Below are 57,671 nucleotides of genomic sequence, written 5' to 3' on the forward strand. Positions count from 1 at the left end.
GCCAGGAGCATCGCCGGGTAGCTAAGTCCGGATTGGATAAGTGCTGAAAGCATCTAAGTACGAAGCCGACTTCAAGATAAGATATCCATTAAGGGTGGTTGTAGACTACGACCTAGATAGGCTACAGGTGTAAAGGCAGCAATGTCATAGCCGAGTAGTACTAATTGCCCGGACGCTTTCAATGGTGCCAGTAGACTCACCGTAGAAAACTGGCACCGAACAACAAACCAGAGGTTTGCTATATTAGGAATATAAGTTAACGATACTCGCTCTTTTACATCAGTCAATATAGTTGACAGTTGAAAGTTGACAGTTACATATAAAACATTGTCCACTATCAACTATCCACTATAAAAAGCATTCAGGTGGTTATAACACCGGGGCTCCACCTCTTCCCATTCCGAACAGAGAAGTTAAGCCCGGTCGTGCCGATGGTACTGCGCAAGTGGGAGAGTAGGTTACCGCCGTTTTAAGAAGAGAAGTCCTTCACTAGTGTAGTGAGGGACTTTTTTTGTTTGGGTATGGACAGTGATAATGATCTCTTTGAAAAATAGATAATCTTCATAGAAATAAGTAATTATGTAGAAAAAATAGTTAGCTTTATACCTTCATTCTGATTTTATAATTCTTATGAAAATCGTCTATATTGTTCATGATTATACAAACTCGGCGGGCATAGAGAGAGTTGTTTCTCTAAAATCGAATTACTTTGTTAATATAGGTTATGATGTGCATATTGTAAGTTGTTGCCATGAAGAAAAAGAGCCTTTTTTTGAATTTGATTCCAGGATCAAATTCTATAATTTAGCACTACCCTCAATTAGAGTAAAATACAAAAAACTTTTTGTTGATAGATTATCACTTTACCTGAAAGATGTAAAACCTGATATTGCGATTTCCACAGGAATGCGCGTAATGAATTATTTGTATGAGGTAAATGATGGCAGTAAAAAGATATTGGAGACTCATTTTTCAAAATATAGACGAAAATTTAAATTGGCAAAGCTTGAAAATAGTAAATTAGGGCGAATATTGTTAAATGCTTACTATTTTAAGTTCAACAAAATAGTAAGAAGATATGATAAGTTTGTTGTTTTAACGAACGAAGATAAAAAGTCGTGGCTTATAGCTAATATTCCGAATATAGAGGTTATCCCGAACCCATTGACTTTTATTCCAGAGAAATCTTCGGATTTGAAAACCAAAAGAATTATCGCTGTCGGACGATATACTTATCAAAAAGGATTTGATCAAATATTTGATATATGGCATAAGATTGAATCTCTATATCCAGATTGGATTCTGACTCTGTATGGAACAGGAGCGAAAGGTGCAAAACTTAAGTCAAAAATACAAAGTTTGAATTTGGGGGGGCGTGTAGAATTACGACCACCGGTAAAGGATATTTCAAAAGAGTTTCTTCATAGTTCAATTTTTGCATTACCATCTCGTTATGAAGGCTTACCTATGGTATTACTAGAGGCCATGGTATGTGGAGTACCTGCTGTATGCTTTGCCTGTAAATGTGGACCACGTGATGTAATAATTGACGGAGAAGATGGATTTTATGTTGAAATGGGTGACGAAAAAAAATTTAAAGAAAGACTGACTTTGTTGATGGATGATGTAGTTATAAGACAAAAAATGGGAAAACAGGCTCGTGAAAATATAATGTTTTTAAAAGAAGAGAATGTAATGCCTAAATGGATATCTCTTTTTGAAGGGCTTTTCGTTCCATGATATTGATTGGAACTATGCTTGTTATCTGAATCATATGATTGTCATATTCATTTTAACTTGAGTACTTAGATATCGAAGTAATATATATCTTTGATTGTTCGTAACTATTAGCAGGTGAGGTTTTCAAAGTTTTAAATGAACAGTTAGATTGTTGTGTGAGATATCTGAGTGATATATTGAAAAAAAACACACTATCTTTGTGGATTCATAAATAAAAAGATATGCCAAAGATTTCTATTATAACACCTACTTACAATTCAGAAAATACAATACATGGAACAATTGAAGCCTTACTCAGGCAAACATTTTCTGATTTCGAATACATCATTGTTGATGGTGTCTCCAAAGACAATACAGTGGAGAAAATAAAAAGCTATATACCTGCTTTTGAGCAGAAAGGGGTAAGTGTGCGAATATTGAGCGAGCCGGATAAAGGTGTTTACGATGCAATGAATAAGGGGATTGCTCTGGCGCAAGGAGAGCTTGTGGGGATTACAAATTCTGATGACTGGTACGAAGATAATGCTTTGGAAGTAATGTGGGATAAGTTTACTGATGGAGAAGTAAATCGATCTAACTGCATGATATATGGTATTGAACGGGTTTGGAAAGATGATAAGATATTTAATGTACAACGACGTGGTGCTGCTTTCATCTCTGAGAGCGTATTGCCGCATTCAACTTTCTTCGTGTCAAAGGCTGTCTATGATAAATTCAGAGCTTTCGATTTATCTGTAAAAGTATTGGCTGATTATGATTTTATTTGCAGATGCGCAAGCCAAGGTGTGAGTCTGGAAGAAGTGGATGTTGTAATATCTAATTTTAGATTAGGCGGTATATCCTCTTCATACTTTGATTTTTATTCCGATTATTATGAGATAAAGCATAAATATGGATTTATTGATAATAAGAAATATAAAGAATTAAAGTTTGTTCTGAAGGTGAAAAAGCTTATTAATAAGGTGGCAAAGAGGTGGTAATTATAATTTAATGTAGCAGATATAACAAATGAGGGTATTGCAATTGATGCAATACCCTCATTTAATATAGGTTGGAGTTTATTTCAATGTCTGATCCATCCAGTTTATTCTTCTGGTAAGCCAATCTTTCAAATAATTGACTTCTCCTTGATAACTACCTGTTACAAAAGGATTCGGCCATACAGCTTTATCTAATATCGGCCATCGCTTAAAGTTTTTATACTGGGATACTTTCATCCTGTCAGCTAATTCGTCGATAAATGGATACAGATTGCTGAGCTTGTCACTTCGCAACTCGATCCACCGGTCTGTCACCATTTTATCAAATTCTGCATGCTTAAAGAATTCTTGATACCAGGCAGCTTTAATCCGTGCATACCAGCCGGTTGTAATTTCGCAGCCTTCGTAGTTTACATTTCCAAAAGCGATATCGTAATCCCATACAGGGCCAAAGTATAACTTATCATTATCCCTGTCTTTATACACAAAAGTACTTAGGCGAAGATTACTATCCACATTTTTTGATAATTCACTTAGTAGAAGATAATCAATGAAGGATTTCATATCCAGGTATTTTGGTAGTTCGGAAACAGTGTTGATCCCATCTTTCCCGTAGATAATATTTTCTATGTTTTGAATATACTCACGGATATATTCCTTTTGAATAGCGGGGATGTCCTCTGGTCTGTTTACACAAAACACCATTTTTGCTTCTTCGGTTTCGAACCACACAGGTTCTCCTTTTCGCTCGTCTATTTCCAGCAGGTATCCACCTGAGATATTTGTATCAGATGGCCCCATTTCGGCGATATTCACCCTGTCCTTATCTATTCTTATATGTTCTCCGATCATATAATTACCAATGAAGTCACCGTTGAGAACGACATCTACATATTCCATACGTGGGGTATAGGCAAATCCCATACGACGGCTGATTTCAAAAGCGAGCTCATTTCTCATCAAGGTTTTATCAGAATAATTCGCTAATAAAACCCAATGTTTGTTTTTGGGCATGCCTAGTATTTCGCTGGACTTGCTTAATTTAAGACGGTATGGTTTCTTTTCCATTCCCCATGTACTGTTTCCCCGGCCTCTTATCTCGGTGGTAGCTTCGAGTAATTTTTCAACGATTTCACCTTTTTCATTCCGGGATTCAATAGTAATAGTGGCGTTTATATAATCTTCCTTTGATGTAATTGGCTTTCCATTCTCTGTGGTGATCGTCAAAAGAGGGTAATGGTGTCCTTCCGGATCGGGAATTACAGGAGGTGCAGCCTCCTGATTAATTTTTACAGTTTCAGACCTTTCTGCGGTTTTTACTGATAAAGATATTGAACGCACGGTCTCAATTGTATTCTCAGATGCTTTTACCGAGATGTTCATATTCCCTTTTCCACTTAAGGGGCTGATGGTTATCCAATCATTTTCTTCTACGATTATTTTCCATTCAGTGTTAGATTTTATCGAAAAAGTCTGTGTCTCGCCTTCTGCGCTGAATGACAATTCATTCTTAGACAGACTTAAATATTTGATATCTTCCTTGTTGTCATTCTTATCAGAACAACTGATTATGGAAAGCAAAAATATGAAGAACGTAAAGAGCAAAATTTTGTTTTTCATGAAGATTGATATATTAGGTGCATTTATCTTTTACAAAGAAAATAAGAAAATTGGATAATCAAAGATTTCCTTTTGTTTTATTGATATTTTATCTTCTATTTTGAGTGATAAAAGGGTTATCTATTTACTTGTTTTTCCCGATAAAAATTCGTATATTTGTTAGATTTTTGAACGCAAAACATTAGGTGATTATTCACCTTAAAAATAGCAAGAAATAAATATGACAGAGAAACAAAAAATGGCAGGCGAGTCTTACTCGGCGCAGAATATTCAGGTGCTTGAGGGTCTGGAGGCTGTAAGGAAAAGACCTGCGATGTACATTGGTGATATCAGCGAAAAAGGTTTGCATCATCTAGTGTACGAAGTTGTTGATAACTCTATTGACGAGGCCCTGGCTGGTTATTGTGACGATATAAAAGTTACTATTCACGAAGATAATTCTATTTCTGTAAAGGATAATGGACGTGGTATCCCGGTGGATATCATGGAGAAAGAGAAGAAATCGGCTCTGGAAGTTGTATTGACCGTATTGCATGCCGGAGGTAAATTTGACAAGGGAACTTACAAAGTGTCGGGTGGACTGCATGGGGTAGGGGTGTCATGTGTGAATGCTCTTTCTACACACCTGCGTGCTGAGATCCATAAGCAGGGCAATATATACGTACAAGAGTATTCTTGTGGCAAACCATTAACTGCGGTAGAAAAAATAGGTGAAACAAAGGATAATGGTACAACCATCACTTTCAAACCGGATGATACGATATTCACAGTTACCGAATATAAATATGATACACTGGCGTCGCGTCTTCGCGAGCTTGCTTTCCTGAATGCGGGAGTTCGTCTTTCGTTGACCGATCTTCGCCAGAAGAAAGAAGACGGGACTTTCCGTACCGATATATTCTATTCTGAAAGAGGATTAGAGGAATTTGTGCGCTATATAGATGCTTCAAAAGAGGCCTTGATTGATGATGTTATACACATTGTGACAGAGAAGCAAGGCGTTCCTGTAGAAGTAGCGATGACTTATAATACTTCTTATAATGAAAATGTCTATTCTTATGTAAATAACATTCATACTATCGAAGGCGGTACTCACCTTACAGGTTTTCGTCGTGCATTGTCGCGTACTTTGAAGAAGTATGCCGATGATATGAAGATGTTGGAAAAAGTCAAGATAGAAATCAGTGGAGACGACTTCCGTGAAGGTCTTACTGCTGTAGTTTCTATCAAAGTGGCAGAGCCGCAATTTGAAGGACAGACCAAAACAAAACTTGGGAACAATGAAGTTATCGGAGCTGTAGATCAGGCTGTAGGTGAAGCTTTAGGGCATTTTCTTGAAGAACATCCGAAAGAAGCTAAGATCATAGTTGAAAAAGTTATACTTGCCGCTACGGCTCGTGCTGCTGCACGTAAAGCCCGTGAAATGGTACAACGTAAATCTCCGCTTACAGGAGGAGGGCTTCCGGGTAAGTTGGCAGACTGTTCCAGTAAAGATGCTTCCAATTGCGAGATATTCCTTGTCGAAGGGGATTCTGCGGGTGGAACTGCAAAGCAAGGTCGTGACCGTGCATTTCAGGCTATCCTGCCTTTACGGGGTAAGATATTGAATGTAGAGAAAGCGATGCCTCACAAAGTATTGGAGAGTGACGAGATAAAGAATATATACACTGCTCTTGGAGTTTCTATCGGTACTGATGAAGATTCGAAGGAGTTGAATCTGGAAAAATTGCGTTATCATAAAGTAGTGATAATGACCGATGCGGACGTGGACGGTAGTCATATTGCTACATTGATTCTTACATTCTTCTTCCGTCATATGAAAGCTTTGCTAGAGAAAGGTTATGTGTATATTGCTACTCCACCGCTTTACTTATGTAAGAAAGGGAAAGTGGAAGAATACTGCTGGGACGACAGGCAACGCCGTGCCTTTATCGATAAATATGGTGATGGTGACGAGAACTCAATTCATACACAACGTTATAAAGGTCTTGGAGAGATGAATGCTATCCAGCTTTGGGATACAACAATGAACCCTGAACACCGTACCTTACGTCAGGTGACAATTGAGAATGCAGCCGAAGCTGATCATATTTTCTCCATGCTAATGGGTGAAGATGTTGCCCCTCGCCGTGAGTTTATAGAAGAAAATGCCACTTATGCCAAGATTGACGCCTAAGGGATTTTGACGATAAGAATGAGCCGCAGTAATGCGGCTTTTTTTTGTAATAGCCTTAATCAGATAATATTTAGGGCAAACGCACGAAATCGAGGATTTTAGCCATTGATTTCATTTACATTTATTGACTGTATATAGTTAAAACCTGACACATCTGACATTTTTTGGACTATTTCCGCACTGTCATTTTTACATCCATTAATCATATATAGTTAAAAAGTAACATAGAAAACAATTAATAATTAAGAATGAATAATGCCAATCACCCTGCTGGCGCGGACTTCCAGTCCGTATCTTGTTGACAGGGCGAAAATGTTTGTTACGCAACATGCAGACGGGACGTCTGCGCGCCGATGTGCCAATGTCGCGAAGCGACGAACTCACTACCCACTACTTAAAACTCATCACTTATCATTTTATTTACGTTTATTAACTGTATTTAGTTAAAACCTGACACTTCTGACAGAATTTACAGTAAACAGTTAGCAGTAAACAGTAAATAACCCGTAACTGCTAAAAAGGTAACACTTGTAACACTCTGTACAATTAGTAGTAAACTATAACCAACTTTGTCGATGCTGAGTGAAGCGAAGCATCCCGTAAATAAAAAGACTCTGTGCTACTCCGTTTACTCTGTGGTTAAAAATAAAAGGTAACAAAGGTTACACTTTTTTAGCTATTAGCTGATAGCTGTTAGCCAATAGCTTATGTACAAAACTTGACAAATCTGACTTTTTACACATTTTTTTATTATCACTTTCAACTTTCAACTAAAAAAACATTTGCTAATATGCTAACTTACAAACAACGTCCACCGAAGTGAAGACGAGGTAAATTTGCTAATTAATTATTTCAAAGAACTCCCTTTTCTTGTAAACTACTATACTATCTACTAGTACACTTAAAAATAGCATAGATAAACTTTCTGCATAAAAACACATATTTCGTGCGTTTACCCTTGATAATATTAAAATGACTTTAAGGATATCATATCATTTCTTATCTTTGCACCTGTATATTTTAACTGTAAATAAAATGACCTTTAAGAATATTATCGCTGTGTGCCTTATGCTGTCGCTGATAGCCTGTGCATGTAATAATAAAACTGCGTCAAAAGCAGTGGAAGCATACCAGAAAGTTTCGCCCGATTTCAATGCCGATAGTGCATATCAGTTTGTAGATAAGCAAGTCGCTTTCGGTCCCCGCGTACCTAATACCCCTCAGCATATTGCCTGCGGTGATTATCTTGTGGGCGAACTGAAGCGTTTCGGTGCAGACGTGCAGGAGCAAAAGATGGTGCTGACCGCATATGATGGAACAAAACTGAATTCCCGTAATATAATAGGTTCTTACGGACTGGATAAGAAGACCAGGGTATTGCTCTTTGCTCATTGGGATACACGTCCTTATTCAGACCACGACCCTAATCCGGATAATTATCACAAACCTGTGTTAGGCGCAAACGATGCTGCCAGTGGAGTAGGTGTGTTACTCGAAATAGCCCGTATCATTCAATCTCAATCTCCGGAAGTAGGAGTGGATATCATTTTCTTCGATGCGGAAGATTACGGTATACCTGAGTTTGCAGAGAAATCTGTTATCGAAGGAAATACATGGTGCTTAGGCTCCCAATACTGGGCTAAAAATCCGCATGTACCTAATTATAAGGCTAAATATGGTATTTTACTCGATATGGTAGGTGCCGATGGAGCTACTTTCTACAAAGAAGAATATTCACGCATTTATGCAAAGAATATTGTAGAAAAGATTTGGAGTACTGCCGGACAGCTAAACTTCGGAACCTTTTTTAAAGGTGATACTATAGGGGGTATTACCGATGACCATGTACCTGTGAATGAGGTGCGCCGTATTCCAAGTGTAGATATTATCGATTACAGACCAAATACGGAACACGGTTTTTTCCATTCGTGGCATACTCAGAAAGATGATATGAGCAACATCAGCAAGCAAACACTCGGAGTTGTCGGACAGACAGTCCTAGAGGTTATCTATAAGGAGAAATAAGAATGGCTACAATAAACGAATTACAAGACGAGATAATAGAAGAGTTTTCCATGTTCGACGATTGGATGGATCGTTATGCGCTCCTCATAGAACTGGGTAACTCCCTTGATAAACTGGATGATAAATCGAAGACAGAAGATAATCTTATAGTGGGATGCCAGAGTCGTGTATGGTTGCAGGCCGATTATGTCGATGGCAAAGTCGTATTTAAAGCAGAGAGTGATGCTGTTATCGTGAAAGGGATAATTGCCTTGCTTATTAAAGTTTTATCGAACAGAACTCCTGATGAGATTATCAATACCGACCTTTATTTTATAGAAAAGATCGGTTTGAAGGAAAATCTTAGTCCTACCCGTTCCAATGGGTTGGTTTCGATGATAAAGCAGATTCGTTTTTATGCCATGGCGTACAAGGCGAAGGAAATGGGATGACATTTTCTTTCAAAATGCCCGGTATACCACGGCCCGGCCTTTTGTCTCTATTGTAAACTCAGTGTCTGTACACTCATTCAGTGTTGCCTGCCACCAATTTGTAAACACATGATTATTTATTGGATATGCGAGGTTATGGGAGGTTAAAGGCATTTTGTCAATAGAGAAAAGTGACACTTGTTGCTTTACTTCACTTTCGAATATTGAGTCGGAATCAATAGCTACAAATACTCCATAATCCGTAACCATTTCCACATCGGCATCTTTCATATAATCGCATAGCAGGCTGATATTTGCTATTGTATGGTCTTCTCTTTTACCAGTCGCTCCCAGAATGGTAATATTGCGTTTACCTTGTTTTATACAGAATTGTACTGCTTTTGTCAGATCATTTGTTTCCTGTTCAGAGATGCGGTGTATGATATCTGCAAATTTAGATAAGCTATCCTCCGATAGCGAATCGCAGTCGCCAACAATAGCATCCGGTATCAAATTGGTTTTAGCCAGATTATTAATAGCTCCGTCGCAGCAAACAAGGTATTTACTGTTATTTAATATTGCCAAAGCAACGGGGTGGGCAGGGAATTCTCCGTTTGCTAATATTACTGTTTTCGTTTCCCCGTAAGGATACGGCATGTTGTATCTTTTCATTCTGAATGTTCTATAGCCTATAGAACAGCAAAGTTAGCGATTAGTTCGGTTTTTTAATCCATCCGTCTCCTCATTTTGTTCGAATGAGCCGACAGGTTTTGCTGAGTTTGAATTGCCGGACAGGTCAAACTCTTTCACTTCCTCTTGTCCTGCGCTGTCGAAGTTAAACATCTTGTATTGCTGTCCGTCTTTATCGACTCTTACACCCCATGTTTTGCTTTCAGGAGTGTGCCAGAAGGTACATTTCCATATGTTGCCGTCGGTTTTGTTGTAAACGCCCTCAAATTCGAGATATTCTAATACATCGTTATATCCAAAAGCATCCCGCCCGCTTTCATAATCTATGATTGAGCAATTACCGCGGGCATCACATTCGATCCATTTACCTACTTTTACCTGTAGAGGCAATAATACTCCTTTTTGCTTTAAACTCCCATTGGGATAAAACTCTTTATAAATGGTATGGATGGCAGGGTATGCAGGCTTTTCGAATATTTCGATATTGGAATTGCGTCTGTACGCTTTTGCCTGTACTTGTGTTCCGTCAGTCTTGGTTTCCGTATAATCCAAGATAGAGCCTTTAAATTTGGAATTGTACTGATTTGTATTTAATTTTTCGCTGTTAATTGCCACTTTAATATTGGGGTAAATTTCGGTGAAAGCCGATTGAGCCGTTGTTTCGGTGAAAACCATTAATATGAGAACTGCGAAAATTGCCGGTTTTAATATAGTTGTTTTCATAATTCAATATGTTTGTGTTTGTAGTTTTGTTTACACGTCAAATATACGAAAAAATGATTTTAACTATTTAAAACGAGAGTAAACATATCTTTTTTATTTATACTATTTTAACTCTGTATGGTTGAGAGGTTACAGAAGCAATAAGACTTAATTAATAATGTCGACCAGTAGTTGAGTTTTTAATCTTGAATTTTTCTTCTGCGCGGAATCAAAGATTACTCGAATTACTGTTGCCTAAAGCTGCAAAATGAGTATTCTGACGAAATAAAACGAAGTCGGGTTAGTGTCCGATATGTAAAGTGTTTAAAAATGTCTTATAAAATTTAGATGCTTCATTATCAAACAATCTACAACCAAAATTATCTAAAGAATGTCAAAAACAGAACTTTCCCTATAACGATATGGTTCAAAAAGGTGTGTTTAGTTTGTTTTTTTAGTATTTTTGTGCCTGCATAATGCAGAGTTAGAGGAAAAAGTATAACTGAATGATTTCAAAGATAATAGCCAGTCAGAAAATAACAGAGGTAGAAGAGTTACTCAATAAGTATGATAAAATAGTGATTGTGACACATGTATCGCCTGATGGTGATGCTATTGGCTCATCTTTGGGATTATATCATTATCTGAATGATTTGGGAAACAATGTGAATGTAATTGTTCCAAATTCTTTTCCCGATTTTCTGAAATGGATACCCGGTGCTAAGGACATTCTCGAATATGAGAGATATCCTGAATTTGCACAAAAACTAATTGCTGAGGCTGAGCTTATATTCTGCCTCGACTTTAATGTGCCGAAACGCTCTTATCATTTAGGGCCTTTTATAGAAGCGGCAAAAGGGAAAAAGGTGTTGATAGACCATCATCCCGAACCGACTGATTTTTGTGATGTAATGATCTCGTATCCGGAAATATCATCGACCAGCGAACTCATTTTTCGTCTTATCTGCCGGATGGGTGATTTTGAAGTAATGAGCCACGAAAGCGCTACTGCGATCTATACCGGAATGATGACCGATACGGGTGCATTTACCTATAATTCGAATAGTGCCGAAATCTATTATATTATAGGTGAACTGCTGAAAAAAGGCATAAATAAAGACCAGATATATTCGAATGTATATCATAATTATTCAGAAGACCGTTACCGTATGCTGGGCTTTACCCTGTCCGAAAAGATGAAGATATATCCTGAATATAATTCGGCTTTGATATGGCTGACAAATGAGGAACAGAAAAGATATAAAGTGAAAAAAGGCGACACAGAGGGTTTTGCCAATCTGCCTTTAAATATTAAAGGAATTATTTTCTCTGTTTTTATCCGTGAAGACAATGAAATGATAAAAATTTCGTTTCGTTCTCAGAAGGACTTCCCTAGCAATAAGTTTGCAGCTCAATGTTACAATGGCGGCGGCCATCTTAATGCCTCAGGAGGAGAGTTCTACGGGACAATGGATGAAGCAATCGCTATATTTGAAAAAGCATTGCCGGAATATGCTGATTTACTAAATAAGAAATGAGTAATTACTAAATACGAATAAGAATACATGAGAAAGATTATTGGCGCAATATTTACTTTTATGGGTTTAGCGATTATTTTTTCTGCTTGTGGCGGAGAAACATACGCAGATAAACTGAAAAAAGAAAAAAAGGGTATCGAACGCTTTATAAATGATAATAAGATTACGACCAGAGGAACATATCCTACCGATCATAAATTTGCTGATAATGAGTATTATCTGGATGAGAACACCGGCGTTTATTTCCGGGTGATCGATCCGGGTGATGAAAGCAAACTGCCGGTAAAAGGTAAAACAGATGTGTATCTCAGGTATGAGAATATCCTTAACTTACTAAATGAGAATGATACTATAGCAGCAAATAATTTTCAGGGTACATATATGACTTTCCGTTATGGAAATACATCCACATATATGGGTAGTGGTACCTCTACTACCTATCAACTTCAGATGTATTACTTCCTGTCTCAGGCTTGTGTTTTGCCCTTAGAACAAGGATTAGGAAATGGAGCTGAAGTTAGCTTGATTGTTCCGTTTGCAAACGGGTCTACTTATCAGCAGGCAAATTATATTCCGATGTTTTATGGACGTTTGAGATACCAATTTACATTGGATGAAACCGAAGACACTAAAGAATAAATAGGAAGATGGCCTTAATAAAATCTATATCAGGAATACGGGGAACTATCGGCGGAAGAGTCGGAGATGGTCTCAATCCTCTCGATACGGTGAAATTTGTATCAGCATACGCTTCTTTTATAAGGGAAAACGTAAAGAATGGTTCCAATACTATTGTTGTTGGTCGCGACGCCCGTATTTCGGGTAAGATGATGGAGCAGATAGTTGTAGGTACGCTTATGGGCATGGGATTCGATGTAGTAAATATCGGTTTGGCAACGACTCCTACTACCGAATTGGCTGTAGCTATGGAACATGCCTGTGGAGGAATTATTCTTACCGCTAGTCATAATCCAAAACAATGGAATGCGCTGAAACTGCTCAACGAAAATGGAGAGTTTCTCAATGCTAAGGAAGGCGAAGAGGTTCTTCGTATAGCCGAAAGCGAAGATTTCCATTATGCGCATATCGACCATATTGGCAGTATAAAAGAAAAAGATTATACAGACAAACATATACAGGCTGTTCTTGGTCTTGCTTTGGTCGATGTGGAAGCCATTAAAGCCGCAGATTTTGAAGTCTCTATCGACTGTGTCAATTCTGTTGGCGGTATTGTTATTCCTAAGCTGTTAAAGGCATTGGGAGTAAATAAAATAAACGAACTGTACTGTACTCCTAACGGTGAATTTCCGCACAATCCGGAACCACTACCGGAGCATTTGAAAGATATATCGATAATGATGAGAACTACATCGTCGGATGTCGGTTTCGTTGTCGATCCCGATGTAGACCGTCTGGCAATTATTTGCGAGAATGGTGAAATGTTCGGTGAAGAATATACGCTGGTTGCAGTAGCCGACTATGTATTGAAACATACTCCGGGCAATACCGTGTCCAACCTTAGTTCGAGTCGGGCATTGCGCGATGTGACCCGTAAATATGGTTGTGAATACAATCCTGCGGCAGTAGGGGAAGTGAATGTGACTACCAAGATGAAAGCTACCGATGCCGTAATAGGCGGAGAAGGAAATGGCGGGGTTATTTATCCGGCCAGCCACTACGGACGCGATTCGCTGGTGGGTATCGCTTTGTTCCTGTCGCATCTGGCACATGAAAAAAAGAAAGTAAGTGAGATACGCTCGTCCTATCCGCAGTACTATATAGCAAAACAGAAAGTAGAACTGACTCCCGGACTCGATGTGGATGGTATACTGAAGGCTGTTAAAGAAAAATTCAGTCAATATGATGTAACGGATATAGATGGTGTGAAAATAGATTTTCCTGACAAATGGGTACACCTTCGTAAGTCTAATACCGAGCCTATTATCCGTGTATATTCCGAAGCGCATTCGATGAAAGAGGCAGAGGAAATAGGCGGCGAGATAATGAATGTAATCAGGCAGTTGGCAAAATAAATAAGGCTGATGCTAAAAAAATATAGGATAACAATCTTTTTCTTTATAGATTTGTTATCCTTTTTTTATGACAGGTCGCAGACCTATTTATTATTTTTGCATCTGTAGTAACAATAGCTGGCTACGATCAAGTAATGTCGCATCAAATACTATCTTTTGCTTATTAAGTAAAATAATATGGCTAAAATAGAAACATTTAAAGGTTTTACTCCGGAGACGTTCAGGTTCTTTAATGACCTGAAAGAGAATAATTATAAAGAATGGTTCGATGAACACAAGCATATCTACGAAAAAGAGGTTTTGAATCCGTTGAAAGCATTAGTTGCTACATTATCGCCTGCTATGCACAATATAGATCCATTATTCGAACTGCGGCCGCATCGTTGTCTGTCAAGGATATACCGTGATATTCGTTTTTCTAAAAACAAAGACCCATATAAGGATTTTATGTGGATGGCATTCCAGATACCTGTTACAAATGATGTATGGAAAGATCATCCGGGCTATTTTCTGGATATTTCCGGTGAGGGATATACACTTGGACTGGGCCTTTTTCAACCGAAGAAGAAAGTGATGGATGCATTCAGGGAAGAGATAACCTACGATGCCGAAGAATTTCAGCGAATAACTCAAAAAACGGTCTTAGATAGGGGATATACTATAAACGGGGAAGAATATAAACGCCCGATAGTTAACGACTTGTCCGAATATTTTCAGCCATGGATACAGCGCAAAGGTATATGGGTGAGTAAGCATAGGCCGGTAGGAGAAGAGTTGTTCTCTGCCGATTTTGCTAACCTGATGAAAGAAGACTTTGTGGCCATGGAATGGCTTTATAACTTTATGAAGGAAGCGACTTTGGATTAATCCGCTATTTTTTTAACTTACAACTCATAACCCATAATTCATAACTAAAAATACATTTCAATGAAAAAAATCAGAGCAGCAATTGTCGGATACGGAAATATCGGGCAATATGTATTGGATGCGATACTATCATCACCGGATTTCGAAGTGGCAGGTATTGTCCGCCGCGACCCTAATAATGTTCCGGACGAACTGAAAAAATATCCTGTAGTAAAGGCAGTGAAAGAACTGAAAGATGTAGAGGTGGCAATACTTTGTACGCCTACACGCAGTGTCGAAGAATATGCAAAAGAGTGCCTTGCCGCCGGAATCAATACTGTGGACAGCTACGATATACATGGTGGGATCGTTGTTTTGCGCAAGTCGCTGGATACAGTAGCCAAAGCTAACAATACAGTGTCTATTATCTCAGCGGGATGGGACCCGGGTACAGATTCTATGGTGCGTTCCATGTTCGAATTTATGGCGCCTAAAGGTATCACTTATACCAATTTCGGTCCGGGTATGAGTATGGGACATACGGTTGCAGTGAAAGCCATAAAAGGAGTAAAAGCGGCATTGTCCATGACTATTCCTGTGGGTACGGGGATTCATCGTCGTATGGTTTATATAGAAGTGGAAGATGGACATAATTTTGCTGATGTAGCGGCAGCGATCAAAGCTGACGACTATTTCGCACATGACGAAACGCATGTGATGCAGGTAGAATGTGTAGATAACCTCAAAGATATGGGACATGGCGTAAACATGGTGCGCAAAGGTGTTTCTGGAGATACACAGAATCAACTTCTGGACTTCAACATGAAGATAAATAATCCTGCTCTTACTGCTCAGGTACTTGTGGCGTCGGCACGTGCTACCCTGAAACAAAAGCCGGGAGCGTACACTATGATCGAGGTGCCTATAATAGATTATATATATGGCGATAAAGAAGCCTTGATAAAGAAATTAGTGTAAAAATTAATGAAGAATTAAAAATGAAGAATTAAGAATAGGGTATTGCATGTTACAACACTTTCTATTCTTCATTCTTCGTTCTTCATTCTTCGCTCTTCATTCAAAAATATGATTTGTTTCCCCAACGCGAAAATAAATTTAGGCCTGAATATTGTATCTAAGCGGGCAGATGGATATCATAATCTGGAAACCATCTTTTACCCCATTGAGGTTAAAGATGCTCTGGAGATAATAATCCGTGAAGAGCAGTCTTCCGACACCTTTATTGAAGCCGGAATAAGAGTGGATTCTATTGCCGAAGACAATTTGGTAATGAAGGCCTTGAGGCTGATGCGGACTAAGTATAAATTTCCTCCGGTTGAGGTACATCTTTTAAAAAAGATTCCCTTTGGAGCAGGACTTGGAGGGGGGTCGGCAGACGCATCTTTTATGTTGAAACTTATAAACAGCACTTTTGGGCTGAAAGTTTCCGACGAGGAACTGGCCGCGTTAGCTGTCCAACTGGGTGCCGACTGTCCTTTTTTTATCTACAACCGGCCCGTATTTGCTAGTGGAATAGGAGAAGTATTTGAAAATATCAATTTATCTCTCAAAGGATACTTTATAGTACTGATTAAACCGGATATCCATGTACCTACTAAAGATGCCTTTGCCGAAATAAAGCCGAAACAGCCTTATATATCATTGAAGGAAATCATAAAACAACCTGTTTCCGGCTGGAAAGGGTTAATGGTGAATGATTTTGAAAAAAGTGTCTTTACCAAATATCCTCTAATTGATGGTCTGAAAGAGGATTTATATAAGAAAGGAGCACTGTATGCATCCATGACAGGCTCGGGCTCTTCTGTTTTTGGAATTTTTAAGGAAGAACAGTCTGATATTCAAAACTCTTATCAGGACTGCTTTGTATGGCAGGGACCTGCATAATAGGGCTGTATACGTAATTTCATTTCTGAAAATAAAATCGTACCTTTGATAGTTATTATCTATTCAAAAAACAGATTTAATTTTCTCTGATGAAAAAATATATAATATATTCTCTTTCTGTCCTCATATTATGCTTTCTGGCATTTTTTTTACTTTCCAATAACAGCGGCGAAGAAGTACAATCGAAAGTACCCTATGTGCTGTCGATGACTAAGTCGGTAGAAGTTCCCCATAAGGTAGAGTTTGCCGGAGAAGAGCTCGTGCTGGACAGGTATGATCTGCATGAGCGTTATGACCGTGAGATAAACGGGTTTACTTATCTACATTCTACAACTTTACTCCTGATAAAGAAAGCTAATCGCTATTTTCCTATTATAGAACCTATATTGAAGGAAAATGGTATTCCTGAAGATTTTAAATATCTCGCCGTAATAGAAAGTAGCCTCGATCACCGTGCGGTTTCGTCGGCCGGAGCGGCCGGATTGTGGCAATTTATGCCTAAAACTGCACCCAGCTACGGATTGGAAGTATCCTCGGAAGTGGACGAACGATATTCGATAGAAAAATCGACAGAAGCTGCATGCCGTTACTTCAAAGAGGCTTATGCCAAATATGGAAGTTGGGCGAGCGTCGCTTTATCCTATAATGCAGGACAAGGAAGGATAAGTACCGAACTGGATAAGCAGCAGGCCGAAGATAGTCTCGATCTATGGCTGGTAAACGAGACTACCCGCTATTATTACCGTATGCTGGCAATTAAGCAAATATTCGAAGATCCGTCCAAATACGGGTTTGTACTTACCGAAAACGATTTATACAAACCTATCGAGTTTACAAAAGTAGAAGTAACACAATCTATCTCCGATTTGGCGGGTTTTGCCAAAGAAAAAGGACTTACTTATGCTCAGTTGAAAGATTTCAATTCATGGCTCAGGGATAGAAAACTAACTATTACTTCCAAAAGCCGTAGTTCATATACAATCCTTTTACCTACGCAGGAATCGCTCTATTATAAAAAGGGTGAGAAAATAAAAGTACACGATAAGGCCTGGATTTACAGAGACAGATAAGTGTTTAGTAAAGAACATTTTTATTTAATGGAAACAAATACACAGGAAACAAAAGAAACGATAAGCGTGTATGGAGCACGCGTTCACAATCTCAAAAATATAGACGTAGAAATACCCCGCGATTCGCTTGTAGTCATTACAGGCCTTAGCGGTAGCGGAAAATCATCATTGGCATTCGATACTATCTTTGCCGAAGGACAAAGACGATATATTGAAACATTTTCGGCATATGCCCGCAATTTTCTGGGAGGTATGGAGCGTCCTGATGTGGATAAGATAACGGGGCTTAGTCCGGTTATCTCTATCGAACAAAAAACAACTAACCGGAATCCCCGTTCTACGGTAGGTACAACCACTGAAATATATGACTTCCTTCGCTTGCTGTATGCACGTGCAGGAGATGCCTATTCTTACCTTACAGGGGAGAAAATGGTAAAATATACAGAAGAGCAGATTCTGGAACTCATTATGGAGCGTTATATCGGGAAAAGGATATACTTGCTTGCCCCTGTAGTCCGGAACCGTAAAGGACATTATAAAGAGCTGTTCGAGCAAATCAGTAAGAAAGGCTACCTTACAGTGCGTGTCGATGGTGTGATACGGGAAATACTTCCCGGCATGCGTGTCGACAGGTATAAAATGCACAGTATCGAAGTCCTGATAGATAAGTTGCAGGTGTCCAATAAATTTGCAGATAATCTGAAAGCCAGTTTGCGCACGGCGATGAAACAGGGAGACGGACTTATAATGATTCAGGATGTAGAAACCGGGGACGTACGCCATTTCAGCCGTCAGCTGATGTGTCCTACCACAGGTCTGTCTTATAGCGAGCCTGCTCCACATACATTTTCATTCAATTCACCGCACGGAGCATGTCCCCGTTGTAAAGGATTGGGGGTAGTCAACCAGATAGATATGGGTAAAATCGTACCCAAACCCCAACTTAGTATTTATGCCGGTGGTATAGCCCCGCTTGGAAAATATAAAAATTCACTGTTCTTCTGGCAAATAGAAGCCATCTGCGAAAAGCATGGTGTCTCTATCAAAACCCCGATAAAGGATATACCACAAGAAGCAATGGATGATATCATGTTCGGCACCGACGAGCGTTTACAGATTAAAAACGAATCGTTGGGAACATCGAATTATGTAGTGGCATTTGAAGGTGTAGCTAAATATATCGAGATGCAACAGGATAGTGATTCTTCGGCATCGGCTCAGAAATGGGCAGAGCAGTTTATTAAAACTGATGTTTGTCCAGATTGCAATGGTCAGCGCCTGAATAAAGAAGCTCTTCATTACAAGATAAATGAAAAGAATATTGCAGAACTGGCGGAAATGGATATTCAACGCTTGTATGAATGGATACAAGATATGGATGTACATATCTCGGAACGCCAGCAGCTGATAGCCCAGGAAATAAAGAAAGAAATTGCATCCCGTCTTTCGTTTCTACTCGATGTGGGTTTGAATTATTTGTCATTGAACAGAGCCTCGGTAACACTCTCGGGTGGAGAAAGTCAGCGAATCAGGCTTGCCACGCAGATAGGCTCTCAACTGGTAAACGTTCTTTACATACTGGACGAGCCTAGTATTGGTTTGCATCAACGGGATAACAACAGACTCATAGATTCGTTGAAGAAATTACGTGATTCGGGCAATTCGGTCATTGTAGTAGAACACGATAAAGATATTATGCTGGATGCCGATTATGTAGTCGATTTAGGACCATATGCCGGACGTCGCGGAGGTAAGGTCGTGTTTGCGGGAACTCCGAAAGAAATGCTTAGTGCAAGTACAATGACAGCTGATTACCTGAACGGTAAGCTCAAAATAGAGATCCCGAAGAAAAGGCGAAAAGGTAACGGTAAGAAAATAACGATAAAAGGTGCGACAGGACATAATCTGAAAGATGTATCAGTCACATTCCCGCTCAATACATTCATTTGTGTGACAGGAGTATCGGGTAGTGGCAAATCTAGTCTTATAAACGGAACGCTGCAACCGATATTGAGCCAGCACCTATACAAGTCATTGGCCGATCCGCTACCATATAAGACATTAGACGGAATTGACAATGTGGATAAAGTTATCAGTGTAGACCAATCGCCTATCGGCCGTACACCGCGTTCCAATCCTGCGACCTATACGGGTGTGTTTTCCGATATCCGTAACCTTTTTGTCGGGCTCCCCGAGTCGAAAATCAGAGGCTATAAACCCGGACGATTTTCATTTAATGTAAAAGGCGGGCGGTGTGAAGTATGCGGAGGAAACGGTTATAAGACTATCGGTATGAATTTCCTTCCTGATGTTTATGTGCAATGTGAAGAATGTCATGGAAAACGCTACAACAGAGAAACGTTGGAAGTCCGCTTTAAAGGTAAGTCTATTGCTGATGTGCTGGATATGACAATCAATATGGCTGTTGAGTTTTTCGAAAATGTACCTGTTATATTGCATAAAGTGAAAATGTTGCAGGAAGTAGGTCTGGGATATCTCAAACTTGGTCAGCCCTCCACTACATTGTCGGGAGGAGAATCGCAGCGTATAAAACTTGCATCCGAACTGGCCAGAATAGACACAGGAAATACTATATATATATTAGATGAACCTACAACAGGTCTTCATTTCGAAGATATCAGAGTATTACTGGGTGTACTAAACAAACTGGTAGACAGAGGCAATACAATCATCGTGATCGAACATAATCAGGATATTATAAAAAGTGCCGATTATATTATAGATATGGGGCCTGATGGGGGAATCGGAGGAGGAACAGTTGTTGCTGTCGGAAAACCGGAAGAGGTCATCAAAGAGAAAAATAGCTTTACCGCTGAATATCTAAGAGATGAGTTAAGTTAATTTACGAGAAAAGATAATTTTTTCAAAAAAATAGATATTATCTATTGCCAATGTGTAAAATTTACTATCTTTGTCGAGTGATAATAGAGAAACGGCAACTATAACATTTGAAGGTAGAAATGTAAAGAAAAATGAGGGCTTCCTCATGTCAATAGATAATTTCACTTACTACTTTGAACGGGAGAATGTCATATCCAACCTATAGTTTCCAATATCTGTTTTTGTCAGAAAAGAAATAAAATAAGAAGAATTGATAGCATGTTACTATGTGGGTACACGTTATCTTTATCTTAGAAAATATAATCGAACACAGAGTTGGTTCCTGAAATTACGAATGAACCAAATATCAGGCTGCAATCAGCTCTATTGTGTAGTTTTGTAAAGTTTGTGTTAAGGTTGGGAAGTCTGCGAAGGTGATTTCGCGGACTTTCTGTTTTTTATATATTCATTATCATTTAATTATTATTGAGTTGTTGAAAATACTTATATTATATAATTTCATAACTTACAACTTATTTTTACCTTTGTCCCCGAATTTAAAGGAAAAGGAATAAATTACTATGAGTCAGCTATCTTTATTGGAAAAACTTGATACTTTGGTTATGCGCTTCGAAGAAATAGGCAAGCTAATAACCGATCCCTCAGTTATTGCTGATATGAAGCGATATGTCAAGTTGAATAAAGAATATCGTGATCTGGAGAAAATCAGCATAGCCCGTAACGAGTATAAACAGTTGCTGACTAATGTGGAAGAAGCTAAGAATATTCTCGACTCGGAGAATGATGCTGAGCTGCGGGAGATGGCCAGAGAAGAACTTGATACAGCTAATGTACGTTTACCGGAACTTGAGGAGGAAATAAAACTCCTGTTAGTCCCTGCCGATCCCGAAGATAGTAAGAATGCGATTGTAGAAATACGTGGAGGTACAGGTGGAGACGAAGCTGCTATTTTTGCAGGTGATCTTTACCGTATGTATATCAAATATTGTGAACTCAAAGGGTGGAGAACAGAGATAACCAGCCTAACAGAAGGTACTTCGGGCGGATATAAAGAAGTAATATTCACCGTTACAGGTGAAGGTGTTTACGGAATATTGAAATACGAATCGGGTGTACATCGAGTACAGCGTGTACCCGCTACTGAGACACAAGGGCGAGTGCATACATCAGCTGCTACCGTTGCCGTATTACCCGAGGCAGAGGAAGTCGATGTGGAAATAAATCCGGCCGATATAGAGATGCAAACAGCCAGATCGAGCGGGGCAGGAGGTCAGAATGTAAATAAAGTGGAAACAAAAGTACAATTGACACATAAGCCTTCAGGATTGGTTGTTGTCTGTCAGCAAGCTCGTTCCCAGTTGGCAAACAGGGAATTGGCAATGCAGATGTTGAGGACAAAACTGTATGATATAGAATTGTCCAAGTATCAGGCCGAAATAGCATCGAAACGCAAGACGATGGTGTCTACGGGTGACCGGTCTGCTAAGATCCGAACATATAACTATCCGCAGGGAAGAGTGACTGATCACCGCATCAACCTCACACTCTATAACTTGTCAGGTGTTATGGATGGCGAGATACAACCGATAATAGACCAGTTGATTATAGCAGAGAATACAGAAAGATTAAAAGAGAGTGAACTATGACGAAGCAAGAATTATTTGAAAATATTAAAAAGAAAAAATCCTTCCTGTGTGTAGGACTGGATACGGACATAAAAAAGATACCTTCTCATCTTTTGGAAGAGGAAGATCCTATATATGCTTTTAACAAGGCCATTATAGATGCCACAGCCAAATATTGTGTGGCCTATAAACCCAATACTGCTTTTTATGAAAGCCATGGAGTGAAAGGTATTATTGCTCTGGAGAAGACGATAGAATACATACGGATCAAGTATCCGGATCAGTTTATCATACTCGATGCCAAGCGGGGGGATATAGGCAATACGTCTGAAATGTATGCCGTATCGGCATTCGAACACCTGAAAGCAAGTGCCGTGACTGTGGCTCCTTATATGGGAGAAGACAGTGTGAAGCCGTTTGTGAAGTATCCGAAGAAATGGGTTATTCTTTTGGCTCTAACCTCTAATAAGGGTTCTGCTGACTTCCAGTTAACAGAAGATAAAGCAGGAGAACGCTTATTTGAGAAAGTTTTGAAGAAATCTCAAGAGTGGGCTACCGATGAGCAACTGATGTATGTGGTCGGGGCTACGCAAGGTGAAATGTTTGCCGATATCCGGAAGATTGTGCCTGATCATTTTCTGTTAGTACCCGGAGTAGGAGCTCAGGGAGGCAGTCTGGCCGAAGTAGTAAAATACGGTATGAATTCGCAATGCGGACTACTGGTTAATTCATCGCGTGCGATTATTTATGCAGATAATACACGTGAATTTGCTTTTGCTGCAACGGCAGAGGCTAAGAAGGTACAAGCGGAGATGGCCGGTTATCTGGAACAGATCATTTGATAACGTCTATCTAAAAATATGAAGCCTCGTAAAATTCATTTTACGAGGCTCATTTTGTTTTAGTGCATGTTTTCCTGCAAGGTGTAAGATAAATATATGTGTAAAAAATATGAAAACTGAACTTTTTGTTGTAAACTTGCGTTATCCTAAATATAAACTTTTAAAACAAAACAAAATGGGAAAATTTGAAATCAAGAAGAGAAAAAGCGGTGAATACCAGTTTGATCTTAAAGCTAGTAACGGACAAGTGATACTTACAAGCGAAGGCTATACAACTAAGGAAAACTGTAAAAACGGAATTGAATCTGTAAAGAAAAACAGTCAGGTAGATGCCCGCTTTGATAAGCTGGAGGCAAAGAACGGTAAGCCATATTTTAATCTGAAAGCAACAAACGGACAGATTATCGGTACAAGTGAAATGTATGAAACTGTTGCCAGCCGCGATAATGGTATTGCCTCAGTTAAGAAAAACGCTCCTGATGCAGAGGTGGTAGACCTGACGGTGGAAAAATAAAGGCTAGACATTTATTATATGTGAACGGAGATTCGGTAAGGAGTCTTCGTTTTTTATTTTTATTTCCTATCTTTAAAAAACGGTAAAACTTTTATCACTAAGGAGAGATTAGGTAATTTAATTATAAAGGAGGAACTTTTATGCCAAGAATGTCGAATGTAGAGTTGTTGAGGCAAAGAGAGCAGCCCATTTTGTGTATTAAAGTAAAGACGAATCTCGGAGAACTGCCATCTATCATAGGCCGGAGCTTTGCCCGGATGGCAGCTTATCTGAAAGAATTAGGGGAACAGATGACAGATGTCCCTTTTGTAGCTTTTCCTGATTATGAGAATATGGATGAGGATAATATGCTTATACAAATCGGCTTTCCCGTATCAAAGAAGCTTCCGGAAAAAGAAGATATTAAACCGGACGTGATACCCGAAGGTAAAATCGCTTTTTGCATGTACAGAGGTTCATATGCCGAGTTGATGCCTGTATACGAAGATATGATAAAATGGATTAAGGAAAATGGATTTGAGTCAGCAGGAATTTCGTATGAGTATTATTATAACGGGATAGAATATCCTGAAAGTGAATATCTGACAAAAATAGTAATTGCATTGAAGTAAAGATTAAAGACCTGAATGTCGCTTTTTTACACAAAAAAAGCAGTAGCTTCTGACTATTTTTGCATATACTACTAACAATAAAATGAAAACTATGAAACTAAATGGTATCAGACTATTAGTAAAAGATTTTGACGAGTGTTTCAGATTTTATTCCGAAAAGCTGGGGCTGGAGGTGACCTGGGGTGAAATTGGCGGACAGTATGCCAGCTTTAAAGTAAGCGATAGTGAAGGCCTCTCCATTTTTCCTTCCGATCTGATGGCTCCGGCTGTAGGTAATACAGACCTATCGTTACCGGAAAATTGCAGGGAGAAGATTGCTATAATTCTTGAAGTAGATGATGTGGATAAAACTTACAAAGAACTTTCGTCGCGTGGTGTGAAGTTTATTAACGAGCCGACCGATATGACAGGTTGGGGTTGTCGTACGGTGCACTTGAGAGATACAGAGGGTAATTTGATAGAATTATATGCAAGCCTGCCTTTAGATAAATGGGATCAGGATTTGTTGGAGGATATGAAGAAGTTTGAAAATTAATTTCAGTCTGCAGAATATAAGTAAAAGAAAGTATTTAATGATATACTATTAGTTTATAACAGTCTTTGTAAAGCAATAAAAAGGTCTGAGACCTTAAAATGAAAAGCGGGAATAGATAAGAACCTATATCCCGCTTTTCTCGTCGTGTTTTTATAGTATAATGTAATCTCGATTATTTTTATTCGTTTTCACTGTAAGCGAATTCTCCATGTTGGGAGATATCCAGCCCCACAGCTTCTTCTTCTTTAGATACTCTAAGCCCGATTGTTTTATTAACGATGAAGAACAGGATGAATGTAAGTACTGCACTGTAAACAACTGATGCTCCGGTAGCTATTGCCTGTATCCAAAGCTGGTTCCAGTCGCCATATAAAGCACCCTGCACACCTTCTGCCCCGGTAATTGCCTGTGTGGCAAATACACCTGTAAGAATTGATCCGACAATACCACCTACACCATGTACACCGAACGCATCCAGAGAGTCGTCATATTTCAGTTTTGGTTTCACATAAGCAACCATGAAGAAGCATACAAGTGCAGAGATGCCGCCTATGGCGAATGCTCCTAATACATCAGCTGTTCCTGCTGCCGGAGTTATTGCTACAAGTCCGGCTACTGCTCCCGTACAGAAGCCCACTATAGTAGGTTTTTTGTACAAGAACCATTCCAGTGACATCCATACTACTGCGGCCACACAGGTTGCCAGATGAGTTACAAGGAACGCATTTGCGGCAAGCCCGTCAGCAGCAAGTCCGCTACCGGCATTGAACCCAAACCATCCTAACCATAGTAATGCTGTACCGATGAACACAAATGGTATATTGTGAGGGGTAAATGGATGACCTATTGTTCTGTATCCTTTGCGACGTCCCAGCATGAGAGCCATTACCAAGGCTGAGATACCGGCATTGATGTGTACGACAGTACCTCCGGCAAAGTCAATGGCACCCATTTCCTGAAGCCATCCGCCTCCCCACACCCAGTGCGCCATAGGGTTGTAAACTATAATGGACCAAAGAATGATGAACACAACATATCCCGAAAATTTGATCCTTTCGGCGAATGCACCAATAATAAGGGCAGGGGTAATAACTGCAAACATACATTGAAATAATGCAAACAGTATTTCAGGAATATTTCCGGCCGTAAGGGTATCGAGCGTGAGACTGCACAGGAATACTTTGTCCCATCCTCCGATTATTGCCCCTAAGGCGCTATCAGACTCCATAAAACTTGTACCGAATACCCAACTGTATCCGAATGCTATCCATAATATACTGATAACGCCTGTTATAAAGAGACATTGCATAATAATACTTAGAACATTCTTCTGACGTACCAGACCTCCATAAAACAAGGCTAGTCCGGGTACAGTCATCATCAATACCAGTATGGTTGCAACTATCATCCATGCTGTATTTCCAGAGTCCAGTGTTGCAGGGGCTTCTGCTGCGGCTACTCCCTCTACAACGGTAGTAGCAACCACCTGTAAAGAATCTGTACTTGTAGCCAATGAATCTTGTGCTATTACGGCTGTGGGGAGAGTCAGCGAAGCGAACAGCAATATAGTTATATACTTAAATAATCTTCGTTTCATATTTTCTTGTTTTTACCTTAACCTAATTTTATAACCAAATCCTTATTTATCTTCATCTTTGTCATACAACGACTCATCGCCGTGGTCTCCAGTGCGTATGCGTATCGACTGCTCGATACTGGAAACGAAGATGCGTCCATCACCGCTTTCTCCCGTATATGCCGATTTTAGTATAGCGTCTATTGACTTTTCTACATTTATATTTCTTACCACGAATGAAATATATATGCGGTCTATAGCGTTCACATCATATGCTATTCCCCTGAATATTAATCCTTGACGGGCGCTGCCCTGTCCCTTTACGTCCCACCACGACAAGAAGTCTATATCAGCTTCGTGCAACGCAGCGCGTACTTCATTAAATTTTGATTTGCGGATAATCGCTTCGATTTTTTTCATTTTAAATAGTAATTATAGAGTGATTTTTACTTACCTGATGGATATTCCAAATACGAAATGAATGTCTTCTACAGCCGGATTAGCTATTATATTGGCAAATACGGGTAAGGAGAATGAATCGTTGATCTTGATGCTTTTGGATGCGCTTAATGCTATGGATGTAAATTTAAATCCGGAAGTCGGATATACTGAACTTTCCCAAGGAGTAAACCCTGCTGAAATGCCCATATCTACACCTTTTACCGAAAACGGGTAAGCTAATTCGATATAGGTGGAATAGGAATTGTCTCCATTTTCTTTTTTATTCCCTTTTCCCAGTAAAAATGTATTCCAGGTAAGGCTTAACGGAAATGCTTCGGGTAGAGTATATCCCAATGTAGCTTCCAGGTAATGTCCGGTGAAACCGTCGTTAGGGCTGCTGAAATAACGGTTGGCACCTTCTCCGTCCCACCAGTAGTCGGTAACGGCTACTTTAAATCCGCTTTTCTCATAAGCAGCAGTGAAGTCAACTTCTTTTTTACCTACACTGGCCAGGTCTGTAGAGCCCCATGCACTTAGGCTGAATCCGGCTAAACTGGCACTGATTCCGGGTTGTACACTTGCACCAGCCTGTTTAAATCCTCGCCATACATAGGAACTGACCAGATCTGCGCCAAGATCAACTTCAATTTCCGACTGGGCTTTGATCTGAACCGTCGATAATAAACCGAATAGAATGATGACCAAACAAACTTTTTTCCTTAAAGCTAAAATCTTCATAATCAAAAATATTTAAAGATGTTAAAAATGTACTTTAATTCTCTTTTTGATTAGAAAAATGGTATTGGAGTATTCTTTTTGATATTTATATTGGCAAAAGTATGTCAAAATATTTTAATTGGCAAATTTGAAAGGATAAATTTTTGCAAAAAGATTTATTGATACTTTTTATTGTGTTATAATGCTTTTATATAAAGATTGTTTGATGATTTTTTATTGTTATTGATATCTTTTTGGATTAAAAAGATATTTGTATAATTATGAAGTATTTTATCTATATAACGCAATCTCTATATTGTCTCATTTTGTTTTTGATAAAAAGCGGAAGGTATAGAAATTGAACAGGTATGAAAAGTTACATCATCTGGAAAGTATGTAAAGAGTGTTACTTTTCTAAAAGGTGACAGATTCCTTTGCCCGTCGCGTGGTTACAGGCTAAGCCCGACACGATATTTAGTCTTTTTTGAAAAAGTTTATCTATGTATGTAGCTGATAGCCTTTAGTTCTTTGAAATTTTGATCCCCCCACCCGAAGTGGGAAAAAGAAAGAATGAAAAGTGGAAAATAAAAAGCAGCAAAAAGTGTAACCTTTGTTACTTTTTAATTTTTAACCACGGAGTAGAAGGAGTAGCACGGAGTTTTTAGAAGAAAAAGTGACAATAAAAAATTGTGTAAAAGTGTCAGGTTTGTCAGGTTTTGTGCATAAGATATTGGTTACCAGCTATCAGCTAATAGCTAAAAATGTGTTACCTTTGTTACCTTTTGAAAAAAGATACGAGTAGACAAGGAACGGGATACAAGTTGCTAACAGATAACTGATATACCTGTTACTTTTTTTAATTACTTATACAGAAGAAAGATACAAAGTTGTTTGCCCATGTCCGGCAATTTCTTGGCCCATTGCTTTACTGGTAATGTCTTTATATACTCGTTTTCACAGGTAATATTCATTGCTATACAAAGCTTTGTTGAAGGCGTACAATGTTTGATGATGTCCTCCGCCAGCTTTTGGTTCCGGTAGGGTGTCTCTATGAATATCTGGGTCTGATGATCGTGTTGGATAAAGTGTTCAAGTTGTTTAAGTTTCTTGATACGTTCCGCGCTGTCGACGGGCAGATATCCCTGAAAGGCAAAGCCTTGACCGTTGAATCCCGAAGCCATCAGTGACAAAAGGATAGATGATGGACCAACCAACGGCACCACTTTATAACCTTTTCGCTGGGCGATAGCAACGATATCACTCCCCGGGTCGGCTACGGCAGGGCAACCGGCTTCGGATATAATGCCGATATGAAAACCATTGGTTATCGGTTGCAGGTAATTATCGATGTGCTCGGGCTTGGTATGCTTGTTCAATTCATAGAAAGTGAGATCGTCTATATTAATATTGTTATCCACTTTCTTTAAGAAGCGGCGTGCTGAACGTATATTCTCGACAATGAAATATTTTATTTGTAGTATTACTTCTTTGTTGTGTTGTGGTAATACTTGTTCTATGCTGGTTTCTCCTAATGTGACGGGAATGAGATATAATGATGGTTGCATATGGTTCTTATTGTTTTAACTTATAGAGGTAATACCTGCCACCTTCGTTACCTATGACAGATACTACTTCGTAGTTCTCGCGCAGGGCAGGAAGTTGGCTGAAATATGAAAAATTGAGAGCGATCTCGGCAAGTATGATAAATTGGACTTTCCGTTGTTCTATATATTTTGTTTGTTCGTCCCGCATCACAGGATACATATCGTATTCGAGATTGGGGGATATGAAATACTTTACGTTTGGGATAACATCGGCTTGTGTAAAGACTGAGTTGCCAAGATCAAGCCCCAGGTTCATCAAAGTCGGATTCTTCTCCTGTTCTACTATTTGAGAAAACTTGGATATATCAAAGCTGTTTTCTTTTTTACCGGAAAGCTCGCTGAAATCCATGCCGAAGAATTTACGCTGCTGAATACCCATATACAGGGCTAGGATAATGAAAAGGGCGTAATACTTCCACGATGGAGAAGGAACTTTTATATAGCGGCAAATAACAATACATCCCAACAGTATGAAGGTGTACAGGGGAACAGAGTAATAGTCGATATAATAGGACGAAATAAAGATGGCTGTATATGTGGCAGCGAAAGATAATATGATAGCCACCTTACCTAAACGGTTTTCAATGTATTTCAATGGAAACCAGATAGCTCCGATGAGAATAATAATAAACTCGAAGTTGCCATAGCGTATCTGTTGATAAAGATAAGAAAACAGCCTTTCCAATATTTCGCCAATGCTTCCCGGCTTCGAGTAGCTTTTATTCAGTACGATATAGGTATCCCAGGCATCTTGCAAAGCGTTGTTGAAGATGAAGTAAAGAAGGATAGGTAAGGCGATAATGGATAATCCGAGTAAAAATGCTATGGCGTTTTCCAGCAGGTTGCGATATTTCTTTTGCTGTATTATGTTGATGAATATAAACAGTAGAGGGAAAACCCAGAATGCAATCAGGTTGATCTTGATAAAGAGGGTCATCGCGCACAACAGGCCGTGCATAAACATATGTACGGGCTTATGCTCTGCTACTGATCTATCTTTGAAGTATAGGATAAAGAGATAAAGGCTTATAACTTCAAATACGGTAATAAATTCATCGGCCGAACCTCCGTTCAATGTATGCGAGAGCATCAGAGCGGGGAGAAGCATAGCAGCAAAAAGGGCATATATTTTATCCAGATACAGTTTTGCTGTAAGATATGCTGCGGATACCATTAATATCCACAATAGGCACTGAATGAAGTACATTCCCAGAAAAGAAGTGTTTGAGAGCATATATCCGACTCCGTAGATAAAGAAGATAAGCGGGCCTTTGTGGTCGAACACATCCACATAAGGCACTTGCCCGTGAAATATGGCTTTTCCTATATTGAAGTACAGGTTTACATCTGCCCATTCGTTGATAGGATAAAGAGGGGACATCTTTGAACAGAAGAAAAGGAGGAGGATGACATACAGAATCAGTATGACGAAGTTCCTCTTATCTTCTTGTATTTGTTTCTTTATCATTTGTGTTTGGTTTAGTCTTTTCGTTTGTATAGGAAATAGGTGGACTTGCCATTCTCTTCATAGGTGCTTACAAGCGTGTAATTCTCCTGAAGGACAGGCAAAGACATATAGTAATCGTAACTGAACGAAGCCCCCGACAATATGATGAACTGTACTTTCTTCTCTTCTATGTATCTTGTCTGTTCGTCCCTCATTTCGGGATAGATATTGTAAGGCAGATTGGGCGAGATAAAGTATTTTACAGTCGGCATTATATTCGCTTTGGTAAAGATGCCTGTTGTGGCATCAAGCCCCATGCACATGAGTGTAGGGTTCTTTTCCTTCGATATTACGTTGTAAAACTTATAGAGAACGCCGCTGGTTTCTTCCTGTTGCCTGAAAATGAATTCTTTGGGCTTTCCGAAAAAGTCTTTAGTCATGATTCCGCATGCAAGAGCAACGAGGGCAAAAAACAGATAGGAATACCATCGGCCGGGTATCTTAATATATTTGCTCAGCATATCCAGGATCGAGATAATGCCTGTTATGCAGAAAATATAGTAAGGTATGGAGTAGTAAAAAACATAATTGGCAGGCATGAATATGACTGTGTATAACGATGCAAACGAAAGCATAATTCCTATCTTGCCCCAATTATTTCCCAGATACCTGAATGGGAAGTATATAGCCCCTATAAGTATGATTACAAATTCGTAGTTGTCATATTTTAGGCGTTGGTAGAAGCGGATAATCAGGTTCTCCATGATGCGGGCGAAGTCGCCGAGTTGCGCATATGTCCTGTTCAATGTAATATAAGTATCCCAGGCATAGGAAAGTGCGCCATTTATAAGGAAGTAGGCTACGATTGGCAAAGTTACTATCAGCACCCCGGCTATGAATGCGGCTATATTACTTACAAGATTCTTATATTCCTTCTTTAGCAGTATGTTAATAAAAACGGCTAGCAGGGGGAAAAACCAGAAGACAACCAGATTGAGCTTGATGAACAATACAACGGTACACATAATGCCGTGTACAAGCATATGTGAAGGTTTGTGCAGCTCAGCGTCTTTATCTTTAAAGTACCGGATGAACAAATAGAAACTGACAGCGATAAATAATGTTATGAATTCTTCGGCCGAACCTCCTTCCGATGAATGGGAGAGCATCAGGACAGGGAAAAAGAGTGCGGTGATGAAGGCGTATATTTTATCGAGGTATAACCGTCCTATGAGGTAGGCGGCAAATATCATGCCCACCCATGCAAGGGATTCGATGAAGTACATGCCTATGAAGGAGTCCTCCGAAAAAAGGGAGCCGATGCCATAGATGACGAAGATAAGCGGGCCTTTGTGATCGAAGATATCGGTATATAGCGTTTGCCCGTTAAACATCGCTTTACCTATATTGAAATACAGGTTTATATCCGACCAGTCATTGAACGGATACAACGGCGACATCAGCGAGCAGAAAAAGACAAGAAGGAAAGCGTATATGAATAGAACAATAAATATGTTCCTGTCATCAGATATCGTTTTCTTTATCATTAGTATATAAATTGAAATCAGAGGCAAAAATAGGAAAAATATTACTGACAGTGAATTGTTTTGCTCATTCATTAGATATTATTTGAATCGTCATTGAACTGAATGTGTAATTGTTTGATACTGTGTCCCGTTTTGGCAAAACTAGGATCGAGGATAAACACAGGAGGGTGCGGCAATAATGCGCCGATATTCTAAAATAAGCAAGGGAGGAGTTAAATATAAGAGGAAAGAATATTAATATAAGTCATTAATCTTTATTGATGATTTACATAGAAAAGTTATGGTAAATATGAACTCCAAAGAACAAAAATACAGCGAATAGCCCCAAAATCAGTCCTTTGGGCTTTTTATAAATAAGGAAGATGAGTAGACCTGTGATTAGAGTATATATTAAAATCATATCTGTAAATGATATTTCTATACCATCAATCAAAGCGAGTGGTAAACCTTCAAAGAAACGGATAATACTTGTCATCAACCATACTAAAAACTGTAATGTTTTGACCGGTAAGTAGTAAAAACAAGCTGTTAAATCCGGCATTATCATACTCAGCATTTTAGCTAGTCCAATGCCACCCACAGTATAGATTATCAATGTAACCAATGGTACGATCAGTAAATTGGCTGCAAAAAAATAGGTAGGAAATGTGCCGAAGTAATACAAGCAAAGAGGAAATGTCGCCAATTGAGCCACGATAGACAAGGTAAACATTTGCCAGATATTCCGTAAATATTTATTCTCTACTTTCAAAAGGGCCGATACTTTAGGTAATAAATACAATATGGAGAGAACGGACGTAAAGCTCAGCTGGAACCCTATATCAAATAATGAAAAAGGGCTGACCAGCAGAATGAAGAATCCTGCGATATATAGAGCATGCAGCGAGAAACTTTTCCTCCCGAAAATCTCTGAAGCACAGAATACCGTGAGCATTGCACTTGCCCTTATCACTGAAGGTGGCAAACCGGTAATAAAAGCATATATCCATAGTAGAATAATGATCAATAAGGGTTTCAGCCAATAATACTTCGTACTTTTGCGAATAAACCCGAGTAGAAAACTAATCATCAGATAGATGATACCCACGTGAAGTCCGCTGACGGAAAGGACATGTACCGTACCCGTAATCCTGAATCCCTGCTTAATATCGTCTGTCAGATCGTTCTGATAACCCAGAGTCAGCGCAGAAAGAATACTGTATTCCGTATCATTGAATCCTAACGATTTATAGAAATCCATTATATACTGACGGCAGCGTAACGCTGTATATTTCAGTGAGGGTGATATCTCTCCCGTAGTTTGCCATAAACCGTTTGAAACATAGACAGAGCCCACAAACCCCTGATTGTACATATAGCGTGTATAATCAAAATCTCCGATGTTCTGAAATGGTTGTATCTTTCCCTGGAAAGAAAAGATATCTCCGGGTTGCAGCCTGTTGTTATCCAATGCATCTCTTTGAAAATAACAAACTATCAGTTTATCTTCGTCGGGCAGATAGACTCTGTACGCTGTCGTTTTTTTCTTCTCCTGTGGCGTATCGGTAACTATACTGGCATATATCTCTACCTTATTTGAGTATGTAAATTCAGAATATTGCTGCCGCAAGGATGTAGATACAACACCTACGCTTATAAGAAATAAAGCGACACCCAGACCAAATAGCCAACGCCAGCGGAATTGCTTATCCTCCGGTATCAGATATGAAAAAAGCATAGCTATCAGTCCTGTCAGGGAGAAAGCTATGCCTGAATATTCTATCTTTAAATAATATTGTAATAAAATCCCCGCTACAAGCGGAATAAGAAAAAACAGGAATGGTATTTTGGAAAACGGATTCTTCATTCCCGCCGGTAATAATAAGGTCACAGACCTATTAAGTTATCATTTAAGACTTTTCAGTTTATGTATCATTTCCACAGGATCGGCATCTGCGAATACAGCATTACCTGCCACGAGCACATCGGCTCCGGCATCTACAAGTTGCTTTCCTGTCTGCAAGTTCACCCCGCCATCAACCTCGATCAAAGTCTGCAAATTCCTTTTTAGTATCATATCTTTCAAACGGGAAACTTTAGAGAGCGAATGCTCTATGAATTTTTGCCCGCCGAATCCCGGATTCACTGTCATAAGAAGAACCATATCCACATCCTGTAATATATCTTCCAACAACGAAACAGGCGTATGCGGATTCAATGTCACCCCGGCTTTCATCCCTGCTTCGTGTATACCTGAAACCGTACGGTGCAGATGGGTGCAAGCCTCGTAATGCACATTCATCATATATGCTCCGGCCTCTTTTACCTGCGATATGTACTTATCGGGATTGACGATCATCAGGTGAACATCCAGCGGTTTCTTTGCAATTGTACTGATCTGCTTTATTATCGGAAAGCCGAACGAGATATTAGGTACAAAACTCCCATCCATTACATCGCAATGAAACCAATCGGCTTCGCTCTTATTTATCATCTCCACATCTGCCTGAAGATTCAGGAAATTTGCAGAAAGAAGAGAAGGCGCTATCTTGTGTGACATGTCTACGAATTATAAGTTATAAATATTTATGAGTGTAAATATAGTAAAAAAAGGGACGGGATGATATAGGAAAGTCCGAATTTGAACTTCTGCATATTTTAAGAATCTCAATAAAAAAGCACAGGCTGTGATAGCCTGTACTCTATTTTCTTTTTTATCTGCTCTTAATTTACACAAAATCCGCTTATAGTATCCGGTAAGGATTTATCTACATAATGCGCGCGTGCAAATTGTTTAAGAAAGTCTAGTGTTTTTTCGGAAGGTGCGACAACCTTCTCTTCATTTTTATCAAAATGTTGACATTGTTCAGGTGTAAAGATTTTCTTCATAGGCGATTTCCGTTTTTTTAGAGTTATATTAATGAAACGCCTGTATAAAAGTCTTATTGCCTACAATCTCATTTTTAACATTTTACCGGATCAACTCATTCTGTTTTTGTAGTCCTCATAATCGAACTCACGATAAATTTCCAGCTGGTTATACTTGTTCCAAAGCGCGATAGCAGGATGCGAGATACCGTTAAACATAGTTGTTTTCACAGTAGTATAATGTATCATATCCTCAAAGATAATCCTGTCGCCGATCAAAAGCGGTTCGTCGAACGACCACTCCCCTATAAAATCGCCGCTGAGACAGCTGCTACCTCCCATCCGGTAAGTAGGCAGACCTTTTACCGGCTCATGATATGCTCCCCTGATATAAGGTTTATACGGCATTTCGAGACAATCAGGCATGTGGCAGGCAAAAGACACATCGAGTATGGCTGTTTTTATTCCGCCATTATCCACAATATCCACCACTGTGGAGACTAATACCCCTGTCTGCCAAGCAAAAGCGCTTCCCGGCTCCATTGTAATTTCGAGGTTCGGATATTTTGCTTTAAACGATAGTAGCAAATTTATGAGGTGCTCCACATCGTAGTCTTCGCGGGTCATCAGATGGCCACCTCCCATATTCAGCCATTTTATTTTTGGCAGGAAGTGTCCGAATTTCTTCTCTACTTGTTCCAGTGTCTTCTCTAAATCATAAGAAGAAGATTCACACAGCGTATGAAAATGCAGGCCTTCTACTCCTTCGGGTAATTCATCGCCGAAATGGCTGACCGGAACACCGAGGCGAGAATCCGGAGTTGCCGGATTATACAGGTCGGTTTCCACAACTGAATATTCGGGATTGATGCGGATACCACACGAAACTTTCTTCCTGTGTTTCAGAGTCTCAGGATAAAAGCGTTCGTATTGAGACAAGGAATTGAACGTAATGTGACTGCTATATCGCATAAATACGGGAAAATTGTCCGGAGTATAGGCTGGAGAGAATGTATGGGCAAGGCTTCCCATTTCCTCGTAAGCCAACTGTGCTTCAAACACCGAACTAGCCGTTGAATAAGGAATGTATTCACGAATGATGGGGAAAGATTTCCACATGGCAAATGCTTTGAATGCAAGTATTATATTTACTCCTGCCCGTTCTTTTACCGATTTGATAAGCGAAAGATTCTTTCTGAGCAGTTCTTCTTCCATGACAAAGCATGGAGAGGGTACTTTATGTATTTCTATCATGTAATTATTAATCTATATTTTTTCGCTTGCAAAGGTCGCTATTTTTATTGAATAGTAAATGGGTGTGATTCGGAAAATAAGTAATAGATAAAAATTCATTACACTATTTTCCAATAGTCGAATGTTTATTTGCCCTCACATTCGATAACTTTATTTTTCTCTATAATAATTCTCAAAAAAGTTTGGTTAATTAAATTTTTAAATATTACTTTGTTTTTCAAAGTTCTTTTTATGAAAAATAAAATAACACTCTCAATTCTTTGCTTCTGCATATTCGCAGGTTTAAAACTGGCTTATCCACATTTAGATACCGATAATATACGGTTTCTGCTTGGTCCTACTAATAAAGCCATAGAACTGATATCTGGATCGGATGCTATCTACAATAATGCATCAGGATATTTTTATCCGCAGATAAATATGGTGATCAATAAGTCGTGTTCGGGTTTTAACTTTCTGTTGATCAGTTTTCTGATGATTGCTTTTGTATTTATAAAAACAGGCATTATAAAAAAATGGCTCGTTATACCCGCATCTTTCATTCTTTCTTATATGATAACTCTTATAGCCAATATATCACGCATAACAGGGTATATGCTGATAATGGATACAGGTTTCTATTCAGCTTCCGGCCTTCCGGATAAGTTGATACATCAGGCTGAAGGGATTTTTGTCTACCTCTCCTTTCTTATATTCGGATATTTACTTCTAAATCAGATAATAAACAAAATACAACACAATCATGAGAAAACTGCTTAATCCTAAATGGATATTCCTTATCAACACTTTACCTGTCATACTGATCCTATTTCTGGAATGGGGCGAATTTCAAATAATAAAAAGCCTGCTGGATTATTCCGAACTGACACGCTGGAAGTCGTTTGCAATTGTACTGGTTATACTTGCATTACTGAATGCTGCCTATGCTATTGTACAAATGGTACGCAAAAAACGGATAGATATAGTTTACTGTATTGTATCATTCGTTGCTTTTCTTAGTTTTATATACGCATATTATTATAATTACACCGATTTGGTACCATCCGACATTCCCGATTGGATGATATCGGGAAACCTGCCTATGTATGTAGGGGCTTTTCTTATGCCCACACTTATATATACTTTGTTTGCCCTGGCCATTTTACTCACTCCGCATGCCGGAAACCAAAAGGCATCCATAAATATTGCAGTGGCCATAAGTATTCCGTTTTTTATTTATGTTTTTGCTACATTGGTATTGCCATTGTGGGACGGAATGAGATTCGGGAGTGAACATCTCTACCTTGTATCCGCTATTCTGGCTACTGCCGCTTTTCTGTTTTTTATCATTCGCTTTATTTATATACTTATATCACGCCGGAATATCTTTAAAGAATATGAGCTGGCATGGAAAATTCCGGTTGCTATTATATTTCCGATATTGGGTTTGTATATCAATAAGAATTTCGATAACCTGTTCGGAAATTTCTCCGATCCGTGGTTTTATATTATAGCCGTTGTAAACGGTTTGCTTATCTGCATCCCGATACCGGAAAACAGGCAGCTAAGGTTATCTCTCTACGTCGGGAGATGTATCACATTTATGTATACGCTTTACTTTTTCCTGGTCATGTTGCCTTTCCTGCCGTTGTCGGTGTTTGCCATTATCATTTTCGGAGGAGGGTTCCTGATGCTCACACCATTAATTTTATTCCCTATACATCTCAATGATATCGTAAAGGATTTCAATAACCTAAAACGAAGCTATAAGAAACCATTGTTATATACGATTACAATCATAAGTATTTGTGTTTTGCCAACAGCAATAACGATTACTTATAAATACGACCGCAGCATACTGCACACAACACTCGAATACCTTTATAGTCCCGACTATAGGAAAGAATATAAACTAAATGCAAAATCAGTAGACCGCATATTGGAAGCTACAGATACACACGACCGAAGAGGTGGTACGGCATTCTATTCTTCCACTCCGTATCTGTCAAGCTACTATAAGTGGTTAGTGCTTGACAATCTGACCCTTTCGGAAAGTAAACGGACTCTGATTTACAACCTGTTCAATGGCCATGAAGCAAATAATAACAGACGCAGCAGGATGTGGCAAAGTCCGGGAAACGACACAATACAAAAAATAAAAATAACAGATATTCAACATAGCAGTAAATATGATGATGCACAAAAAGCATGGGTCAGTTGGATAGACCTTTCAATATACAACAAAAATGTTCCTCTATGGAATGCTGAATATATAACAAAAATAGATTTGCCTGCCGGATGCTGGATAAGCGATTATTACCTCTATGTAGGAGATATCAAAGAACCGGGTATACTGGCCGAGAAAAAGGCCGCCACATGGGTATTCAATCAGATAAGAAATGTAAACAGAGACCCGGGACTGCTTCGCTACCTGTCGGGAAATACAGTGGAATTTAAAGTCTTTCCATTTCAAACAGACGAAACGAGATATACCGGAATCGAGTTTATTCACAAAGAGCCTGTCACTATCGATATAGACGGCAACCGGATTATGCTTGGAGATACTGAAATGCAAATGCATACAGACCCGAATGCAGATATAGAAGGAGTAGCATATATTTCGGGACAGGAAAAGCAAAAACTGGAGACAGTAGAACGCAAACCATATTACCACTTCATTGTCGATATATCTGCAAATGTGGGTGATTATGAAATAGCGGGACAATATCTGCCGGAAGAAAAAAGAACTGATAGAGAAAAAGCCGGAAAGTATTTTGACGAAATAAACATGCTGCTCGACCGTAATCTGATTGACAGAGACAATGCGAAGATATCGTTTACAAACACTTATATAAAAACCCTTTCGTTGAAAAATGAATGGCAGGAAGAACTGAAAAAGCAAAAATTCGAAGGGGGATTTTTCCTCGACAGGGCTGTAAAGAAAATCCTTTTCGATTCCTATACCGATCCTCAAATGACATACCCTGTTATAGTTGTATTGAGCGATAATATACAGAAGGCTATTCTTTATAATGATTTTGCTGATATGGAGTTTACTTATCCCGAAGGAGACAGGTTTTATTCGCTGCAAAACGACAGCCTGAAAGGACATTCTTTTTCGAAGGGTATAAAAGTAACAGAGAGCATTATCGACTCTATCCCGTTAAAAGCCGTAAAAGTATGGCCGCGCCTGAGTAATCCGCTTGTATATCTGCCTGACGATAACAAAGCGTCCGTTATACTAAATACAAAAGATAAAACACTGGACATAAATCAGGATGCAATAAATAAAAAGAACTGGGAATCGGGGTTGCTGATGCAGGCACAATGGATGCATCAGGTATTACATCCCGAAACCGCCGATAAAGAGTGGCTCAGCCTGCTGCAAAACAGTTTCAAATCGGGGATAATGAGTCCGCTTACATCCTACATTGTTGTAGAAAACGACGCACAGAAGGCTATACTGAAAAAGAAGCAGGAAGAAGTTATGTCGGGTCACAGGGCGCTCGACCTGAATGACGAGACACAGCCGATGACGGAGCCTGACTTAATTATATTAATTATTCTGTTCGCACTGTTTTGGGTATGGTATAGGAAGCGTAAGATGAAAGTGACGGAATAGACCTTTGTTCTTATTGAAACTGAAAATGCTGGGGCTTAGGTAATTACTGGTTGCTCATTATCAAATTCCGAATCATTTATCTATACCATAAAAACCTTATGGCAAAGTATAGTGAAGAATCAGTAGAAAAAATCGTATCATTGATAGAGGATGATTTTTGTTCGGTGGCTGAAATATGCAGGGTAATGGGTATCAGCCGTAAAACATTTTACACGTGGAAAGACACCAAGCCCGAACTGGCGCGGGAAATATCCAAAGCCGAGAATCGGCGGGAGGAAAGAACACGCCAGATGTTGTATTCGTCCCTGAAAAAACGGCTCGACGGCTATATCATGGTTGAAGAAAAAGAAATTTACCTGCCTGATCCCGGTAATCCGGAGGGAGTATCCTTGCAATCGAAAACGATAAAACGGAAGAATTGCCTGCCCGATCTGCGTACCATAAAGCTGCTGTTGGACAGACAGGATAAACAAAGCCTTTCCCGCCTTCCACAAGAGGAGGGAAAAGACTGGAAAGAAAAAGAATATATGACGGAGACTGAGCCGGACTCCCTTTGTATGCCGGAGGAGCCAGAGAGCGAATCCGCACTTGCACAAATGGAGACACAGGAGGTGGACGATGATATGGAACAGGCCATAGCAGAGAATGATGATGAAGATAGCTGTGAGATTGACGAAGCGGAAATGAATGAATATTTCGAGCGAATGGATAATGCCTTTGCAGCCCGTCAGGAAATAAAGCGGAGACTGATTGCCAATAATAATCGAAAGGCTGTAAGCCAACAGAATAAAAGGAAAAAGAGACGTAGAAAATGAAATATGTAACAGGTGAAAAAAGTGGAAAAAGTGTTACCTTTGTTACCTTTTAGCCCTCTAACCTCCCCAATGGGGCTTTGGAGAGGGTGAGTAGCATCTAAAGTCTCCTCCCGAGGAGTGGGCTAATAACTGAAAAAATGAATTTACCTGATGATTTTATAATACGGACCAAACCACTCCTGAGAGAAGAATGGGACGACCTTATCGCAGCATTAAGCAGTGATTCACCAACCAGCATCCGTTTGAGCCGAATGAAGGGAATAGGAATATCCGGAGTAAAAGTACCATGGTGCGATACAGGGTATTATCTTGGCAAACGGCCGCAATTTACGTTCGATCCGTTGTTTCATGCAGGCTGTTACTATGTGCAGGAAGCGTCTTCCATGTTTATAGGGCAGGCATTGAAGCAGTATGCAGAGGATGATGTGAAAGTTTTGGACTTGTGTGCGGCTCCCGGAGGTAAATCTACTCTGATAGCTGATTTATTGAACAAAGATAGCTTGTTGGTATCGAATGAGGTAATCCGTTCGCGGGCAAATGTTTTGTCCGAAAATATGACTAAATGGGGCAATCCGAATGTCGTGGTAATAAACAATGATCCTGCTCAAATAGGCAAACTGAAAGGCTTCTTCGATATAATACTTGTCGATGCTCCCTGTTCGGGTGAGGGGATGTTCCGGAAAGATGAGGGAGCAATATCCGAGTGGTCTGTCGATAATGCAAGATTATGCAAAGAACGGCAGCAACGGATTTTAGCGGATATCTGGCCTGCACTAAAACCCGACGGATTATTATTATACAGTACGTGTACCTATAATCTGGAAGAGAATGAAGAAAATGTACAGTGGATTCGCGATGAATTAGGAGCAGAAGTATTGCCAGTGGATATACAGGAAGAGTGGGGGATAAGCCCTTCTTTTGCAGAGGATATTCCTGCTTGTCGCTTTTTTCCTCACAAGACAAAAGGGGAGGGGTTTTTCTTTGCTTTGTTGCGGAAGCAGCAGGAAGAGGGTGTCCGTACCGACTTCAGGAGAAAACGGAATGAGAAAAAGAACAGAGTGGAATTGCCTGATCAATACAAAGATTATATTCTGGATAAAGAGCAATTTGTATTTTATCCGAAGGGTGATTCCTGGTATGCCTTTACGGAGGAACTGTATAATGATGTCTGTATTTTAAATTCGAGTCTGAATATTGTATCGGAAGGTATTTGTCTGGGTGAATTTAAAGGAAAGGATTTTATTCCTGCGCAATCGTTGGCTTTAAGCAATTATCTGAATGTAAAAGCCTTTGAAACTTACGATATGGATTGGAAAACAGCTATAAGCTATCTAAGAAAGGAAGCCCTGATATTACAGGATATGCCGAAAGGCTATATTCTTCTGACATATAAGAATGTTCCAATAGGATTTGTGAAAAATATAGGGAATCGCGCTAATAACCTTTACCCGCAGGAATGGCGCATACGTTCTGCAAATATACCCGAAAGCGAAGTAAATGTGATGGATTAGCCCTTTACAAAACCGAAGATACGCCCGATTTTGCAGAATGCACGGAATCCGTTGTATATCCAACGTTTAGACTTCATAATATCGGTCACAAAGCCATTTTGTTCTAGATAATAGAGCCGTTCCAGTTTTTTGACAGCATTTTCGTTGAGGAATTCACGGCAGACTTTCAGTTTTTCGGGGTAGATGACGCTTCCGCCGATTTGTGTACTGAAGCCCTCCATATTGTAGATGACGATAAATGTGTCTACATACTTTACAGGTAGCTGGTCTATTCCTATTCCCTGAAAGAATAGTTTCCAGTCGGCCACTACCCGCAGGGTCTCGTCATATAGTCCATATTTTTCGAAATTGCTGCGATGAATAAAGAATGCCTGATGGCACAGGAATCCGGAAAACAGTTCGTAGATGGCCATATGCCAGTCGCGGTCTTTGTATGAACTGTCGGCTTCCAGTTTCCCTTTTTGCTCCATATAGAAGCTGCCGCAGATGAAAGGGACGTGCGGGTCACCTGCAAAGACTTTTTCCAGTGTGTCTTTTTCATATAGGGCGTCGCCGGAGTTGAGGAAGTACAGGTATTCGCCTTTTGACTGCTTTATACCTTTGTTTTGAGCGTTATATATGCCGTTGTCCTTTTCACTTACCCAGTATGATATCTTATCTTCATATTTGCGGATAAGGTCTACACTGCCGTCAGTGGACTTACCGTCGATGATGATAAACTCATAATCGGTAAATGTTTGTGAAACAACACTGTCGATAGTCTTTTGCAGACCAACTTCGTCATTCAGGTTGATGGTTATAATGGACAGTTTCATATTTTATTTACGTTGCGATTTTATCAGAAAGGGATTGATGTAGCACAATTTCTGGAACAAAGTAAGTATAGCAGCGGCCTTTCGCAAGCTATAGCCTTTGGCATAGTAAATTTGTACCTTATACATCCTTTTTATGCGCTCTTTGACAATTTTCTTATATTTATGATTGGTATACTTATCAAATTCATGCAATAAATATACCATCCATGCGGTTTGATTCAAAGGCTTCAATGTAGATGATATTCCGCCCAGATGTTGTCGGTACACTGCCATATATTCAGGCAGGAACTTGATTTTACCTGACAGGGAAACAATGAGTTGCAGGGCATAGTCCCCATTCTTTACAGTATAATACCAGTCCGGTGTTTTATGCGCATCTTTACGGAAAAAGATAGACGCGGTGAGTAATCCCCAGTCTTTGCTGATAAGGTCTTCCGTTGTCAGTATATCCCGTTCCATCTCTATATTTTCGTCCAAAACGCCACACATTAGTGTATGGGCCTTATGAGAACACATGACGAAACCGGGATTAGCTTCCATAAAGTCGACCTGCTTCTGTAATTTGTAAGGGTCGGTCCAATAGTCGTCTCCATCGCAAAGAGCAATGTATTTGCCCTGTCCGGAGTTTATATTGTTTATCCAGTTGAGCATCATGCCCTGATTGGTTTCGGGTAGCCTCAACTTGATAATATCAGGATATTTTCTCTGATATTCGATACATATGGCCCGTGTGTTATCGGTACTGCAATCTTCGCCGATAACGAGTTCGAAAGGGAAATCCGTCTTTTGCATGACTACTCCTTCAATAGCTTCGGCTATAAACTTTTCATGATTGTAAGTTATCATGGAAACGGAGACCATTATGTTCTTTTGTTCAGTCATTATTTTACTAGTTCTTTTTCATAGCAAATGCTTCGTTCTATGTCTTTATATTGTCCGTAGTTGGGTATTCTCATATATTTATGCTTCTCATATAATTTGGTGGCTCCGGGTAACCTTTCACCTGTTTCGAGAATAGCTTTTTTGTATCCCAGCTCTTTGCACCAATTTTCCAATTCATTCAGTATCGAGGATGCGACCCCTTTATGCCTCATATTTGGGGAAACAAACATTCGCTTGATTTCCATTGCATCTTGGGTGTATTCCCTAATCGCTCCGCAACCAGCGGGCTTATGTTCTATATAGGCTACAATGACATGCCGGATTGATTCAATTTTGTTGAATTGCGCACACACGGAATGGGCTTCTTTGTCCAACATAGTCAACTCTTTATCTAATTCTTCAACAAGAGCCTGAAAGTCTTTATTGCAGGAATCGGTTCTTTTGATTACTATCATCCTCTGTATATAATTATCGGATCTATTCTTTTGATATTTAAGACCGGATTACATCTATGATCCTTCTCATATCCTCCTCCTCATACCGATGATCACAAGGTAAAGGTAAAAGATAATTTACAATCCTGTATTCGTCAGAATCTTTTTCGACTAAGTCCAGGGTTGCTTTCCAATAAGTGGAGACGAATATCTTATTGTCTATCAGCTTTTTCCTCAGGTTCGTATCTTCCGAATAGAACATATAACTGAGCGGACAGGTATCATCGGGAAAGTTGTCGAACTCATATATATTGTCTTTACCTAAGATAGAATGCAGATACTTGAAGTTGCTTATCTGCCTTTGTTTCAGATTTTCATAATCTATATTCGCCAGCAAGGCATTTGCCAGATTAGACATCCTTTTTATCGGCTGATTAATTAGGCTGGCACAATAGTCGAGATAACCCTGATAGGCTGCGCCTGCATTCCCATATTCGATACGCTTCATCAGGTGCGTCATATGAGGTATTGCCATATCCTGCTCGAATACTTCGTCCAGCAATGTATCTGTATAAAGATATGCGCCATCGGGCAGTCCGAAAAACTTACGTGGAGAGTAGATCGTATCTATTCCTTCATATGGTCTGGAATAGAATGCATGGGTATTATCCACAATGAGCTGCTTGCCAAACCTCCTGACTAGCTTTTCGACAGTATTGCATTTGATTCCATATATGTCTGAGTAAAGGAATACTTCATCTTTAGCCAGTTCCTTATCGAAGACCGGGGCTATATTGAAATCGACAGAGTAGAATTCAGTTTCGAGACCTAATTTCTTTATGGGCTCCCATATTACCTCTGAGTTGAGATATGGAATATATATCTTTCTATACTTCTTTGCTCTCAAGATGTATTCAAGGCAGTTGCGGGCAGTATTCAGCTGCAACGCTCCTTTATGGTAATGCTCGCCTTTGCGGAGCTGAAGTTCGAAGTATCCTCCAATTTCTTTCATTCGATATAGTTATGTCTTGAGCGTTTTCTGTTTGTTCTTTAACATGATTAAAGCCTTTCCAGCTCTTACTTCCCGGGTTGCCTGTTGTTTGGCTCCGCCTATCCAGTCACAGTATCCCCGTTTATATCCATCTGTGAGACTCTCGAAGAACTCCTTTTCTTCATTGTTATCATTGAGGAGTTTTACGAGTTCTTCCGGTATAATGATTTCGCCTTTACTTCTTTCCATATATCAGCCGGATTATATTAATTCATAATTATCTAATATTCTATGTATATCCTCTAAAGAATTGAACATCATTACATCCAATATGGAAAGCCAGGGTACAAATTCATTCGTAAACTGTTTGTATTCAATCGGACTGGAAGAAATGAAATGCAGGTTTATATTTTCTTTCTTAAACTCTTCGGGTGAGTATAACTCCTGCCCCCCGATTGCATTATAATAATCCGTAGCTTTCAGTTCCTTACAGATTGCAATTACTTTATCCTGTCCTTTTAGGGAATGATCGATGCCGAGAGAAGAGGATATAATTATCTCTGTATTAATTTCCAAATATCTGCATATTTCGCGAACAGAGTTATCTATATAATGAAACAGATTGTTATCGTCGAAATTGACGATTCTCTCTATCAAAGGCATTACCTGTTCAAAATAAGGAGCTTTCCTATAAGATTCTCTTATTTGATTCAATAATTTCTTTTTATCGAAACCAACTGATAAATATCGCTCTTTGACATCCAGATAATCCGAATCTTTTTCCAACGGAATAGTAATCATCAAATCTTTACCGTTTTGCAGAATCCGGTTCCTGTTAATCCAGCCTTTCTTAGTATATTGAATATTATCGTATATCACATATTTATCAACAGCATTCAGCAATTGAAAATATCCGATATACGGCAAAAAGTAAGGCTGCATTATCCCCAGTTTCATTTCTCCCAAGGTTTATTTTTTATTAAATCGCAGATTCGACGTACTTCGTCAAATTCCAGATTGGCATATATAGGAAGGCATACGATTTCTTTGGATACCTGCCCTGCTATCGGGAGGTTAGCCACGCTTGCCGACGGCAGCCCTTTGTATGTAGGGAAATCGCTGATAAGCGGGTAGAAGTAGCGGCGTCCGAAAATATCATATTCCTGTAATTTGAAATAAAGTTCGTCCCGGCTCATGCCGTATTCTGCCGTATTGATGCGCACAGGATAATACGGGTAGGTGTGCTGTACTCCTTCGGCTACTTCCATGTAAGATACTCCGGGGATATCTTTCAGCAGGCTATCATATAATTTTGCCAATTCCAGGCGTTTGGCTATATAACTGTCTACGTATTTGAGCTGAAGGGAACCATAAGCTGCTTGTAACTCATTCATCTTGGCATTGATACCCGGTTCTATGACGGTGGTTTCGTTTCGGAACCCGAAATTTTTGAGCAAATCGATGCGTTGCTTGGTCTTTTCATCCTGACAAACAATAGCACCACCCTCAATTGTATTATATACTTTTGTGGCATGGAAACTCAGAATGGAAAGGTCGCCCCAGTTCATCACCGACTGTCGGTCTTTCTTGACTGAAAAAGCATGAGCGGCATCATAGATTACACGCAGGCCGTATATATCGGCGATACGTTGTATTTCCTCTACATTGCAAGGGTTACCATATACATGCACAGGCATGATCGCTGTTGTTTGCGGTGTTATGGCCGCTTCTATCTTTGCCGGGTCTATATTGTAATACTTATCGTCGATGTCCACAAATACAGGCTTGATATTATTCCACCAAAGTGAATGGGTAGTTGCGACAAAGCTGAACGGCGTAGTTATTACTTCTCCCGTTATACGCAGAGCCTGTAATGCCGTGATGAGAGCCAATGTACCATTAGAGAATACCGAGATATATTTCACTCCGAGATAATCGGCCAGTTCCTGTTCAAACTGTTGGTGAAAAGGCCCGTTGTTGGTCAATATCTTATTGTCCCATATCTGTTGCAGATAAGGGATGAATTCTTCTAATGGCGGTAGTGCCGGTTGCGTTACAAATATTTGTTTATTCATAATCTTTGTTTTCTATAGTTTCCGGTATATTTTTCGAATAAAACCCGGGGTAATGCTTTTTATACGTCCCCGTAGCGATTTGTCGCCATAGAGTAGTATTTCCAGCCTCCGTTTATGTTTTGTAAAAGCTTCAGTATATTTATAATTGAAGTATTTGTCGTACTCGTTTATGAATTCAATGATTCGCAGATATTGGGCTTTATCATCCATCTTCGACCATTGGCCGTTGTCGTGTATCCGGTAAGCGGAAGTAACATCTTCAAGATAGAGTAGAGGACCGAATTGCCCCATATACATCCCCAACATCCAGTCGGCAATTTCCATATCGAACAGCCTAGGATCAAGGTTTTGCACATGCTTTCCCCTGAATACGCAGCATGACAGGTTGCCTATCTTATTTCCCAAAGCCAGTTGCTCAGTGGTAATGAGTTCATAATCTTTACTCTCTGTCCAGTCGAATATTTCTTCTCTGTCCAGGTCGATAAATAGACGCAGGTGCCTGTTGTAACTCATTGAAGAATTGGGCTCGGCTTCAAGATGGTCTATATGATTTTGTAAATGATTCGGTTTCAGCCAATAATCATCTCCTTCCATAATGGCTACATAATCACCAGTGCAGGCGGCAAAAGCTTGCTGATAATTTTTATTATAGCCTACATTATGGAATTTTTGAAGGTATGTGAATTTGAACCCGGTTTTATTTTCGTATTCTTTTATGATATCTACTGTATTGTCGGTAGAACAATCGTCAGCCACAATAATCTCTACTTCATGTGCAGTCTCCTGCATCAGTATGCCTTCGAGCGTCTGAGGCATATATGCAGCCTGATTATAAGTGATTAGTATGACGTTTATCTTCATAATAGTTTGTATCAGTCCTTTTCTCCGGAAAAAATCCGTCGGAATACTTTCCTGAAAAATTTGACCGGTGAATAAAAGAAATCTCCTATCTTGTATTCTATCGATTTTTTGTATAAATCGGCTTCCCATTTATAATAGGTAGCTTCGATATGGTCTCTTACAGGGTTGATGTATCCGAGGAACAAAGGTACATGATTCTTGAAGATTTGGAGTAATAATCGCTCATTTTTCTCTTTATCAAGGGACGAAAGCATTGAAACCTCTTTTATGCGATAGTAGAAATGGTATTTCTCCAATTTTACGACTTTGTCTTCTTCTTTGATAAATCCGAGCCAAAAGTCCCAATCTTCGAGTCCTCCAGCCATATTGGTATTGTAACCTCCTGTTTGCAGGAAATCACTCCGCCTGTATATCCCCGAGCAGAATATAGGGTTCTCAGTGAATAATCTTTTATAGCTATAGTCGGGGGTTTTAAGCTTTTGGTTTTTCGTCCCGAATAAGATGAGATTACTGTAAACTACCTTCACTTCCGGATCTTCTTCGAGAACATCCACAGCTTCGCTAATATATTGGGGGCTTATCTTATCATCAGAATCCAACGGCAGGATGTATTTTCCTGAAGCATGTTTTATACCGAAATTGCGGGCGTCGGACAGTCCGCCGTTCTCTTTCCTGAAATATCTGAAACGCTGGTCTTTTTCTGTCCACTGTGCGGCTACTTCCCGGGTATTATCAGGTGAACCGTCATCCACTATAATGCATTCCCAATCACTGTAATCCTGCTCTAATACCGATTGCAGTGTTTCCGGCAGGTATTCCGCCTGATTGTAACAGGGAACAATTACCGAAATCGAGGGTGGGGGAGTTGTCTTATTTATAGTTTCAGCCATTTCAATAATCCTATCTTTTTAAGAAACCTTACGCTTACTGATGTTTTCAGTTTGTACAGTTCCTGTTTTTTCTCTATCCAGCCATTGTACACACTTTGATATAGTGGGTATGTAGTAGCAATATGATTGTTCCTTTCGTCTGTTAATACCTGGCGGTTTTGACTATCGGAGCTCATTCCGTCCAGATAGAATGTAGAAAAACAATCGTCGATATGTTTATATGAAGCATTGTTAAGGCAGATAGCATCGATGAAGAAAGCCCAGTCGGAGGATATTCTCATCTGCTCCGAATAACCGCCATAATCGATCAGGGTATTTCTTTTTATAAAAGTACCCATATGTGGGAGTCCGTCTTCAATCAGGTATTTAAAGTCTATATAATCAGGATAGAACTTGATAAACTTATTATTGTTTGTTGTATCACAAATTTCGAGGTTGTAATAGATTATATCCTCTCCTGTCAGTTTATCAATAATTCCAGTCAGTCCGGCATCTTTAAGGAGGGTATCCCCGCTATTGAGAAAAAGGAGGTATTCTCCGTTGGCGTGTTTAATGCCTTTGTTCATAGCATTATAGACGCCTGTATCTGCCTCACTCAGCCAGAAGGAAATGTGATTGTTAGACTCTTTTATAACTTCTATGCTGCCATCGGTTGAATTTCCATCAATAACAATGTATTCAAAGCCTGATTGGTTTTGAGATATAACACTTTCGATGGTCTTTCTAAGCCCATCGGCATTGTTGAAGTTTATTGTTATAATGGATAATTTCATATTCTTATCTGCTCAGTATGTCTTTATATAATTGTATATATTTTTGAGTCTGTAATGTATCGGAGAATGTATTTACGGCATAATCCCTGATTGCTTTTTCCTCAAAGGTATACTTATTATTTAAGAAATCGTTAAGTCCCTGTGTTAAAGGTTCTACCCCTGTTTCAGAGAGTAATATTCCGTTTTCCCCGGTTTTTATATGTTCTGCCATACCTCCATTGCTGAAACTTATAACAGGAGTACCATTTGCAAATGATTCGAGCATGACATTGGGTAAGTTGTCTTCTTTTGACGGTATAACGGTTAGATCGGCAGCAGAGTATAATCGATTGAGTGCTGATATATCGGTTATCTTATCGAAGTGAATATGATTGATACCAGACCTTATTTTCATACTATCGGGTAGTTGGCCTACTGATATTATCTGAAAATCGTTGCGTTCCATCTTATTTATAGTTTCAAAAAACATCGGGAATCCTTTTTGTATGTTACTAAGATGCGCCCCTACTATTATGAAAGTTTTCAGATTAGTGCTGATTCCTGTCTTCTGCTTAGCATAGGTTTTATCTATAACCGGGTAGTTTGAAAAATCGAGTCCATTGGGTATCAAATAGTGAGGGTAATTGCAGAAAACAGCACTCGCTTCGGACTTTTTCTTCATCCATTCCGAAAGGCAGACTATATGGATATTCTTGTTTTTATTAATGGCTTTTATCTTGATATTTCGTACCTGATTATCAATTTTACCATATCTCTCGATGTTTTTGATCCTATCCGATTCGAAATGAAACATGCCCATAAACGGATTTATGTCATGCAGCGTCCATACAATGGGACGCGTTATATTTTTGAAGAAAGTAGGATAATTGAGAAACTCCGAAATCCAATGTAAATGGATGATATCAGCATCTTTTATGATGGGCAGTTGTTCTAACCTGTATGATGTTGTTGCAAACGTAGCTATTTCATAATTCTTAGGATATTTATTTAGTTTTACCCAATGAAAGTGTTCTGCATGTAGGTTATATTTTTTCAAAGCCCTTATTATAAGGGAACGCCCTGTACCGACTGTATGAATATTATTTGCAATAGCAAATTCAGGATCGATAGGAAAACGTTGGACTAGCTCGGACTGTATGCCCGGTTCCTTCATCAGATGCTGATGAAGTCTGAGCGTGGCGATCCCTGCACCACCACCCGTTATTCCTGTTGATATGTGGGTGATTTTCATTTATTTAGAATTTACGTCTTATGCTTCCTAATAAGTTATTAAGCTTTTCATATTTGCGCAGTTTCAAGTATTTGTTTTCCAACTTATCATATTCGGATTTTGAAGCGAGGCTTTTGCAAAATAAGTCTTCATAATTCATCCCTCTTCTTTTTCCGGTATTGATAATTACAACCCAATGCCAAAAGTAGGCCTTGCCTATATTTTCGTTGGTGGATATTCCTGAATTATGTATGCGGTAGTAATATAATTCTTCATTCAGAAAATAGGTTTCACCCACATCATACAATTTTAAGTAAAGGTCTTGGTCTACCGCTCTTTGTAAATATGGATCTATACCTTCGGTTTTTTGATAAAAATTTCGTTTGAATGAAGAAAAATGTGATATGGCGCTTTCCATGTTCAGGAAATACGGGTCATTCGCTACAATTTGTTTAGGTGCGTCATTCGTCTTGATTACTTTCAGATTTTCATCACAGTGATATGATATAGAATGGACAAGTGATACAGTTGGATTATCCCGATGGGCATTAACCATTTTTCTCAGTGCATCATCGGTTAGTGCATCGTCAGGGTCAAGAAATCCACAGATATTTCCTGAAGCCATTTCCACACATTTTCTTTTTGTAAATCCGGCTCCCTGATTTTCACTATTGCAGTATATTTTTATACGCTCATCATTTTTTAATTGATTGTATACCGTAAATGAATTGTCATCTGAATGATCGTCCACGATTATAACTTCCCAATTGTTATATGATTGCTTGTAAACACTCTCCAGGGCTTCAGCAAGGAAGCGGCCGTTGTTGTAATTGGCTATGAGAACAGAAAAAAGGGGCTGATTATCCATACTCTTATTTTTCAGGTAAGAAACTTAAACCTTTTACTTTCGAAGTTCTGCGATTATTTAATATTTTCGGGATAGTCTTTATGAGTCTTAACGAAACGCAAAGATTAATCCATATATCCTTATATGCCAAATGGAATAAATGGCCCAAAGACTCCATAAACAGATAATAGAAAGAACGGAATATGCATTTTCGGAAAGGCATATAAATACCTGTCAGGATAATCAAATGATAGATATACTTTCTGTCTTTGATTTCTTTTAATGATTTCCTGCCTTTGAACGTCCTGTCATGCACCCCATATACTTTAGGGTAAATTCCCGTTCTAAAACCATGATATTCGACCCGCCCGATATAATTATCATCTTCTCCATAATGAGGAAAAACCGGATCAAATCCACCGATGGTTAAAAGGCATGTTTTTGAAATCATCCAGAATGCTGCATTTACAAATTTGACAGGATAAATCTTGTCTTCGGCCTTTCCCTTTATTATAAAATCAGAAATAAGATTTGAGCATGCGGCAGGCCGAATATAAGCAGCGAAGTTAGCATCTAATTCGTTTTCTTTTCCATTCAGGTGTACCGGACTCAATATCCCGTATTCGAGGTTTTCTTCCAGTTTTACTGCGAGTTTTTCAATTGTGTCGGGGCGAACCCATGCATCCTGATTCAGGAGAAAAACGAAGTCAGCGTCTATTTCTATTGCATACTTTAACCCAATATTGTTCGCTTTTCCGAATCCTAAATTGACTTTGCTTTCTATCAGATTGATTTCCGGATAATTATCTTTGATAAATTGTACAGTGCCGTCGCTTGAGTTATTATCGATAACAATGGTATCGGCATGTATCGAAGAGTTTCTTATGCTATCGAAACAATTCTTATACCATTTCATACCATTGTAGGTGACTACTATTACAATTATTTTCATAAAATCTATTTGTTTTCGTCCAACGCCTTTTTTAAGGCATTTAAATACCCTTTTCCCCATTTTTGGCATGGTTCGAGATGATTCCCTTCTGCCCATTCGTTCCATGCATTAATAAATAGGAAATTTTCGTCTTTTGAATATGGTGTGAATTTATTTAATTTTCCTTTAATCCATTTATAAAAAACCTTAGGTGAAGAATGGGTGAAAATTATAGCCTCTTTTTTCCTTGCAGAATTATCCCAAGACGGACATACACAAGGGTAGCATTTATGATCCGTATGAAAATAGCGATTGTCAAAATCAACAAACTTTTGCATATTGATAATTGTTTGATTGACTTTTCTGTTTTCGTTAAAATATCTGTCTATTATTTTACTTATACGATTTCTTAATCTTTCTCCGATAGTCCATTCTCTTTTCAGAAAACGTTCGAGGGACGGGCTTAACGGTTGAAATTCTATGGATGCTTCAATATCTAAATCTACCACTTGTTGTTTCGCATTGGAGTTCCATCTGTCTATCCGGCATATATATAACTCCAGCCCTTCTTTCGCGGCTTCTTCCCTCCATATTCGGATAGTTTTTGAAATGTCAGGGAAATCAGCTGATTTATATATTGCAAATAAGGGCTTTCCGTTAACTCTTATATATCTTTTATCTTTAAAGATAGGTATTAGAAACTTTATATGATTCAAATCATCTTCTTCCGAATATGTTTGTTCTTGGATAATTTCGTTTTCGCTTCCATCCCAACGTTTACTCCAGGGCTCATTTGCCCAGATAAAACAGAATGGGAAATCTGGTTTACCTAGGTTCAGCATATTATCTATCGGTAGATTTAGCAACCTCTTGCCTTGAAACCAATAATGATAAAAAGCAAATCCATGGATACCATACTCTTTTGCCATTTCGGCCTGTTTCACCATAATTTCTGGATCACGCAAGTCATAATAACCTGTTTTTTTATCTGGTATATGAGGCTGATAATGTCCCTCAAATAAAGGTTTAGCTTTCTTTACATTGGTCCATTCTGTAAAACCATCACCCCAGGCTTTGTCATTTTCGGGTATAGGATGATATTGGGGGAGGTATATGGCGATGGGACGTATATTATCGTTCATAATTATTTATTATTTCATTCAGGTTCGACGAATAATTTTTCATGGTAAAGGTTATATCAGCCCACTCTTTAGCTTGAGTTGCAAACATCTTTCTAGTATCTTTATCTTTTAACATTAAAATTTTATTTGCCAAATCTTTACTGTTACTAAATTCGTATAAATATCCATTAAAACCTTCTTTGACAAGTTCACTGTTAGCTCCTGTATTTGACGCAATAACAGGTAATCCCATCTTCATAGATTCAATAGTAACGCGGCCAAATGCTTCACACCTGGAGCATACAAGGGCAATATCCGCTTGGTAATAATATTCACTGATATCTTTCGAGAAATCGATAGGTAATATGTATGATGATAGATCATGTTTTTCGATATAATCTTTAATCTGATTTGAATAAGAATCACGACTTGCACCAACTAATAATAATCTGACTTTCTCTCCTTGTCGTATTAAGGTATGTACTGCTTGCAAAGCCTGTACTTGGCCCTTTCCTTTTGCAAAACGTCCAACAATGATCAGTGTTAAAATATCACAGGATTGATCTTTCTTTATATATTGGTTATTTGTTTTTAGTGATACCGCTTGATATACAACTTTCCGCTTTCTCTTTGAAATGTATTTTTCATATTTAGACTCTAAAAAGTAAGAATTGAATAATATTGTTGACGATAATTTATTAGCTAGCCATAAAGACAGTTTTTTTCCATAAATGTAATTAAATCCTAAATCTTCTTTCCCTATTTCTCTAAAGTACCATAAATGCCTTATTCTTGCGATCTTGCTTGCTATAGCTCCACATGGGATGACTGAGGAATTGGTAATAACGATGTCAGGTTTTATCTTCCTGATTACGTGTAAGCTATTTCTAGTGTTTATTAATATACTAAATAGTCTTCTTGTCTTTTCTTTTAATGAAAGTTCAGTACCATGGTCGTGCCACCAAGGTTGATGCACTATTGTAAAGCTGTTAAGATACGGTTTACATAATTCTATTAATTCGCCATGATATGGAAATACAGCATATAGTTCATGTCCAGCTATGGAAAAAGCCTCGAGCATTTCTGCAAATGACCTTTCCGCTCCATTTAATGTGCTACCGTGTGATATACAAAGTATTTTCATTTCATTACTTTTTATTCACGAGATTGTTTTATTTTTCTCCATGATTTTTAATAAATTATCTTTACTGTCTACATATGAAAAATCTCCGTTATTGATAAAATCTTTATAACTGTTATAGCCTTCTTCTCCAAATATAATTACTTTTAGCCTAAACTCTTTTGCTTCTATTGCAGTTCCCGAAAATGAAACAAGCAATGTAGATACTTTTTTGAATAATTCATATAATGGTTGTCGGTTTGCTTCTTCAATTTCAACTCTGTCCGGATATTTTTTGCATAATGATAATAGGTGAGGCCTATCCTGTGGATATCTGGGATGCAGGCGAATATACCATTTCCTTGTGTCGGATTCAGCGATGGTATCTTCGATAAATTGTGGAATCCACATTCCTTGCAAACAAATTAGAATATCATTGTTTGTTTCTTTTGATATATACTGTGTATTTTCTTTTTGTGACAATAAATAATAGTTCCCCGAAACTATTACCTGTGGTTGAAACGAATTTTCGGAAAAATTACGGATGATTAACTTTTTATCATCTTCGTTCCATACATAAAAGGTATGGGGAAAATGATATGAATATTCATATATTTTACTCCAGCGAGTGTAAGCAAAGTGATTGTCGGAGATAGCACTATGCTGATATTCACACGTTGCTATTTTCAAGGAATTAGCACCTCTTATTAATGCACTTTGCTGATTGTTGTAATAAACATAACACCATACTTTCCGGGGAGATATTATCTTTAATAGATATTTGAAATAAATATAGTAAAAATGGTTCTCCGCGACACTGCTATATACCAAGGACTCTATATAGTGTGCATCTAAAGAAGTCTGCTCTGTAAAGAAGGACTTAATTAAGTTTGCATTATATTTAATGTTCTTGATCTGGTTGCTGAATATTTTATTTTTTATTCTCGATAGAAAAAGAATGACTATATGTAAATGTCTGCATAGTAGATAAAAATCATTCTGATAGTCAGAGAAAATATCGTCGATAAAGATAGTTTCACTTTCTTCATTATTCTTCTTTAATATTTCTTTATAAGGATCAATGTATTGATTATATATACCTGTGTTGTGTGCTTTGAAGCCTGAAAGTAATATTTTATTCTTCAATTTACCTTTCCATTTCGGATATAAGATTATTAAACGACAAACTGATCTGATAAACAGTTTAAAGTCCCGGAGACTTACTCTTTCATCTAAGATAGATGCTTGGATTGGCTGAACATCAGTTCCATTTATTTTCCCGATATAGATCAAATGAAGATAATATCCGACCTGAATCTGTACAATGGGCCATATGTTTGATCTCCAACATTTCTTAAGTTTAGGAAATACAGCTTCCTGAAGTTGTTGAATCAAGTTGAGATATTCTTTTCGGGTAGTGTACATATTAATTTGTATTATTCTAATTTAGAAATCAAGATAAATAACTCACTCAAGCTATTTATTTGATGTTTTCAGATAGTATATATTCTACAAATTCTCTGAAAACTCCTTCCCCCCCATCTTTTTTCAAAATGATCTGAACAACTTGTTTTACACATTCGGGGGCACTATTCGGACATGCACTGATTCCTGCATTTTTCAATAATTCGATATCATTTATATCGTCACCTATATATGCAACCTCAGATAGGCTAATTCCTAACTCTTTACATAGGTTTGTTGCTATTCCAAGCTTGTCCTTTGCTCCCTGAAACAGATAATTAATTTTCAGTTTTTCGGCCCGGCGTTTAACAATTTCAGTTTCTTCACCTGTTATTATCCCAACGGGTATGTTTGCCTGATGGCAAAATAGTACACCTGCGCTGTCGTAAGTATGAAATTTTTTCCATTCATTGCCTGTTTGGTCATAATACATTCCTCCATCTGTCCAAACGCCATCGATATCTGTGAGAACAAGTTTTAGCATATTCTTCTATTTTAATGTATTAATTTTACCCGTTTTCGCCCGATATAGCTGATTTGTATATTATCTCGTTGCTGGCAATATCGTTTAGTAGCTTTTTCCCTATCACAGACTCTCTTTGGCTCCATTTAAAGCCATCACCCGGGCTTAGCAAATGAATATCATTTTCGGTAATGATTTCACCTTTCTGCATTGAACGTATAGTTGCAATAGAACGTTCCAGTTTATATTTGCTGGCTTCAACCACAGGCTCTATATACAATTCTTTTTTTCCCATCGACATTTCTGTTATCCTGATGTCCCTAATCATTCTATTGATTCCATCAGGACCTAATGAACCGGCCTGATCAGTACCTTTCATCCGTCTGTCTATTGTAACATGTTTTTCAATCATTTCAGCTCCCATTGCAACGGCAGCAACGGGGGCGGATATGCCTATTGTATGGTCAGAGAATCCGATAGAATATTGTCCATAATATTCTTTAAGGTAAGCGATTGTATTGAGATTCAGGTTCTGCGGGTGTGTCGGATATTGTGATACACAATGAAGAATAGATATGCCTGAATGATATTTAGTAATCACTTCAAGGGCATCATCCAATTCCTTCTTTCCAGCCATACCGGTTGAAAGTATTATTGGGATTTTTGTTTCAGCCATTGCTTGCAACAATGGCAGATTAGTCAAATCGCGG

The 57,671-nt window shown here is 38.8% G+C and carries 53 protein-coding genes and 1 rRNA gene (1 of these 54 cut by a window edge); 23 read left to right on the forward strand and 31 right to left on the reverse strand.

The features are described from left to right. Positions 1–361: 361 nt before the first annotated feature. The 3 genes from rrf to HMPREF9455_RS00040 all read left to right on the forward strand — a co-directional run bounded on the left by rrf (position 362) and on the right by HMPREF9455_RS00040 (position 2,720). Positions 362–470, forward strand: a 5S ribosomal RNA gene (gene rrf / locus HMPREF9455_RS00030). Between the two features lie 160 nt (positions 471–630). Beyond that, a complete protein-coding gene (locus HMPREF9455_RS00035) occupies positions 631–1,740 on the forward strand; it encodes a glycosyltransferase family 4 protein (protein WP_006797501.1) in 1,110 nt (369 codons plus the stop codon). A 221-nt stretch (positions 1,741–1,961) separates the two neighbouring features. Then, positions 1,962–2,720, forward strand: coding sequence for a glycosyltransferase family 2 protein (locus HMPREF9455_RS00040; RefSeq protein WP_006797502.1), 759 nt, complete (start codon positions 1,962–1,964; stop codon positions 2,718–2,720). A gap of 78 nt (positions 2,721–2,798) precedes the next feature. Here HMPREF9455_RS00040 and HMPREF9455_RS00045 read toward each other — a convergent pair whose 3' ends face one another. After that, the gene (locus tag HMPREF9455_RS00045; protein ID WP_006797503.1) at positions 2,799–4,340 is read right to left on the reverse strand and encodes a CotH kinase family protein; all 1,542 of its coding nucleotides are present in this window, start codon (positions 4,338–4,340) and stop codon (positions 2,799–2,801) included. Positions 4,341–4,560: 220 nt separating this feature from the next. On the opposite strand from HMPREF9455_RS00045, the gene gyrB reads away from it, so the two are divergent. From gyrB to HMPREF9455_RS00060, 3 genes are all read left to right on the forward strand, one after another. Then, positions 4,561–6,516, forward strand: coding sequence for a DNA topoisomerase (ATP-hydrolyzing) subunit B (gene gyrB, locus HMPREF9455_RS00050; RefSeq protein ID WP_006797504.1), 1,956 nt, complete (start codon positions 4,561–4,563; stop codon positions 6,514–6,516). A 1,035-nt stretch (positions 6,517–7,551) separates the two neighbouring features. Next, complete coding sequence (locus HMPREF9455_RS00055) at positions 7,552–8,541, forward strand: M28 family peptidase (RefSeq protein ID WP_006797506.1); 990 nt, start codon at positions 7,552–7,554, stop codon at positions 8,539–8,541. A 2-nt stretch (positions 8,542–8,543) separates the two neighbouring features. Further along, positions 8,544–8,972, forward strand: coding sequence for a SufE family protein (locus HMPREF9455_RS00060; RefSeq protein ID WP_006797507.1), 429 nt, complete (start codon positions 8,544–8,546; stop codon positions 8,970–8,972). Positions 8,973–8,981: 9 nt separating this feature from the next. Here the strand turns inward: HMPREF9455_RS00060 and HMPREF9455_RS00065 are convergent, their stop codons facing one another. Both HMPREF9455_RS00065 and HMPREF9455_RS00070 read right to left on the reverse strand, forming a co-directional pair. After that, entirely contained in the window at positions 8,982–9,623 is a 642-nt protein-coding gene (locus tag HMPREF9455_RS00065) for a thiamine diphosphokinase (protein WP_044215267.1), read from the reverse strand. Positions 9,624–9,656: 33 nt separating this feature from the next. Next, positions 9,657–10,364 (reverse strand): hypothetical protein, encoded by a 708-nt coding sequence (locus tag HMPREF9455_RS00070; RefSeq protein WP_006797509.1) that lies wholly within the window; start codon positions 10,362–10,364, stop codon positions 9,657–9,659. A 485-nt stretch (positions 10,365–10,849) separates the two neighbouring features. Between HMPREF9455_RS00070 and HMPREF9455_RS00075 the strand changes: the two genes are divergently transcribed. The 13 genes from HMPREF9455_RS00075 (at position 10,850) to HMPREF9455_RS00135 (ending at position 24,724) form a co-directional block, all read left to right on the forward strand. Continuing rightward, positions 10,850–11,881 carry a DHH family phosphoesterase gene (locus HMPREF9455_RS00075; protein ID WP_006797510.1) on the forward strand — a complete coding sequence of 344 codons (1,032 nt, stop codon included), beginning with the start codon at positions 10,850–10,852 and terminating at the stop codon, positions 11,879–11,881. A 27-nt stretch (positions 11,882–11,908) separates the two neighbouring features. Further along, a complete protein-coding gene (bamK, locus tag HMPREF9455_RS00080; protein WP_006797511.1) occupies positions 11,909–12,520 on the forward strand; it encodes a BamK family beta-barrel-assembly machinery protein in 612 nt (203 codons plus the stop codon). Between the two features lie 8 nt (positions 12,521–12,528). Further along, a complete protein-coding gene (glmM, locus tag HMPREF9455_RS00085; RefSeq protein WP_006797512.1) occupies positions 12,529–13,914 on the forward strand; it encodes a phosphoglucosamine mutase in 1,386 nt (461 codons plus the stop codon). A 177-nt stretch (positions 13,915–14,091) separates the two neighbouring features. Beyond that, positions 14,092–14,781 carry a DUF2461 domain-containing protein gene (locus tag HMPREF9455_RS00090; protein WP_006797513.1) on the forward strand — a complete coding sequence of 230 codons (690 nt, stop codon included), beginning with the start codon at positions 14,092–14,094 and terminating at the stop codon, positions 14,779–14,781. A gap of 60 nt (positions 14,782–14,841) precedes the next feature. After that, the gene (locus tag HMPREF9455_RS00095; protein ID WP_006797514.1) at positions 14,842–15,738 is read left to right on the forward strand and encodes a diaminopimelate dehydrogenase; all 897 of its coding nucleotides are present in this window, start codon (positions 14,842–14,844) and stop codon (positions 15,736–15,738) included. A 108-nt stretch (positions 15,739–15,846) separates the two neighbouring features. Further along, positions 15,847–16,665 carry a 4-(cytidine 5'-diphospho)-2-C-methyl-D-erythritol kinase gene (gene ispE / locus HMPREF9455_RS00100; RefSeq protein ID WP_044215268.1) on the forward strand — a complete coding sequence of 273 codons (819 nt, stop codon included), beginning with the start codon at positions 15,847–15,849 and terminating at the stop codon, positions 16,663–16,665. A gap of 89 nt (positions 16,666–16,754) precedes the next feature. Beyond that, on the forward strand, positions 16,755–17,735 hold the full coding sequence (locus HMPREF9455_RS00105) for a lytic transglycosylase domain-containing protein (protein WP_006797516.1): 981 nt from the start codon (positions 16,755–16,757) through the stop codon (positions 17,733–17,735). 27 nt (positions 17,736–17,762) lie between these two features. Further along, on the forward strand, positions 17,763–20,597 hold the full coding sequence (gene uvrA / locus HMPREF9455_RS00110) for an excinuclease ABC subunit UvrA (protein ID WP_006797517.1): 2,835 nt from the start codon (positions 17,763–17,765) through the stop codon (positions 20,595–20,597). 560 nt (positions 20,598–21,157) lie between these two features. Further along, positions 21,158–22,243, forward strand: coding sequence for a peptide chain release factor 1 (gene prfA / locus HMPREF9455_RS00115; RefSeq protein WP_006797518.1), 1,086 nt, complete (start codon positions 21,158–21,160; stop codon positions 22,241–22,243). Continuing rightward, entirely contained in the window at positions 22,240–23,064 is an 825-nt protein-coding gene (gene pyrF, locus HMPREF9455_RS00120; protein WP_006797519.1) for an orotidine-5'-phosphate decarboxylase, read from the forward strand. Before prfA ends, pyrF begins: the two co-directional genes overlap by 4 nt. Positions 23,065–23,239: 175 nt before the next feature. Further along, positions 23,240–23,578 carry a YegP family protein gene (locus HMPREF9455_RS00125; RefSeq protein WP_044215372.1) on the forward strand — a complete coding sequence of 113 codons (339 nt, stop codon included), beginning with the start codon at positions 23,240–23,242 and terminating at the stop codon, positions 23,576–23,578. A gap of 140 nt (positions 23,579–23,718) precedes the next feature. Beyond that, complete coding sequence (locus HMPREF9455_RS00130) at positions 23,719–24,189, forward strand: GyrI-like domain-containing protein (RefSeq protein WP_006797521.1); 471 nt, start codon at positions 23,719–23,721, stop codon at positions 24,187–24,189. Positions 24,190–24,280: 91 nt separating this feature from the next. Then, the gene (locus HMPREF9455_RS00135) at positions 24,281–24,724 is read left to right on the forward strand and encodes a VOC family protein (RefSeq protein ID WP_006797522.1); all 444 of its coding nucleotides are present in this window, start codon (positions 24,281–24,283) and stop codon (positions 24,722–24,724) included. 178 nt (positions 24,725–24,902) lie between these two features. On the opposite strand, the gene HMPREF9455_RS00140 is transcribed toward HMPREF9455_RS00135, so the two are convergent. The 10 genes from HMPREF9455_RS00140 to nspC all read right to left on the reverse strand — a co-directional run bounded on the left by HMPREF9455_RS00140 (position 24,903) and on the right by nspC (position 36,157). Continuing rightward, entirely contained in the window at positions 24,903–26,321 is a 1,419-nt protein-coding gene (locus tag HMPREF9455_RS00140; protein ID WP_006797523.1) for an ammonium transporter, read from the reverse strand. A 42-nt stretch (positions 26,322–26,363) separates the two neighbouring features. Next, the gene (locus HMPREF9455_RS00145; RefSeq protein ID WP_006797524.1) at positions 26,364–26,720 is read right to left on the reverse strand and encodes a P-II family nitrogen regulator; all 357 of its coding nucleotides are present in this window, start codon (positions 26,718–26,720) and stop codon (positions 26,364–26,366) included. A 30-nt stretch (positions 26,721–26,750) separates the two neighbouring features. After that, positions 26,751–27,479, reverse strand: coding sequence for a TorF family putative porin (locus HMPREF9455_RS00150; RefSeq protein ID WP_006797525.1), 729 nt, complete (start codon positions 27,477–27,479; stop codon positions 26,751–26,753). A gap of 839 nt (positions 27,480–28,318) precedes the next feature. Beyond that, the gene (locus HMPREF9455_RS00155; RefSeq protein WP_006797526.1) at positions 28,319–29,023 is read right to left on the reverse strand and encodes an SAM-dependent methyltransferase; all 705 of its coding nucleotides are present in this window, start codon (positions 29,021–29,023) and stop codon (positions 28,319–28,321) included. Positions 29,024–29,030: 7 nt separating this feature from the next. After that, a complete protein-coding gene (locus HMPREF9455_RS00160) occupies positions 29,031–30,530 on the reverse strand; it encodes a glycosyltransferase family 39 protein (RefSeq protein WP_006797527.1) in 1,500 nt (499 codons plus the stop codon). 11 nt (positions 30,531–30,541) lie between these two features. Next, entirely contained in the window at positions 30,542–32,056 is a 1,515-nt protein-coding gene (locus HMPREF9455_RS00165) for an ArnT family glycosyltransferase (protein WP_044215269.1), read from the reverse strand. A 265-nt stretch (positions 32,057–32,321) separates the two neighbouring features. Beyond that, positions 32,322–33,926: a ComEC/Rec2 family competence protein gene (locus HMPREF9455_RS00170; protein WP_006797529.1), complete on the reverse strand. Its 1,605-nt coding sequence runs from the start codon at positions 33,924–33,926 to the stop codon at positions 32,322–32,324. A gap of 15 nt (positions 33,927–33,941) precedes the next feature. After that, complete coding sequence (gene rpe / locus HMPREF9455_RS00175) at positions 33,942–34,595, reverse strand: ribulose-phosphate 3-epimerase (protein WP_006797530.1); 654 nt, start codon at positions 34,593–34,595, stop codon at positions 33,942–33,944. A gap of 164 nt (positions 34,596–34,759) precedes the next feature. Continuing rightward, the gene (locus HMPREF9455_RS21490) at positions 34,760–34,924 is read right to left on the reverse strand and encodes a hypothetical protein (protein WP_006797531.1); all 165 of its coding nucleotides are present in this window, start codon (positions 34,922–34,924) and stop codon (positions 34,760–34,762) included. Between the two features lie 90 nt (positions 34,925–35,014). Continuing rightward, the gene (nspC, locus tag HMPREF9455_RS00180; protein ID WP_006797532.1) at positions 35,015–36,157 is read right to left on the reverse strand and encodes a carboxynorspermidine decarboxylase; all 1,143 of its coding nucleotides are present in this window, start codon (positions 36,155–36,157) and stop codon (positions 35,015–35,017) included. Between the two features lie 231 nt (positions 36,158–36,388). Here nspC and xrtK point away from each other — a divergent pair, with 231 nt between their 5' ends. From xrtK to HMPREF9455_RS00200, 4 genes are all read left to right on the forward strand, one after another. Continuing rightward, on the forward strand, positions 36,389–36,916 hold the full coding sequence (xrtK, locus tag HMPREF9455_RS00185) for an exosortase K (RefSeq protein ID WP_006797533.1): 528 nt from the start codon (positions 36,389–36,391) through the stop codon (positions 36,914–36,916). Then, positions 36,900–39,758 carry an MSEP-CTERM sorting domain-containing protein gene (locus HMPREF9455_RS00190; RefSeq protein ID WP_006797534.1) on the forward strand — a complete coding sequence of 953 codons (2,859 nt, stop codon included), beginning with the start codon at positions 36,900–36,902 and terminating at the stop codon, positions 39,756–39,758. Before xrtK ends, HMPREF9455_RS00190 begins: the two co-directional genes overlap by 17 nt. 98 nt (positions 39,759–39,856) lie before the next feature. Next, the gene (locus HMPREF9455_RS20540; protein ID WP_006797535.1) at positions 39,857–40,573 is read left to right on the forward strand and encodes a transposase; all 717 of its coding nucleotides are present in this window, start codon (positions 39,857–39,859) and stop codon (positions 40,571–40,573) included. Between the two features lie 137 nt (positions 40,574–40,710). After that, entirely contained in the window at positions 40,711–42,084 is a 1,374-nt protein-coding gene (locus tag HMPREF9455_RS00200; RefSeq protein WP_006797536.1) for a methyltransferase RsmF C-terminal domain-like protein, read from the forward strand. Here HMPREF9455_RS00200 and HMPREF9455_RS00205 read toward each other — a convergent pair. The 18 genes in view from HMPREF9455_RS00205 to HMPREF9455_RS00290 are tightly spaced (at most 55 nt apart) and all read right to left on the reverse strand, a layout consistent with a single transcriptional unit that may run on beyond the window. Further along, on the reverse strand, positions 42,081–42,899 hold the full coding sequence (locus HMPREF9455_RS00205) for a glycosyltransferase family 2 protein (RefSeq protein WP_006797537.1): 819 nt from the start codon (positions 42,897–42,899) through the stop codon (positions 42,081–42,083). The two genes, HMPREF9455_RS00200 and HMPREF9455_RS00205, sit on opposite strands and share 4 nt — an antisense overlap. A 3-nt stretch (positions 42,900–42,902) precedes the next feature. Next, complete coding sequence (locus HMPREF9455_RS00210) at positions 42,903–43,781, reverse strand: glycosyltransferase (protein WP_245532149.1); 879 nt, start codon at positions 43,779–43,781, stop codon at positions 42,903–42,905. Beyond that, the gene (locus HMPREF9455_RS00215; protein WP_006797539.1) at positions 43,781–44,236 is read right to left on the reverse strand and encodes a GNAT family N-acetyltransferase; all 456 of its coding nucleotides are present in this window, start codon (positions 44,234–44,236) and stop codon (positions 43,781–43,783) included. The genes HMPREF9455_RS00210 and HMPREF9455_RS00215 overlap by 1 nt, the downstream gene beginning before the upstream one ends. A gap of 37 nt (positions 44,237–44,273) precedes the next feature. Continuing rightward, positions 44,274–45,227 (reverse strand): hypothetical protein, encoded by a 954-nt coding sequence (locus HMPREF9455_RS00220; protein WP_006797540.1) that lies wholly within the window; start codon positions 45,225–45,227, stop codon positions 44,274–44,276. Between the two features lie 9 nt (positions 45,228–45,236). Beyond that, positions 45,237–45,455: a YdeI/OmpD-associated family protein gene (locus tag HMPREF9455_RS00225; protein ID WP_006797541.1), complete on the reverse strand. Its 219-nt coding sequence runs from the start codon at positions 45,453–45,455 to the stop codon at positions 45,237–45,239. Between the two features lie 12 nt (positions 45,456–45,467). Continuing rightward, positions 45,468–46,163, reverse strand: coding sequence for a WbqC family protein (locus HMPREF9455_RS00230; RefSeq protein WP_006797542.1), 696 nt, complete (start codon positions 46,161–46,163; stop codon positions 45,468–45,470). Then, the gene (locus HMPREF9455_RS00235) at positions 46,160–47,281 is read right to left on the reverse strand and encodes a DegT/DnrJ/EryC1/StrS family aminotransferase (protein ID WP_006797543.1); all 1,122 of its coding nucleotides are present in this window, start codon (positions 47,279–47,281) and stop codon (positions 46,160–46,162) included. Before HMPREF9455_RS00235 ends, HMPREF9455_RS00230 begins: the two co-directional genes overlap by 4 nt. A gap of 12 nt (positions 47,282–47,293) precedes the next feature. After that, positions 47,294–48,142 (reverse strand): glycosyltransferase, encoded by an 849-nt coding sequence (locus tag HMPREF9455_RS00240; protein ID WP_044215271.1) that lies wholly within the window; start codon positions 48,140–48,142, stop codon positions 47,294–47,296. 11 nt (positions 48,143–48,153) lie between these two features. Continuing rightward, entirely contained in the window at positions 48,154–49,032 is an 879-nt protein-coding gene (locus HMPREF9455_RS00245; protein WP_006797545.1) for a glycosyltransferase family 2 protein, read from the reverse strand. Next, complete coding sequence (locus tag HMPREF9455_RS00250) at positions 49,017–49,805, reverse strand: glycosyltransferase family 2 protein (RefSeq protein ID WP_006797546.1); 789 nt, start codon at positions 49,803–49,805, stop codon at positions 49,017–49,019. Before HMPREF9455_RS00250 ends, HMPREF9455_RS00245 begins: the two co-directional genes overlap by 16 nt. A 4-nt stretch (positions 49,806–49,809) precedes the next feature. Continuing rightward, on the reverse strand, positions 49,810–51,036 hold the full coding sequence (locus HMPREF9455_RS00255; RefSeq protein ID WP_006797547.1) for a glycosyltransferase: 1,227 nt from the start codon (positions 51,034–51,036) through the stop codon (positions 49,810–49,812). 4 nt (positions 51,037–51,040) lie between these two features. After that, on the reverse strand, positions 51,041–51,883 hold the full coding sequence (locus tag HMPREF9455_RS00260) for a glycosyltransferase family 2 protein (protein WP_006797548.1): 843 nt from the start codon (positions 51,881–51,883) through the stop codon (positions 51,041–51,043). 4 nt (positions 51,884–51,887) lie between these two features. Continuing rightward, positions 51,888–52,814 carry a glycosyltransferase family 2 protein gene (locus HMPREF9455_RS00265; RefSeq protein ID WP_006797549.1) on the reverse strand — a complete coding sequence of 309 codons (927 nt, stop codon included), beginning with the start codon at positions 52,812–52,814 and terminating at the stop codon, positions 51,888–51,890. A gap of 5 nt (positions 52,815–52,819) precedes the next feature. Beyond that, the gene (locus tag HMPREF9455_RS00270; protein ID WP_006797550.1) at positions 52,820–53,935 is read right to left on the reverse strand and encodes a glycosyltransferase WbsX family protein; all 1,116 of its coding nucleotides are present in this window, start codon (positions 53,933–53,935) and stop codon (positions 52,820–52,822) included. After that, a complete protein-coding gene (locus HMPREF9455_RS00275; protein WP_006797551.1) occupies positions 53,925–55,058 on the reverse strand; it encodes a glycosyltransferase family 4 protein in 1,134 nt (377 codons plus the stop codon). Before HMPREF9455_RS00275 ends, HMPREF9455_RS00270 begins: the two co-directional genes overlap by 11 nt. Positions 55,059–55,073: 15 nt before the next feature. Continuing rightward, the gene (locus HMPREF9455_RS00280) at positions 55,074–56,459 is read right to left on the reverse strand and encodes a hypothetical protein (RefSeq protein WP_006797552.1); all 1,386 of its coding nucleotides are present in this window, start codon (positions 56,457–56,459) and stop codon (positions 55,074–55,076) included. Between the two features lie 55 nt (positions 56,460–56,514). Then, the gene (locus tag HMPREF9455_RS00285; RefSeq protein WP_006797553.1) at positions 56,515–56,982 is read right to left on the reverse strand and encodes a KdsC family phosphatase; all 468 of its coding nucleotides are present in this window, start codon (positions 56,980–56,982) and stop codon (positions 56,515–56,517) included. Positions 56,983–57,007: 25 nt separating this feature from the next. Further along, on the reverse strand, positions 57,008–57,671 hold the 3' portion of the coding sequence (locus HMPREF9455_RS00290; protein WP_006797554.1) for an N-acetylneuraminate synthase family protein. The gene runs 392 nt beyond the window's last position; the window shows 664 of its 1,056 coding nt (coding positions 393–1,056); the start codon falls outside the window, past its right edge — the gene reads right to left on this strand; the stop codon is at positions 57,008–57,010.

This window comes from Dysgonomonas gadei ATCC BAA-286, from assembly GCF_000213555.1.
GTDB lineage: Bacteria > Bacteroidota > Bacteroidia > Bacteroidales > Dysgonomonadaceae > Dysgonomonas > Dysgonomonas gadei.

Coding starts and splice junctions, on each gene's coding strand:
- HMPREF9455_RS00035 (WP_006797501.1), top strand. CDS start 631: ATGAAAATCGTCTATATTGTTCATGATTATACAAACTCGGCGGGCATA.
- HMPREF9455_RS00040 (WP_006797502.1), top strand. CDS start 1,962: ATGCCAAAGATTTCTATTATAACACCTACTTACAATTCAGAAAATACA.
- HMPREF9455_RS00045 (WP_006797503.1), bottom strand. CDS start 4,340: ATGAAAAACAAAATTTTGCTCTTTACGTTCTTCATATTTTTGCTTTCC.
- gyrB (WP_006797504.1), top strand. CDS start 4,561: ATGACAGAGAAACAAAAAATGGCAGGCGAGTCTTACTCGGCGCAGAAT.
- HMPREF9455_RS00055 (WP_006797506.1), top strand. CDS start 7,552: ATGACCTTTAAGAATATTATCGCTGTGTGCCTTATGCTGTCGCTGATA.
- HMPREF9455_RS00060 (WP_006797507.1), top strand. CDS start 8,544: ATGGCTACAATAAACGAATTACAAGACGAGATAATAGAAGAGTTTTCC.
- HMPREF9455_RS00065 (WP_044215267.1), bottom strand. CDS start 9,623: ATGAAAAGATACAACATGCCGTATCCTTACGGGGAAACGAAAACAGTA.
- HMPREF9455_RS00070 (WP_006797509.1), bottom strand. CDS start 10,364: ATGAAAACAACTATATTAAAACCGGCAATTTTCGCAGTTCTCATATTA.
- HMPREF9455_RS00075 (WP_006797510.1), top strand. CDS start 10,850: ATGATTTCAAAGATAATAGCCAGTCAGAAAATAACAGAGGTAGAAGAG.
- bamK (WP_006797511.1), top strand. CDS start 11,909: ATGAGAAAGATTATTGGCGCAATATTTACTTTTATGGGTTTAGCGATT.
- glmM (WP_006797512.1), top strand. CDS start 12,529: ATGGCCTTAATAAAATCTATATCAGGAATACGGGGAACTATCGGCGGA.
- HMPREF9455_RS00090 (WP_006797513.1), top strand. CDS start 14,092: ATGGCTAAAATAGAAACATTTAAAGGTTTTACTCCGGAGACGTTCAGG.
- HMPREF9455_RS00095 (WP_006797514.1), top strand. CDS start 14,842: ATGAAAAAAATCAGAGCAGCAATTGTCGGATACGGAAATATCGGGCAA.
- ispE (WP_044215268.1), top strand. CDS start 15,847: ATGATTTGTTTCCCCAACGCGAAAATAAATTTAGGCCTGAATATTGTA.
- HMPREF9455_RS00105 (WP_006797516.1), top strand. CDS start 16,755: ATGAAAAAATATATAATATATTCTCTTTCTGTCCTCATATTATGCTTT.
- uvrA (WP_006797517.1), top strand. CDS start 17,763: ATGGAAACAAATACACAGGAAACAAAAGAAACGATAAGCGTGTATGGA.
- prfA (WP_006797518.1), top strand. CDS start 21,158: ATGAGTCAGCTATCTTTATTGGAAAAACTTGATACTTTGGTTATGCGC.
- pyrF (WP_006797519.1), top strand. CDS start 22,240: ATGACGAAGCAAGAATTATTTGAAAATATTAAAAAGAAAAAATCCTTC.
- HMPREF9455_RS00125 (WP_044215372.1), top strand. CDS start 23,240: ATGGGAAAATTTGAAATCAAGAAGAGAAAAAGCGGTGAATACCAGTTT.
- HMPREF9455_RS00130 (WP_006797521.1), top strand. CDS start 23,719: ATGCCAAGAATGTCGAATGTAGAGTTGTTGAGGCAAAGAGAGCAGCCC.
- HMPREF9455_RS00135 (WP_006797522.1), top strand. CDS start 24,281: ATGAAACTAAATGGTATCAGACTATTAGTAAAAGATTTTGACGAGTGT.
- HMPREF9455_RS00140 (WP_006797523.1), bottom strand. CDS start 26,321: ATGAAACGAAGATTATTTAAGTATATAACTATATTGCTGTTCGCTTCG.
- HMPREF9455_RS00145 (WP_006797524.1), bottom strand. CDS start 26,720: ATGAAAAAAATCGAAGCGATTATCCGCAAATCAAAATTTAATGAAGTA.
- HMPREF9455_RS00150 (WP_006797525.1), bottom strand. CDS start 27,479: ATGAAGATTTTAGCTTTAAGGAAAAAAGTTTGTTTGGTCATCATTCTA.
- HMPREF9455_RS00155 (WP_006797526.1), bottom strand. CDS start 29,023: ATGCAACCATCATTATATCTCATTCCCGTCACATTAGGAGAAACCAGC.
- HMPREF9455_RS00160 (WP_006797527.1), bottom strand. CDS start 30,530: ATGATAAAGAAACAAATACAAGAAGATAAGAGGAACTTCGTCATACTG.
- HMPREF9455_RS00165 (WP_044215269.1), bottom strand. CDS start 32,056: ATGATAAAGAAAACGATATCTGATGACAGGAACATATTTATTGTTCTA.
- rpe (WP_006797530.1), bottom strand. CDS start 34,595: ATGTCACACAAGATAGCGCCTTCTCTTCTTTCTGCAAATTTCCTGAAT.
- HMPREF9455_RS21490 (WP_006797531.1), bottom strand. CDS start 34,924: ATGAAGAAAATCTTTACACCTGAACAATGTCAACATTTTGATAAAAAT.
- nspC (WP_006797532.1), bottom strand. CDS start 36,157: ATGATAGAAATACATAAAGTACCCTCTCCATGCTTTGTCATGGAAGAA.
- xrtK (WP_006797533.1), top strand. CDS start 36,389: ATGAAAAATAAAATAACACTCTCAATTCTTTGCTTCTGCATATTCGCA.
- HMPREF9455_RS00190 (WP_006797534.1), top strand. CDS start 36,900: ATGAGAAAACTGCTTAATCCTAAATGGATATTCCTTATCAACACTTTA.
- HMPREF9455_RS20540 (WP_006797535.1), top strand. CDS start 39,857: ATGGCAAAGTATAGTGAAGAATCAGTAGAAAAAATCGTATCATTGATA.
- HMPREF9455_RS00200 (WP_006797536.1), top strand. CDS start 40,711: ATGAATTTACCTGATGATTTTATAATACGGACCAAACCACTCCTGAGA.
- HMPREF9455_RS00205 (WP_006797537.1), bottom strand. CDS start 42,899: ATGAAACTGTCCATTATAACCATCAACCTGAATGACGAAGTTGGTCTG.
- HMPREF9455_RS00210 (WP_245532149.1), bottom strand. CDS start 43,781: ATGACTGAACAAAAGAACATAATGGTCTCCGTTTCCATGATAACTTAC.
- HMPREF9455_RS00215 (WP_006797539.1), bottom strand. CDS start 44,236: ATGATAGTAATCAAAAGAACCGATTCCTGCAATAAAGACTTTCAGGCT.
- HMPREF9455_RS00220 (WP_006797540.1), bottom strand. CDS start 45,227: ATGAAAGAAATTGGAGGATACTTCGAACTTCAGCTCCGCAAAGGCGAG.
- HMPREF9455_RS00225 (WP_006797541.1), bottom strand. CDS start 45,455: ATGGAAAGAAGTAAAGGCGAAATCATTATACCGGAAGAACTCGTAAAA.
- HMPREF9455_RS00230 (WP_006797542.1), bottom strand. CDS start 46,163: ATGAAACTGGGGATAATGCAGCCTTACTTTTTGCCGTATATCGGATAT.
- HMPREF9455_RS00235 (WP_006797543.1), bottom strand. CDS start 47,281: ATGAATAAACAAATATTTGTAACGCAACCGGCACTACCGCCATTAGAA.
- HMPREF9455_RS00240 (WP_044215271.1), bottom strand. CDS start 48,142: ATGAAGATAAACGTCATACTAATCACTTATAATCAGGCTGCATATATG.
- HMPREF9455_RS00245 (WP_006797545.1), bottom strand. CDS start 49,032: ATGGCTGAAACTATAAATAAGACAACTCCCCCACCCTCGATTTCGGTA.
- HMPREF9455_RS00250 (WP_006797546.1), bottom strand. CDS start 49,805: ATGAAATTATCCATTATAACAATAAACTTCAACAATGCCGATGGGCTT.
- HMPREF9455_RS00255 (WP_006797547.1), bottom strand. CDS start 51,036: ATGAAAATCACCCACATATCAACAGGAATAACGGGTGGTGGTGCAGGG.
- HMPREF9455_RS00260 (WP_006797548.1), bottom strand. CDS start 51,883: ATGGATAATCAGCCCCTTTTTTCTGTTCTCATAGCCAATTACAACAAC.
- HMPREF9455_RS00265 (WP_006797549.1), bottom strand. CDS start 52,814: ATGAAAATAATTGTAATAGTAGTCACCTACAATGGTATGAAATGGTAT.
- HMPREF9455_RS00270 (WP_006797550.1), bottom strand. CDS start 53,935: ATGAACGATAATATACGTCCCATCGCCATATACCTCCCCCAATATCAT.
- HMPREF9455_RS00275 (WP_006797551.1), bottom strand. CDS start 55,058: ATGAAAATACTTTGTATATCACACGGTAGCACATTAAATGGAGCGGAA.
- HMPREF9455_RS00280 (WP_006797552.1), bottom strand. CDS start 56,459: ATGTACACTACCCGAAAAGAATATCTCAACTTGATTCAACAACTTCAG.
- HMPREF9455_RS00285 (WP_006797553.1), bottom strand. CDS start 56,982: ATGCTAAAACTTGTTCTCACAGATATCGATGGCGTTTGGACAGATGGA.